Annotated in this window: 41 protein-coding genes, 1 tRNA gene and 2 pseudogenes; 26 read left to right on the plus strand and 18 right to left on the minus strand. The window is 75.5% G+C overall.

Annotated elements, in window-relative coordinates:
* The 9 genes from ABD994_RS25620 to ABD994_RS25660 form a co-directional block, all read left to right on the plus strand.
* Positions 1-459, plus strand: a 459-nt coding sequence (locus ABD994_RS25620) for an FtsB family cell division protein (RefSeq protein ID WP_345422339.1), incomplete at its 5' end; no start/stop codon positions are given.
* Positions 456-977, plus strand: coding sequence for a DUF501 domain-containing protein (locus ABD994_RS25625; protein WP_345422342.1), 522 nt, complete (start codon positions 456-458; stop codon positions 975-977). The genes ABD994_RS25620 and ABD994_RS25625, both read left to right, overlap by 4 nt.
* 353 nt (positions 978-1,330) lie before the next feature.
* Complete coding sequence (locus ABD994_RS25630; protein WP_345422345.1) at positions 1,331-2,305, plus strand: Ppx/GppA phosphatase family protein; 975 nt, start codon at positions 1,331-1,333, stop codon at positions 2,303-2,305.
* 19 nt (positions 2,306-2,324) lie between these two features.
* The gene (locus ABD994_RS25635) at positions 2,325-2,951 is read left to right on the plus strand and encodes a hypothetical protein (RefSeq protein WP_345422348.1); all 627 of its coding nucleotides are present in this window, start codon (positions 2,325-2,327) and stop codon (positions 2,949-2,951) included.
* Positions 2,935-3,711 (plus strand): uracil-DNA glycosylase, encoded by a 777-nt coding sequence (locus tag ABD994_RS25640; protein WP_345422351.1) that lies wholly within the window; start codon positions 2,935-2,937, stop codon positions 3,709-3,711. The genes ABD994_RS25635 and ABD994_RS25640 overlap by 17 nt, the downstream gene beginning before the upstream one ends.
* A gap of 74 nt (positions 3,712-3,785) precedes the next feature.
* Complete coding sequence (locus tag ABD994_RS25645) at positions 3,786-4,088, plus strand: DUF1905 domain-containing protein (RefSeq protein WP_345422354.1); 303 nt, start codon at positions 3,786-3,788, stop codon at positions 4,086-4,088.
* Between the two features lie 143 nt (positions 4,089-4,231).
* A tRNA-Leu gene (locus tag ABD994_RS25650) sits at positions 4,232-4,305 on the plus strand.
* A gap of 258 nt (positions 4,306-4,563) precedes the next feature.
* Entirely contained in the window at positions 4,564-5,421 is an 858-nt protein-coding gene (locus ABD994_RS25655) for a PIG-L deacetylase family protein (protein WP_345422358.1), read from the plus strand.
* A gap of 148 nt (positions 5,422-5,569) precedes the next feature.
* On the plus strand, positions 5,570-7,840 hold the full coding sequence (locus ABD994_RS25660; RefSeq protein ID WP_345422361.1) for a SpoIIE family protein phosphatase: 2,271 nt from the start codon (positions 5,570-5,572) through the stop codon (positions 7,838-7,840).
* Positions 7,841-7,902: 62 nt separating this feature from the next.
* On the opposite strand, the gene ABD994_RS25665 is transcribed toward ABD994_RS25660, so the two are convergent.
* The gene (locus ABD994_RS25665) at positions 7,903-8,148 is read right to left on the minus strand and encodes an antitoxin (protein WP_345422364.1); all 246 of its coding nucleotides are present in this window, start codon (positions 8,146-8,148) and stop codon (positions 7,903-7,905) included.
* Positions 8,149-8,450: 302 nt separating this feature from the next.
* On the opposite strand from ABD994_RS25665, the gene ABD994_RS25670 reads away from it, so the two are divergent.
* Positions 8,451-9,269: a Bax inhibitor-1/YccA family protein gene (locus ABD994_RS25670; protein WP_345422367.1), complete on the plus strand. Its 819-nt coding sequence runs from the start codon at positions 8,451-8,453 to the stop codon at positions 9,267-9,269.
* A gap of 248 nt (positions 9,270-9,517) precedes the next feature.
* Here ABD994_RS25670 and ABD994_RS25675 read toward each other — a convergent pair whose 3' ends face one another.
* Together ABD994_RS25675 and ABD994_RS25680 are read right to left on the minus strand one after the other, a co-directional pair.
* Positions 9,518-10,480 carry a hypothetical protein gene (locus tag ABD994_RS25675; RefSeq protein WP_345422371.1) on the minus strand — a complete coding sequence of 321 codons (963 nt, stop codon included), beginning with the start codon at positions 10,478-10,480 and terminating at the stop codon, positions 9,518-9,520.
* Between the two features lie 216 nt (positions 10,481-10,696).
* Positions 10,697-11,941 (minus strand): acetyl-CoA C-acetyltransferase, encoded by a 1,245-nt coding sequence (locus tag ABD994_RS25680; RefSeq protein WP_345422375.1) that lies wholly within the window; start codon positions 11,939-11,941, stop codon positions 10,697-10,699.
* Positions 11,942-12,050: 109 nt separating this feature from the next.
* Here ABD994_RS25680 and ABD994_RS25685 point away from each other — a divergent pair, with 109 nt between their 5' ends.
* Together ABD994_RS25685 and ABD994_RS25690 are read left to right on the plus strand one after the other, a co-directional pair.
* On the plus strand, positions 12,051-13,454 hold the full coding sequence (locus ABD994_RS25685; protein WP_345422379.1) for a cystathionine beta-synthase: 1,404 nt from the start codon (positions 12,051-12,053) through the stop codon (positions 13,452-13,454).
* A gap of 25 nt (positions 13,455-13,479) precedes the next feature.
* Positions 13,480-14,628 (plus strand): cystathionine gamma-synthase, encoded by a 1,149-nt coding sequence (locus ABD994_RS25690; protein ID WP_345422382.1) that lies wholly within the window; start codon positions 13,480-13,482, stop codon positions 14,626-14,628.
* Between the two features lie 3 nt (positions 14,629-14,631).
* Here ABD994_RS25690 and ABD994_RS25695 read toward each other — a convergent pair whose 3' ends face one another.
* The gene (locus ABD994_RS25695) at positions 14,632-15,081 is read right to left on the minus strand and encodes a PPOX class F420-dependent oxidoreductase (RefSeq protein ID WP_345422385.1); all 450 of its coding nucleotides are present in this window, start codon (positions 15,079-15,081) and stop codon (positions 14,632-14,634) included.
* A 10-nt stretch (positions 15,082-15,091) separates the two neighbouring features.
* Positions 15,092-15,361 carry a hypothetical protein gene (locus tag ABD994_RS25700; RefSeq protein WP_345422388.1) on the minus strand — a complete coding sequence of 90 codons (270 nt, stop codon included), beginning with the start codon at positions 15,359-15,361 and terminating at the stop codon, positions 15,092-15,094.
* 198 nt (positions 15,362-15,559) lie between these two features.
* Here ABD994_RS25700 and ilvA point away from each other — a divergent pair, with 198 nt between their 5' ends.
* Entirely contained in the window at positions 15,560-16,759 is a 1,200-nt protein-coding gene (gene ilvA, locus ABD994_RS25705) for a threonine ammonia-lyase (RefSeq protein ID WP_345422391.1), read from the plus strand.
* A gap of 6 nt (positions 16,760-16,765) precedes the next feature.
* On the opposite strand, the gene greA is transcribed toward ilvA, so the two are convergent.
* Positions 16,766-17,260, minus strand: a complete 495-nt coding sequence (gene greA / locus ABD994_RS25710; RefSeq protein WP_345422394.1) for a transcription elongation factor GreA — start codon at positions 17,258-17,260, stop codon at positions 16,766-16,768.
* 435 nt (positions 17,261-17,695) lie between these two features.
* On the opposite strand from greA, the gene mca reads away from it, so the two are divergent.
* From mca to ABD994_RS25730, 4 genes are all read left to right on the plus strand, one after another.
* On the plus strand, positions 17,696-18,604 hold the full coding sequence (gene mca, locus ABD994_RS25715) for a mycothiol conjugate amidase Mca (RefSeq protein WP_345422397.1): 909 nt from the start codon (positions 17,696-17,698) through the stop codon (positions 18,602-18,604).
* Positions 18,601-18,945, plus strand: coding sequence for a hypothetical protein (locus ABD994_RS25720; protein ID WP_345422400.1), 345 nt, complete (start codon positions 18,601-18,603; stop codon positions 18,943-18,945). Before mca ends, ABD994_RS25720 begins: the two co-directional genes overlap by 4 nt.
* A gap of 26 nt (positions 18,946-18,971) precedes the next feature.
* Positions 18,972-21,008, plus strand: a complete 2,037-nt coding sequence (locus ABD994_RS25725) for a thioredoxin domain-containing protein (RefSeq protein WP_345422403.1) — start codon at positions 18,972-18,974, stop codon at positions 21,006-21,008.
* 171 nt (positions 21,009-21,179) lie between these two features.
* Positions 21,180-21,836 carry a hypothetical protein gene (locus tag ABD994_RS25730; RefSeq protein ID WP_345422460.1) on the plus strand — a complete coding sequence of 219 codons (657 nt, stop codon included), beginning with the start codon at positions 21,180-21,182 and terminating at the stop codon, positions 21,834-21,836.
* Positions 21,837-21,893: 57 nt separating this feature from the next.
* Here ABD994_RS25730 and trhA read toward each other — a convergent pair whose 3' ends face one another.
* Complete coding sequence (gene trhA, locus ABD994_RS25735; protein ID WP_345422463.1) at positions 21,894-22,523, minus strand: PAQR family membrane homeostasis protein TrhA; 630 nt, start codon at positions 22,521-22,523, stop codon at positions 21,894-21,896.
* A 179-nt stretch (positions 22,524-22,702) separates the two neighbouring features.
* Between trhA and ABD994_RS25740 the strand changes: the two genes are divergently transcribed.
* Complete coding sequence (locus ABD994_RS25740) at positions 22,703-23,482, plus strand: isoprenyl transferase (protein WP_345422406.1); 780 nt, start codon at positions 22,703-22,705, stop codon at positions 23,480-23,482.
* Positions 23,483-23,615: 133 nt separating this feature from the next.
* Here the strand turns inward: ABD994_RS25740 and ABD994_RS25745 are convergent, their stop codons facing one another.
* A complete protein-coding gene (locus ABD994_RS25745) occupies positions 23,616-24,089 on the minus strand; it encodes a hypothetical protein (protein ID WP_345422409.1) in 474 nt (157 codons plus the stop codon).
* Positions 24,090-24,421: 332 nt separating this feature from the next.
* Between ABD994_RS25745 and ABD994_RS25750 the strand changes: the two genes are divergently transcribed.
* Complete coding sequence (locus tag ABD994_RS25750) at positions 24,422-25,774, plus strand: DUF885 domain-containing protein (protein ID WP_345422412.1); 1,353 nt, start codon at positions 24,422-24,424, stop codon at positions 25,772-25,774.
* Between the two features lie 399 nt (positions 25,775-26,173).
* The gene (gene phoH2 / locus ABD994_RS25755; RefSeq protein ID WP_425550128.1) at positions 26,174-27,481 is read left to right on the plus strand and encodes an RNA 5'-3' helicase PhoH2; all 1,308 of its coding nucleotides are present in this window, start codon (positions 26,174-26,176) and stop codon (positions 27,479-27,481) included.
* A gap of 111 nt (positions 27,482-27,592) precedes the next feature.
* Here phoH2 and ABD994_RS25760 read toward each other — a convergent pair whose 3' ends face one another.
* Complete coding sequence (locus tag ABD994_RS25760) at positions 27,593-29,035, minus strand: GuaB1 family IMP dehydrogenase-related protein (RefSeq protein WP_345422414.1); 1,443 nt, start codon at positions 29,033-29,035, stop codon at positions 27,593-27,595.
* 31 nt (positions 29,036-29,066) lie between these two features.
* Here ABD994_RS25760 and ABD994_RS25765 point away from each other — a divergent pair.
* Together ABD994_RS25765 and ABD994_RS25770 are read left to right on the plus strand one after the other, a co-directional pair.
* A pseudogene (locus tag ABD994_RS25765) lies at positions 29,067-29,867 on the plus strand (DNA glycosylase AlkZ-like family protein); the annotation flags it as partial.
* A 126-nt stretch (positions 29,868-29,993) separates the two neighbouring features.
* Positions 29,994-30,263, plus strand: a pseudogene (locus ABD994_RS25770) (DUF3817 domain-containing protein); the annotation flags it as partial.
* On the opposite strand, the gene ABD994_RS25775 reads toward ABD994_RS25770, so the two are convergent.
* From ABD994_RS25775 to ABD994_RS25810, 8 genes are all read right to left on the minus strand, one after another.
* Positions 30,264-31,775 (minus strand): ATP-dependent DNA ligase, encoded by a 1,512-nt coding sequence (locus ABD994_RS25775; protein WP_345422417.1) that lies wholly within the window; start codon positions 31,773-31,775, stop codon positions 30,264-30,266.
* Positions 31,772-33,190 carry a class II fumarate hydratase gene (locus tag ABD994_RS25780; RefSeq protein WP_345422420.1) on the minus strand — a complete coding sequence of 473 codons (1,419 nt, stop codon included), beginning with the start codon at positions 33,188-33,190 and terminating at the stop codon, positions 31,772-31,774. Before ABD994_RS25780 ends, ABD994_RS25775 begins: the two co-directional genes overlap by 4 nt.
* Positions 33,191-33,212: 22 nt before the next feature.
* Positions 33,213-33,773, minus strand: a complete 561-nt coding sequence (locus ABD994_RS25785; protein ID WP_345422424.1) for a L,D-transpeptidase — start codon at positions 33,771-33,773, stop codon at positions 33,213-33,215.
* A gap of 96 nt (positions 33,774-33,869) precedes the next feature.
* Positions 33,870-34,946: a class II fructose-bisphosphatase gene (gene glpX / locus ABD994_RS25790; RefSeq protein ID WP_345422427.1), complete on the minus strand. Its 1,077-nt coding sequence runs from the start codon at positions 34,944-34,946 to the stop codon at positions 33,870-33,872.
* Positions 34,947-35,081: 135 nt separating this feature from the next.
* Positions 35,082-36,110, minus strand: a complete 1,029-nt coding sequence (locus ABD994_RS25795) for a hypothetical protein (RefSeq protein ID WP_345422430.1) — start codon at positions 36,108-36,110, stop codon at positions 35,082-35,084.
* Between the two features lie 79 nt (positions 36,111-36,189).
* On the minus strand, positions 36,190-36,402 hold the full coding sequence (locus ABD994_RS25800) for an exodeoxyribonuclease VII small subunit (protein ID WP_345422433.1): 213 nt from the start codon (positions 36,400-36,402) through the stop codon (positions 36,190-36,192).
* A 4-nt stretch (positions 36,403-36,406) separates the two neighbouring features.
* The gene (gene xseA, locus ABD994_RS25805; protein ID WP_345422436.1) at positions 36,407-37,639 is read right to left on the minus strand and encodes an exodeoxyribonuclease VII large subunit; all 1,233 of its coding nucleotides are present in this window, start codon (positions 37,637-37,639) and stop codon (positions 36,407-36,409) included.
* 10 nt (positions 37,640-37,649) lie between these two features.
* Positions 37,650-38,231, minus strand: coding sequence for a lipid droplet-associated protein (locus ABD994_RS25810; RefSeq protein WP_345422439.1), 582 nt, complete (start codon positions 38,229-38,231; stop codon positions 37,650-37,652).
* Between the two features lie 99 nt (positions 38,232-38,330).
* On the opposite strand from ABD994_RS25810, the gene ABD994_RS25815 reads away from it, so the two are divergent.
* The 4 genes from ABD994_RS25815 to ABD994_RS25830 all read left to right on the plus strand — a co-directional run bounded on the left by ABD994_RS25815 (position 38,331) and on the right by ABD994_RS25830 (position 41,572).
* Positions 38,331-39,311 carry a 4-hydroxy-3-methylbut-2-enyl diphosphate reductase gene (locus ABD994_RS25815; RefSeq protein ID WP_345422442.1) on the plus strand — a complete coding sequence of 327 codons (981 nt, stop codon included), beginning with the start codon at positions 38,331-38,333 and terminating at the stop codon, positions 39,309-39,311.
* Positions 39,312-39,342: 31 nt separating this feature from the next.
* A complete protein-coding gene (locus ABD994_RS25820) occupies positions 39,343-40,413 on the plus strand; it encodes a sensor histidine kinase (protein WP_345422445.1) in 1,071 nt (356 codons plus the stop codon).
* Positions 40,410-41,072, plus strand: a complete 663-nt coding sequence (locus ABD994_RS25825) for a response regulator (protein ID WP_345422449.1) — start codon at positions 40,410-40,412, stop codon at positions 41,070-41,072. The genes ABD994_RS25820 and ABD994_RS25825 overlap by 4 nt, the downstream gene beginning before the upstream one ends.
* 95 nt (positions 41,073-41,167) lie before the next feature.
* Entirely contained in the window at positions 41,168-41,572 is a 405-nt protein-coding gene (locus tag ABD994_RS25830) for a hypothetical protein (protein WP_345422451.1), read from the plus strand.
* A gap of 3 nt (positions 41,573-41,575) precedes the next feature.
* Here ABD994_RS25830 and ABD994_RS25835 read toward each other — a convergent pair whose 3' ends face one another.
* Positions 41,576-42,451 carry a DUF6542 domain-containing protein gene (locus ABD994_RS25835; protein WP_345422454.1) on the minus strand — a complete coding sequence of 292 codons (876 nt, stop codon included), beginning with the start codon at positions 42,449-42,451 and terminating at the stop codon, positions 41,576-41,578.
* Between the last annotated feature and the right edge of the window lie 1,181 nt (positions 42,452-43,632).

Consider the following 43,632-nt stretch of genomic DNA (forward strand, 5'->3'; position numbering starts at 1 on the left):
GCCTGGGCCCGCGCGGCGGCCGCCGCCGCGACGGCCCGGCGCGCGGCCCAGGCCACCGGCGGCGCGCTGGGGCTCTCGACGGCCCGGCGGGCCGCGATCCTCGCGGTCGTCGTCTGCGCGCTGGCGCTGACCGTCGCCGTGCCGCTGCGCAACTACGTCACCCAGCGCCACGAGCTGGCCGCCGTGGCCGCCGAGCAGCAGCGGCTCACCGACGAGGTCCGGCGCCTCTCCGGCGACCGCCAGGCGCTGCGCGATCCGGCGCACATCGAGGCCCTGGCCCGCGAGCGCCTCGGCTACGCGCGCCCCGGCGAGGTGCCCTACCGCGTCGAGCTGCCCGGCGACGCCGCCGCCCCACGCGACCCGCGCGCAGGCGACGCCGGCGTCGGCCTGCCGCCCGCCGAGGCCGAGCTGCCCTGGTACGCCCGCGTCGCGCGCACCACGCTCGGCACGGCTCCGTGAGCGAGCCCTCACCCCGGGACGTGACACCGCAGGACGTCGCCGCCGTCGCCGCCCAGCTCGGCCGGCGCCCGCGCGGGCTGCGCCGGGTCGCGCACCGCTGTCCCTGCGGATTGCCCGACGTCGTCGAGACCGCGCCCCGCCTCGAGGACGGCACGCCGTTCCCGACGCTGTACTACGCGACGTGCCCCCGGCTGACGTCGCGGATCGGCACCCTCGAGGCCGACGGGCTGATGCGCGAGCAGACCGAGCGGCTCGCGACCGACCCCGACCTCGCCGCCGGCTACGCCCGGGCGCACGAGGCCTACCTGGCCGACCGCGACGCGATCGAGCCGCTCGGCACCGCCACGAGCGCGGGCGGCATGCCCGAGCGGGTGAAGTGCCTGCACGTCCACGTCGCCCACACGCTCGCGCGCGGGGCCGGGGTCAACCCGATCGGCGACGAGACCCTGGAGCGGCTCGCGGAGCGCGACCCGTGGTGGCACGCCGGCCCCTGCGTCGAGGTCGGCCCGACGGGCTGAGCCGGCGTCCCCACCGGGGGACGGCCCGCCCGCCGCCGGCGGCACGCAGGGTGGTCCCCGGGCCACGGATCGGTGGAGCCGCCCCCCGCCCCGGTCACGACCCCCGTCTCACGTTGATCGCGCCGCCCGGCGCCGCGCAGGATGGGCGGGCCGGTTCCCCCGACCGGTCCTGTGCGGCGGTGCGGACGGCCCGCCGCGCGACGGGCCGTCGGGCGGCCCTTCCCGCCGAGGGTCGCCCGACGCCGGGCCCGTCACCCCGCACCCGCCGTGGGCGCGGCGGCTCACCGCTCAGTAGCGTCGTGGGCCGGAGCCCGGGGCAGCCGGGGCCGGTGCCTACACGGGAGCGTCGTCCAATGCCACGCGTCGCGGCCATCGACTGCGGGACCAACTCGATCCGCCTGCTGGTGGCCGACGTGACCGTGCGCGAGGACGGGTCGGCCTGGCTGCGCGACGTCCACCGCGAGATGCGGATCAACCGCCTCGGCCAGGGCGTCGACGCCACCGGCCGGCTGGCGCCGGAGTCGCTGGCCCGCACCCGCGAGGCGCTCGGCGCCTACGCGGAGATGCTGCGCCGCACCGGCGTCGCCGTGGGGCCCGACACCGTGCGGGTCTGCGCCACGTCCGCCACGCGGGACGCGGAGAACCGCGACGAGTTCTTCGGCGCCGTGCGCGAGGTCGTCGGCGTCGACGCGGACGTCATCACCGGCGACGAGGAGGCCCGGCTGTCGTTCGCGGGCGCCGTCGCCGACCTCGACCCCGACGAGGGCCCGTTCGTGGTCGCCGACGTGGGCGGCGGGTCGACCGAGCTCGTCACCGGCACGTGGGACGCCGTGCGCGCCGAGGTCACCGCCGCGCGCTCCACCGACGTCGGGTGCGTGCGGCTGACCGAGAAGTTCCTGCACGACGACCCGCCGACCGCCGAGCAGATCGCCGAGGCGGAGGAGTTCACGCGCGCGACGCTCGCGCCGGCGTTCACCGAGGTGGCGGTGGAGGACGTGCAGACGTGGGTCGCCGTCGCGGGCACCGCCACCACGCTCGCCGCGGTCGCCATGGACCTGCGCACCTACGACGCCGACCGCATCCACCTCTCACGCCTCGGCCTCGACGACGTCCGGGCCACCGCGCGCCGGCTCGAGGGCATGCCGCGCGACCAGCGGGCCGCGCTCGGCCCGATGCACCCGGGGCGCGTCGACGTCATCGGCGGCGGGTCGCTGGTGATGCGCGTGCTCGCCGAGGAGCTCGCCGAGCGCACCGACGTCACCGAGCTCGTCGTCTCCGAGCACGACATCCTCGACGGCATCGCCCGGGCGCTGGCCGCGCGGTGGTGAGCCGGGTGACGATGTCGTGGTGACCCCGGCCGGCGCCGCCCGCACGCTGCCGCTGGCGGCGCTCGTGCTGGCCCGGCGGGTGCGGGCGCTCGTGGCCGTCACCGTCGTCCACACGACGGTCGTCGCCATCGCGATCTGGTGGGCGGGCGGCGGTCCGACGCTGCCCGGCATCGCCACGTTCGCCGCGCACATCGCCATCTCGCTCGCCGCCGCGCTGCCCGTGCGCTGGCAGTTCGCCGGCGACCCGGTCTCGCGGCAGCGCCGGGCGGCGCGCGCGATGAGCGTGTCGTTCCTCGTGCTCGCCGGCTACAGCGCCGTCTCCGCCACCGAGGAGGCGCTCGCGCCCGGCCGGCCCGGGGGAGCGCTCGTCGGCGCGGGCCTCGCGCTGGCCGCCGCGCTCGCGCTGCCGCTGCTCGCCGCCGCCGACACCCGGGCCGCGCGTGCCGACGGCATCGCCGGCGCCCCGGGCGAACCCCGTCCGGTGCCGGTCGTGCTCGTCGGGGCGCTCGTCGTGGTGCTCCTCGCGGCCGCCGTGATCGACCTGCTCGCCGGCACCGGCACCACCCCGTCGATCGGCGCGCCGGCGGTGTCCGCCGCCGTGGCCGTCCTCGCCGCGCGGGAGGCGTGGGGTGCCTGGCGCGGCTGATCGGGTCGACCCGGCGTCCGTCCCGGACCTCCCGGCGCTCGACGCGGCCGTCAGCGGGTGCCGCGCGTGCCCGCGGCTGGTCGCGTGGCGCGAGGAGGTGGCGGCGACGAAGCGCGCCGCCTACCGCGACCAGACCTACTGGGGACGCCCGGTGCCCGGCTTCGGCGCGACCGACGCGCGGCTGGCCGTCGTCGGGCTGGCCCCCGCGGCGCACGGCGCCAACCGCACCGGCCGGATGTTCACCGGCGACCGCAGCGGCGACGTCCTCTACGCGGCCCTGCACGCCGTGGGGCTGGCGTCGCAGCCGACGGCGGTGGCGATCGGTGACGGGCTGGAGCTGTACGGCACGCGCATCACCGCGCCGGTGCGCTGCGCGCCGCCGGAGAACAAGCCGACGCCGGCCGAGCGCGACCGCTGCCGGCCGTGGCTGGCGCGCGAGCTCGCGCTGCTGCGACCCACGCTGCGCGTGGTGGTCGTGCTCGGCGGGTTCGGGTGGCAGGCGCTGCTGCCGGTCCTCGCCACGCCCGACCCCGCCGGTGGCCACCCCGGCTGGGTCGTCCCCCGGCCGCGTCCGGCGTTCGGGCACGCGGTGCACGTGACGCTCGCGGCGGCCGACCCCGGGGCGGCGGCGCCGCTCGAGCTGTTCGGCTGCTACCACGTCAGCCAGCAGAACACCTTCACCGGACGCCTCACCCCGGCGATGCTGGAGGACGTCCTGGCCACGGCGGCCGCCGCCGCCGGCCTGGACGTCCGTTCCTGACCGGTGGGTGTCGATCGAGGCGCTCCCCGTTCGTGGTGGTCCCGACAGCACGCGACGACCGGGAGGAGCACACCGTGGCCACCGAGAGCACCCGCAGCAGCACCACCCTCGACCACACGTTCACGGGCGTGATCGAGCGCAGCCCGGCGCCGGGCGGGTGGACCTACCTGCGCACCGACTGGTCCGCCGCGTTCTTCGCCACGCGGGGGCTGGTCAAGGTCACCGGCACCGTCGACGGCCACCCGTTCCGGAGCTCCTTCATGGCGCTGGGCGACGGCACGCACAAGCTGCCGCTCCTCACGGCGCTGCGGGCCGCGATCGGCAAGGAGGTCGGCGACGCCGTGACCGTGCACCTCCAGGAGCGCCTCGCCCGCTGACCGGCCCCGGGGCCACGAGACCGGGCTAGGCTGCCCGCGGTCGTCGTGCCCGCCGCGGGAGGCGACCACAGGACGCGGCGCCGCACGCCGACGGCTCCCCGACGGAGGAGGGGAGACGTCGGACCGGCTTGCCGCGACACCGAGCCCCTGTAGCCCAATCGGCAGAGGCAGGCGACTTAAAATCGCCGCAGTGTGGGTTCGAACCCCACCGGGGGCACCGCGCGGGGCACCGTGATCATGCGTCACCCGCCCATCACCACCACGTCACCACCGGCACACCACGGGGTCGTCCCGGCGTCACCCGCCCGTCGCAGTGGTGCTGCGGAGAGCGGTCCGTCCGGGGGACGGCGCCCGCCTCCGCCCGGGGTGTCCGACCGCTCGGGCGACCGGAGGTGACCGTTCGACGTTCGTGCCCCGGAGCTGCTCCGAACGGGCGAGGAGTTCGGGCACGATCATCGCCGGGGAGGTGATCGGCGTGGCTGGCAACGGAGCCGGGTCGGGTCGGATCCCGGAGCAGGGCGGGGACGCCCGCCCGCCGTGGCGGGAGCTCGAGGGCCTGCGGCCGCTGACGCTCCGGGAATGTCGGCGGCTGATCGTCGTCGCGCCGCACCCGCGCGACGAGATCCGGGCGGCCGGCGGTCTGCTGCGCCGCCTCGCGGCGCGCCACGCCTCCGTCGACGTCCTCGCGCTCACCGACGGCCCCGGCCGCACGTGCACCCCGCCCGAGGGGCTCGCGGTGCCGCGGGAGCAGCCCCCCGCCGACCTCGTCGTGCGCCCCGAGGACCTCACCGACCCGGAGACGCTGGCGTCGGTCCTGGCACGCCTCGACGGGCTCGCGGACTCCGACGACCCCGACGAGGACCACGTCGACACCGAGGAGACCCAGCTCGCCGCCGCCTACGAGGCGCTGGGCGTGGCCGAGGTCCGCCGGCACCGTCTCGGGCTTCCCGACGCGGGGCTCGCGGGGTGCGAGGCCGACGTCGTCGGCGCGCTGAGCGAGATCGTCGGGTTCGCCGAGGATCCGCACGGGCTGTGCGTGCTGGCGCCGTGGTCGGGCGACGGCGACGACGACCACGAGGCCGCCGGGCGCGCCGCGGAGATCGTGTGCGCCGCCTACCGCGTGCGCCTCGTCCGGTGGCTGGACCAGGCGTGGAGCTGGGCGGGGCCGGAGTCGGCCGAGGTGCCGTGGCGGCGGGCCCGGCAGCTCGCGCTGTCGGAGACGGTCCGTGCCCGTAAACTGGCGGCCAGCGCGGCGTTCGGTGGCCGTCCCGGACGCGATCGCGAACTGCCCGACGGCTCGGCTCCCGGTCCCCGTGAGGTCTTCCTGGTGTGAGCAGGCTCGACGCCGACCGTGCGGGTCCCCCGGGTCCCGGCGGTCACCGCACGACGTCCCCCGGACGGGTCCTTCGCTCCCCGTCCTCGCCTCCTCGTGGGGGTCATGCCCAGGTCGTCGACCGGGCGGGGCCGATAGGCTCCGCCAGGTGACGGGCAGGACGAACGGCGACCACGGTGAGGTGGCGACCGACGACTTCGGTCCGGCCCCCGAGCTGGGGTCGGACGGTGCCGCCGGTGGCGGCGGCGCCGACTACGCCGCCGAGGCCCAGCGCGTCCGCGACGCCGTCGTCGAGCCGGGCGGGCTGCAGGACACGGATCTCCCCCAGGTCCTCCACACCGCCCCGGCCGCCGTCGCGCTGATCGACCTCGGCGAGGGCCTGGTCACCTACGCCAACGACTCGGCCGCGGGCCTCACCGGCGGCCGCGCCCCGCTGCCCATCGACGTCGACGCGTGGAGCGAGGCGGCCGGCCTCACCGACCTGTCCGGCCGCCCCATGCGCGACACCGCCTCGCCGCTGTCACGCGTCGCGCAGGGCATCCCCGTCTCCGGCGAGCCCGTCGCCGTCGCCGACGCGGCCCGTCGCGGCTCGGAGGCCACCGAGGAGGAGCGCGAGGAGGCCGAGGGCCGCCTGCTGTGGGTCACCGGCTTCCCGCTCTCGGAGGCGGTCAACGAGGACCAGCGCCGGCTCGCGCTCGTGGTGTTCCTCCAGCTCTCGGGCGCGGGGGCGCAGCGGCACCTCGAGATGGTCCGCGACCGCGCCGTCGTCGCCACCGAGCTGTCGTTCACGATCTCCGACCCGGCGCGCGAGCAGAACCCGCTGGTGTGGGTCAACCCGGCCTTCACGCGGCTCACCGGCTACGAGCTCGACGAGGTGCTCGGGCGCAACTGCCGCTTCCTGCAGGGCCCCAACACCGACCCGGCGTCGATCTCGCGCATCCGCACGGCGCTCGCCGAGGAGCGCCCCATCACCGAGGTGCTGCTCAACTACCGCCGCGACGGCACCGCCTTCTGGAACCAGGTGTCGATCACTCCCGTGCTCGACGGGCAGGGGCGCGTCGTCAACTTCGTCGGCGTCCAGTCCGACGTCACCGAGCGCGTCATGGTCGAGAACGAGCGTCGCGCCGCCCTCGCCGCCGCGGAGGAGACCCGCGAGCAGCTGCGGCTGCTCACCGAGTCGACGTCGGCGATGTCGGCGAGCCTCGACACCACGGGCGTCGCCGAGGCGCTCGCGCGCATCGTCGTCCCGGCCATGGCCGACTTCTGCTGCGTCGACCTGCTCGACGAGGTCGACGACAACTCCTCGGTGCGCCGGGCCGCGGTCAACCACCGCGACGAGACCAAGGTGTCCGAGGTCCGCGACCTCGGGCGCTGGGTGAGTCCCACCGAGGACGGCCGCGACCCGATCGGCGAGGCCCTCACGGCGGGCACGCCGTCGCTGCTGCCCGAGCTGCCGGTGCGCCCGGCGGGCATCGCCGAGCAGGCCGACCTCCTGCGGCGCTACGAGGCCCTGCGCCCGCGCTCGGCGATCGTCGTGCCGTTGCGGGCCCGCGGGCAGGTCCTCGGGGCGCTGACGCTGGGCACCGAGCTGCCGTACGGCCGCCGCTACTCCCAGCGCGACCTCTACCTGGCCGCGGACCTCGCCGCCCGCGCCGGCCTCGCGGTCGACAACGCCCGCCTCTACGCCCGCGAGCACGGCGCCGCCGAGACGTTGCAGCGCAGCCTGCTGCCCGCCGTCCCGACGATGCGCGGGATGACGATCGCGTCCCGCTACCTGGCCGCCACCGACGGCGCCCAGGTCGGCGGCGACTGGTACGACATGTTGACGCTGCCCGACGGCGCCGTCGGGCTCGCCGTCGGCGACGTCGTGGGGCACGACCTGCGCGCGGCCGCGGCGATGGGCGAGCTGCGCGGGGTGCTGCGCTCCTACGCGTGGGAGGGCCTCGGGCCCGCCGACGTCGTCGACCGCTGCGACGACGTCGTCCAGGGCCTGCGCATGGCCGCGATGGCGACGGCCGTGTACGCCCGGCTCGAGCGCGGCGAGCAGGACGGCTGGACGCTGCGCTACTCCAACGCCGGCCACCCGCCGCCCATGCTGCGCCGCGCCGACGGCACGGTCGAGCTGCTCACCGGCAACCTGTCACCGCTGATCGGCGCGACGCGCGAGATCACGCGCGACGAGACCGCCGTGCGCTGCGAGCCCGGTGACCTGCTGGTCCTGCACACCGACGGCCTCATCGAGGCGCCGGGCACCGACCCGGACGAGCGCACCCAACTGATCGTCGACACCCTCGCCGCGCAGTCGCCGGACATGCCGGTCGAGGAGCTGTGCGACCGGCTGCTCGGCGTGCTGGGCGTGGAGGGCCTGCGCGACGACGCGGTGCTGCTCGCGATCCGGCTCGACCACCACGCGGCCTGACCCCGGACGTGCGACGGCCCGGCCCCGTCGCGTGACAGGACCGGGCCGTGTCGTCGGCAGCCCTAGGGGCGGGGCTCCTCGCCCGGCGGGGGCGGCGGCGGGGCCTGCCCCTCCTGCGCCGGCGGGGCCTGCTGGTCGCCGTGCAGGAAGTCCTTGGCCTTCTCGCCGGCCTGGCCCACCTGGTCCTCGTGCCCGGCGAAGCGGCTGTTGACGAAGTCGGCGCCCTTGTCGACGAAGCCGTCGGCCTTCTCCGGGTTCTCGCCGGCCCAGTCCTTGGCCTTGTCCACCATCTTGCCGAAGTCCACCATCCGACACCCTCCTCACGTGTGTCGCGCGGGGTCTGACGTCGGGCAGGGTGCCCCGTCGTCGCCGCCCGACACCATCGACCGCCCGGGTGGGGCCGATCGGGCGGATAGACTTCACCAGCGGGGACGTGAACGGGGCGAAGCGGACACGCAGCGTCCATCACCGATCCGGTAAAGTTCGTTTTACCCGGGTGGGAACCGGAGCGCCCGACCGGTCGTTGGATCGGGTGGACGACAGTCCGCGGTCGACCCGGCCGATGGCATCCCGCCATCGGTGGCGGCTCCGCGTAGGAGGAGGACGAGAGGTGCGCACCAGCAGCAACCCGGCGTTCCGCAACCTGCCCACCTCGCCGGGTGGGTACGCGCGGTTCGGCCCAACAGGCGGGGCCCCGGCCGGCATGGCCGGCGCGGGGGGCATGTTCGGCGGGGGCGGCGGCCCGATGCCGACGGCGGCGGCCGACGACCGTCCCCTCACCGTCGACGACGTGGTCCAGAAGACGGCGCTCAACGCCGTCCTGGCCATCGCGGCGGGCATCGGCAGCGCGGTGCTGGGCCTCGGCGGGATCGGCATCCTCGCCGGCTTCGTCATCGGGCTCGTGCTCGCCCTGGTCATCATCTTCAAGCAGAGCACCAACAAGTTCCTGGTGCTGGGCTATTCGCTCGCCGAGGGCGTGGCCCTCGGCTCGCTGACCGGCCTGCTCGAGAGCTCGAGCAGCCAGTACGCCGGCATCGGCTTCCAGGCCATCCTCGGCGTGCTCGGCGTGTTCATCGGCATGCTGGTCGTCTACAAGACCGGCGCGATCCGGGTGACGCCGCGCCTGACCAAGATGGTCATCGGTGCCGCCATCGGCGTGCTGATCCTCATGGTCGCGAACCTGCTGATCGGTTTCTTCGTCGACGGCGGCATCGGCCTCCGCGACGGCGGCCCGCTCGCGATCATCTTCAGCCTGGTGTGCATCGGCATCGGCGCGTTCATGCTGCTGCTCGACTTCGACCAGGCCGACCAGGCGGTCAAGGCCGGCGTCCCGGCCCGCTTCGCGTGGTACCTGGCCTTCGGGTTCATGACCACGCTGGTCTGGCTCTACATCGAGATCCTGCGGCTGCTGAGCTACTTCCGGCAGTAACCCCGCACGACGACGACGGCCCCTCCCGGTTCGCCGGGAGGGGCCGTCGTGCGTCCGGGGCCGGGAGCGGGAGCGAGGGACTCCCTGGCTGCGTGGTGTGGAGCGAGGGAGTCCCTCGCGCCGCACGGGGGCGCCGGTGGGAGCAGGCCTCGGAGGAGCGAGGGAGTCCTCGGGGGCGTGGGGTGCAGCGAAGGACGCCTTCGGTCCACGCGGGCAGACCCACACTCCGGGACGCCGGCGAGGGGTCGTCAGCGTGGCGGCAGTGCCCGCACAGCGGGACGCGGTCGCCGCGCCGCGACGGCGTAGGCCGCGAGGAGGTCGGCACGGACCGTGGCGCGGTCGTCACGGAGCTGCCGAGGGGTGTGTGCCACGACGTGCACCTCGCGCCCGGTCATTCGGGCGTGGCGCCTCATGGTCGCGTCGAACGCCGCGGGGTCGGCATGGTGGCGGAAAGAGTGGATCTCCCAGGCGAGCCCCACGTCGTCCATCCAGCCGTCCGGGTCGGCGAGCCACGTGCCGTCCTCGAGGACCAGGCGAGGGTTCCAGACCATGGTCGACAGCTGCGGGATGGCCGCGACGAGCGACCGGGCCCAGGCCTCGGGCACGGACCGCACACCGTCCTCGAGCTCCCCGAGCACCTGCCGCACGCGGGACGTCCCCCGCTGGCACCCCTGGTCGAGCTCGGTGCGGAGAGCGCGCACCGACGCCTTGCCCCTCTGGACCGCTTCGGCGAGCAGCGCCCGGATCTCGTCGAGGTCTACCAGACGGCGGGCGGCGTCGAGCACGGCGCGCACCACCGGGGCGATGGGGAGTCCGTCCACGACGATCGGCGTGGGCAGCCGGTGGGTGCGCTCGATCGTGACGGGTGGCCGGGAGATCCGGTGCCGCCCGTGGTCGATGAGGACGAGCGCCGCGCCCTCGGCGTCGCCCGGCACTCGCTCGAGGCCGTGCAGGCGCGCCGCGGCAACTCCGGAGAGGACCGCTCCGGGCCCCGCGTACAGCACGGCCGCCGCCCACCGCTGTTCGCGGGTCCGCGGGCGACCGGCGAGCGAGATCACGCCGTAGCCACTCCGCGCCCAGGTTCCCGCGTGCACCCGGCGCGTGATCGCGCTCGAGGACAGGCCCAGCGCGAGGAGGTCGGCGTGGCGGATCTGGTCGTGCAGGGCCGCCTGCCCGACGGCGATCCAATCGATGGTGCGACGACGTCTCACACCGGGTTCGACGGCGCCGTGTCGCCCGCGGTTCCACCCATCTCGCGGCGCGATGGAGCGAAGGAGTCCCTCGCTCCGTCTCGTGCAGCGAAGGTGACCCTCGCTCCACCCCGGCGCCCCATCGCGACCGGAGCGAAGGAGTCCCTCGCTGCACCAGACGGAGCGAAGGTGACCCTCGCTCCGCCGCCCGGCCCGCCGCCAGCCGCCCAGCAGACGTCAGTTCAGGCGCTCGAGCACCATCGCCATGCCCTGGCCGCCGCCGACGCACATCGTCTCGAGGCCCAGGGTGGCGTCGCGGGTGCGCAGGCCGTTGAGCAGCGTCGTGGCGATGCGCGCGCCGGTCATGCCGAACGGGTGCCCGACGGCGATGGAGCCGCCGTGGACGTTGAGCTTGGCCTCCACGTCGTCGTCGCTCATCCCGAGCCGGCGGGCGGAGGGGATGACCTGGGCGGCGAAGGCCTCGTTGATCTCGACGAGGTCGACGTCGGCCACGGTCAGGCCGGCGCGGGCGAGCGCGCGCGCCGAGGCCTCGATCGGCCCGAGGCCCATGATCTCGGGTGACAGGGCGCTGACGGCGGTGGAGACGATCCGGGCGAGCGGGGTGATGCCCAGCGCGTCGGCGCGCTCGGCGGACATCACCACGAGCGCCGCGGCGCCGTCGTTGAGCGGGCACGCGTTGCCGGCGGTGACGCGGCCGTCGGGGCGGAACACCGGCTTGAGGTCGGCGAGCGCCTCGAGGGTCGTGCCCGGACGCGGGCTGTCGTCCTGCGACACCGTCGTCCCGTCGGGGAGGCGGACCGGCGTGATCTCGCGGGCCCAGAAGCCCGACGCCTGCGCGGCGGCCGCGTTCTGCTGGCTGCGGTACGCGAAGCGGTCCATCTCCTCGCGCGTGACGCCCTCGGCGAGCGCGACGTTCTCCGCGGTCTGGCCCATGGCGATGTAGGCGTCGGGGACCAGGCCGTCGGCGCGCGGGTCGTGCCACTCCTCCGTGCCGGCGGCCGCCGTCTCGGCGGTGCGCTGCTCGGCCTCGGCGAAGTACGGGTTGTGGGTGTCGGGCAGGGAGTCGGAGTTGCCCTTCTCGAACCGCGAGACGGTCTCGACGCCCGCGGCGAGGAAGACGTCGCCCTCGCCGGCGCGGATGGCGTGCGCGGCCATGCGCGTGGTCTGCAGCGACGACGAGCAGTACCGCGTGATCGTCGCGCCGGGCAGCGTGTCCATCCCGAGCTCGACGGCCACGATCCGGGCCATGTTGAAGCCCTGCTCGCCGCCGGGCAGGCCGCAGCCGAGCAGGAGGTCCTCGACCTCGGTCGGGTCCAGGGCCGGCACCGCGTCGAGCGCGGCGCGGACGACCTGGGCGGTGAGGTCGTCCGGGCGCATCGTGGCCAGCACACCCTTGCGGGCGCGGCCGATCGGCGAGCGGACGGCGGAGACGATGACGGCCTCGCGGCCAGGGTCGACCATGCGGACGACCCTACGACGGCCCGGTACCCCCCGAGGTCCGCCACGTGATCCCTCGCACGACCGAGGGGGCGAGCGGCGCGCCGGGCCCCGGAGCCCGGAAGATGGCGTCATGCGCTACGTCGAGCACGTCGCCGACCTCATCGGGAACACCCCGCTGGTGCGGCTGAACCACGTGGTGCCGACCGGGCCGGACGCTCCCCTCGTGCTGGCCAAGGTCGAGTACCTCAACCCCGGCGGCAGCGTGAAGGACCGCATCGCCGAGAAGATGATCGACGCCGCCGAGGCGTCCGGCGAGCTCAAGCCCGGCGGCACGATCGTCGAGCCGACGTCGGGCAACACCGGCATCGGGCTGGCCATCATCGCCCAGCAGCGCGGCTACCACTGCATCTTCGTCTGCCCGGACAAGGTGAGCGTGGCCAAGCAGGACGCGCTGCGGGCGTACGGCGCCGAGGTCGTCGTGTGCCCCGCGGCGGTCGAGCCGGAGAGCCCCGAGTCGTACTACTCGGTGTCCGACCGGCTGGCCCGCGAGATCGACGGCGGCTGGAAGCCCAACCAGTACGAGAACCCGAACAACCCCCGCTCGCACGTGGAGTCGACGGGCCCGGAGATCTGGGAGCAGACCGAGGGGCGCATCACGCACTTCGTCGCGGGCGTCGGCACCGGCGGCACGATCTCGGGCACCGGTCACTACCTCAAGGACGTCTCCGGGGGCCGGGTGCGCGTCGTCGGTGCCGACCCCGTCGGCTCGGTGTACTCCGGTGGGGACGGCCGGCCCTACCTCGTCGAGGGCGTCGGCGAGGACTTCTGGCCGGGCACCTACGACCGCGCGGTCGCCGACGAGATCCTCGCGGTGCCCGACCGCGACTCCTTCCACATGACGCGGCGCCTGGCGCGCGAGGAGGCGCTGCTGGTGGGCGGCTCGTGCGGGATGGCCGTGTGCGCCGCGGCGGAGGTGGCGCGGCACGCCGGGCCCGACGACGTCATCGTCGTGCTCCTGCCCGACGGCGGCCGCGGCTACCTCTCGACGGTGTTCAACGACCAATGGATGGCCTCGTACGGCTTCCTGGCCCCCGACACCGGCGAGTGGACCGTCGGCGACGTCCTGCGCCGCAAGGACGGCTCGATCCCCGATCTCGTGCACGGCCACCCCAGCGAGACGGTCGCCGACGCGGTGTCGATCATGCGCGAGTTCGGCGTCTCGCAGATGCCGATCGTGCGGGCCGAGCCGCCGGTGATGGCGGCCGAGGTGCGCGGCGCGGTGACGGTCCGGGACCTGCTCGACAAGGTGTTCAACGAGCAGGCCTCGCTCACCGACCCCGTCGAGCGCCACCTCTCCAAGCCGCTGCCCAGCCTCGGCAGCAACGAGCCGATCTCGAAGGCGGTGGAGGCGCTGCGCGGCGGCGACGGCGCCCTCGTCGTCGTCGACGGGCGCCCGGCGGGCATCGTCACCCGCGCGGACGTCCTCGCGTTCCTCGCGACGGGCAGCCGCTACGACGTCGGCGGTCCCGCGTGATCCGGCCGGGCCTAGGGTGGACGGGGTGAACGGTTTCTCCACCCGCGCCCTGCACGACGGCCAGGAGCCCGACCCGACGACGGGCGCGGTCGTCGTGCCGATCTTCGCGACCTCGACGTTCGCCCAGGACGGCGTCGGGGGGCTGCGCGCGGGCTACGAGTACGCGCGCACCGGCAACCCGACGCGCACCGCCCTCGAGACGACGCTGGCCTCGCTCGAGGGCGCCCGCCACGCCCGCGCGTTCGCCTCCGGCATGGCCGCCGAGGACGCGCTGCTGCGCGGCGTGCTGCGGCCCGGCGACCACGTGCTCCTCCCCACCGACGCCTACGGCGGCACCTACCGGCTGATCTCGACGGTCTACTGCGACTGGGGCGTCGAGTACACCGCCGTCGACACCGCCGACGTCGACGCGGTGCGGGCGGCGATCCGCCCGAACACCAAGGTCCTGTGGTGCGAGACGCCCACCAACCCGCTGCTCGGCATCGCCGACGTCGCCGCGCTCGGGGCGCTCGCCCGCGAGCACGACCTGCTGCTGGTGGTGGACAACACCTTCGCCTCGCCCTACCTCCAGACGCCGATCGCGCTCGGCGCCCACGCCGTCGTGCACTCGACGACGAAGTACCTCGGCGGGCACTCGGACGTCGTCGGCGGCGCGGTGGTCACCGACGACGACGCCCTGCACGAGACGCTCGGCAAGATGCAGAACGGCATGGGCGCGGTGCCCTCGCCGTTCGACTGCTTCCTCACCCAGCGCGGCCTGAAGACCCTCGCGGTGCGCATGGAGCGCCACAGCGACAACGCCGAGCGCGTGGCCGACGTGCTCGCCGCGCACCCGCAGGTCACCGCGGTGCTCTACCCGGGCCGCGCCGACCACCCGGGCCACGAGATCGCCGCGAAGCAGATGCGCCGCTTCGGCGGGATGATCTCGGTGCGCATCGCCGGCGGCGAGCAGGCCGCCCGCGACTTCTGCGCCGCGACCCGCGTCTTCACGCTCGCCGAGTCGCTGGGCGGCGTCGAGTCGCTCGTCGAGCACCCCGGAGCCATGACCCACGCCTCGGCCGCGGGCTCGCTGCTCGAGGTGCCCGCCGACCTCGTGCGCCTGTCGGTCGGGCTCGAGGACGCCGACGACCTCGTCGACGACGTGCGGCAGGCGCTGGACTCGCTGGGCTCGTGAGGCCTAGTCGCGGATCCGCTGGCCGTAGACCCGCTCGACGGTCATGACCATGAGCACCCGGCGGTCGGCCACCATCGTCGCCCGGTAGTCGTCCCAGTCCGGGTGCTCCCCGGCGGCGCGGCGGTAGTACGCGATGAGGGCCTCGACCTCGGGCCCGTGCGGGTCGTCGCCGGGCCCGGTGAGCGTCACCGGGCCCTCCGCGGTGGCCCACGCCCACCCGTCGCCCGCCGTGACCTCCACGGCGGCGCGCGGTTCGCGGCGCAGGTTCGCGGTCTTCGCGCGGCCCTCGGTCATGGACACCGAGAGCGTCCCGGCGTCGGGGTCGTAGAACGGCATGACGGGCGAGAGCTGCGGCATGCCGGACGCCTTGAGGGTGGCGAGGACGCCCAGGCGGCTCTCGGCGAGCAGCGCTGCCGGGTCGAACGTGGGCGGGTCGACGGAGGAGGCGGTCATGCCCCCATCCTCACCCGCGACGGGCGGCGGGGTCGGCGACCGTGGGGTCGCTGATCATCGGGTCGAGCTTGCCGGGGGAGACGCAGCCGCCCACGAGGGTGTAGCCGTCGGGGGTGCTGACGTAGGTGCCCGGGTCGTCGCAGCCGGCGGCGCCCACGGTGCCGACCGCGGCGACGGCCAGCAGGGCGGCCAGGACGAGCGGCAGGGCGCGGGCGAGCCGGCCCGGGCGTGCGTCCGGGGATGTGCCCGCCGGGGTCACCACGTCTCCCACGGCCGCCACCCCCTCGCTCCTCACACCGACACCACGAGGCTACCGGCGCTCGGGACGGAGGGTCGGGACAGCCACGGTCGGGCGACCGGCGTTCGGCCCGGGTCGCCGACCGGTTCGTGGGCCCGGGAGGACGCCGGGGTGCCCCTGCGACGAGCGGTCGGTGACCCGCGCCGCGCCCCCGTGGCGCCGGGAGGCAGGATCGGGGCCGTGGAGCTGGTCCGCCGCGCCGACGTCGAGGACGCCCGCCGCGCGCTCGCGGGCGTCGCGCGCGAGACGCCGGCGCTGCCGTCACGGGTCCTGAGCGATCCCGCGGGCGGGCCGGTGTGGCTCAAGTGCGAGAACCTCCAGCGCACCGGCAGCTTCAAGATCCGGGGCGCGTACCGGCGCATCGAGCGGCTCGACCCCGTCGAGCGCGCGGCCGGCGTCGTCGCGGCCAGCGCCGGCAACCACGCGCAGGGCGTGGCGCTGGCGGCGCAGCTAGTGGGCACGCGGGCGACGGTGTTCATGCCCGCCGGCGCGCCGCTGCCCAAGGTCGAGGCGACCCGGGAGTACGGCGCGCGCGTCGAGCTCGTCGACTCGCTCGACGAGACGTTCGTCGCCGCCGAGGCCTACGCGGCCGAGACCGGCGCCGTGCTCATCCACCCCTTCGACCACCCCGACGTCGTCGCCGGCCAGGGGACGGTCGGGCTGGAGATCCTCGAGCAGGTCCCGGACGTCGCCACCGTCGTCGTCTGCACCGGCGGGGGCGGGCTGCTGTCGGGCATCGCCGCGGCGTGCGCGCCGGCGGGCGTGCGGGTGGTCGGGGCGCAGGCCGCCGGGCTGGCGGCCTGGCCGCCGTCGCTGGCCGCGGGCGTCCCCACCGGCGTCGCGGGCGCCACGATCGCCGACGGCATCGCGGTGTCCCGGCCCGGGGACGTCACCTTCGCCCACGTCCGCGCGCTGGTGGACGAGATCGTCACGGTCTCCGAGGAGGCGCTGGCCCGCGGGGTGCTGCGGTGCCTCGAGCGGGAGAAGCTGCTGGTGGAGCCGGCGGGGGCGGCCGCGGTCGCGGCGGTGGCCGAGAACCCGGGACGCTGGCCGACGCCGCTGGTGGCCGTCGTCTCGGGCGGCAACGTCGACCCGATGCTGCTCGAGGACATCGTGCGCCGGGGCCTGGTGGCCGCGGGACGGTACGCGGCCCTGCGGGTGCGGCTGACCGACCGTCCCGGCTACCTGGCCGACGTGCTGCGGCTGGTGGGCCGGGCCGGGGGCAACGTCGTGGACGTCGAGCACCGGCGCCTCGTCACCTCCGCGATGGCCCCGGGCACGGTGGACGTGGCCCTCACGCTCGAGGCGCGGGGCCACGACCACCGGGCGACGATCCTCGCGGAGCTCGCGGGGGCCGGCTACGACGTGACGGCGGAGTAGCCGGGCTCAGGGGGAGTAGGGCTCGGCGGAGACGAGCGTGACCTCCATCGACCCGCCGTCGGGCAGGTCGTAGCTCACGGTGTCGCCGGCCTTGGCGCCCATGAGCGCGGAGCCCAGCGGGGAGTTCGGCGAGTAGACCTCGATGGTCCCCGACGAGCCCTCCTCGCGGGAGCCGAGCAGGAAGGTCTCGGTGTCGTCGTCGCCCTCGAAGCGCACGGTGAGCACCGTGCCCGGGACGGCGGTGCCGCTCTCGGTGGGCGTCTCGCCGACCTTCGCGGTGTGCAGCAGCTCCTGGAGGTGGCGGATGCGGGCCTCCATGACGCCCTGCTCCTCGCGGGCGGCGTGGTACCCGCCGTTCTCCTTGAGGTCGCCCTCCTCGCGGGCGGCGTTGATCTTCTGCGCGATCACGGGACGCTGGCCGACGAGGTCGTCGAGCTCGGCCTTCAGGCGGTCGTGCGCGTCCTGGGTCAGCCAGGTCACCTGGGACTGCGTCTCGGTCACGGCGATCAACTCCTCGGAGGTCCGGGCCCGCGCTGCGCGGGTCGGTGGCCTGCTCTCCTCACGGGCACTGCGGCACGCGACCGGTGTGGCCGGTGCCCGCGGCCCGGGGGCCACAGACGGAAAAACACGGCCCGCGGCATGCGGGCCGTGTCGGCCTACGGTAACACGCTCGGGCTCGTGCGAAACCCGTTCGAGGATGGCGTGACGGGGATGGGGCCGGGGTGAAGGGCCTCGACGACCTGCGCTTTCTCCGTTCCTGGGCCGTTCCGGGGCCGTTGCGGGGCCGCAGCGGCGAGGCGGCGGGGGCGGCGGGCCGCGCGGCGCGCGACGGGTCGCGCGGCCGCTGTCGGGGGTGCCCGGGATGATGGGGGAGGACCGGGGCGTTGCACCTCGGTGGTCACCAGTACGACGCACGAGGACGGCTCCGGACAGACGATGAGCGCACTCCCCGAAGAGCAGCCGCTGCGGCTCATGACGGTCCACGCCCACCCCGACGACGAGTCCAGCAAGGGCGCGGCCAGCTCGGCCCGCTACGTGGCGGACGGCGTCGAGGTGATGGTGGTGACGTGCACCGGCGGCGAGGCCGGCAGCGTGCTCAACCCCGCGATGGACACCCCCGAGGTGCACGCCGACATGCCCGGCATCCGCCGCGCCGAGATGGCGAAGGCGGCGGCGATCCTCGGCGTGCAGCACCGCTGGCTCGGCTTCGTCGACTCCGGGCTCCCCGAGGGCGACCCCAAGCCCCCGCTCCCGCCGGGCTGCTTCGCCCTCGAGCCGCTGGAGGTGCCCACCGAGGCGCTGGTGCGGGTCATCCGCGAGTTCCGGCCGCACGTCCTCGTCACCTACGACGAGAACGGCGGCTACCCGCACCCGGACCACATCCGCACCCACGAGGTGTCGATGGCGGCGTTCGACGCGGCGGGCGACCCGGACCGCTTCCCCGAGGCCGGCGAGCCGTGGCAGCCGCTGAAGGTCTACTACGGCCACGGCTTCTCCAAGGCCCGCATCACCGCCTTCCACGAGGCCCTGCTCGCGGCCGGCATGGAGTCGCCGTGGGCCGAGTGGCTCGACCGCTGGGACGACTCGCGGCCCGACCCCGGGGCGCGCGTGACCACGCGGGTCGAGTGCGCCGAGTACTTCCACGTGCGCGACGACGCCCTGCGCGCCCACGCCACGCAGATCGACCCCAACGGCCGCTGGTTCCAGATGCCGATGGAGATGCAGCAGCGCGTGTGGCCGACGGAGGACTACGAGCTCGCGCGTTCGCTCGTCGACACCGAGGAGACCAGCGAGCACCCGGGTGACGACCTCTTCGCCGGCGTCCGGGAGCGTGTCCGCGCATGACACGCCTCGCGGTCTGGTGGACGCTCCTGCCGGTCACCGCCCCCGCGCCGCCGCCGGGGTCCCCGGGCGCGCCCGGCGCCGACCGCGGTGAGGAGTTCGGCAAGACGTCGCCGATCGCGCTCGTCGTCATCCTCCTGCTGGGGCTGGCGACGGCCCTGCTGATCCGGTCGATGACCAAGCAGCTGCGCAAGGTCCCGGCGTCGTTCGACCCGCCGGAGGGGGAGGGCGCGGGTGCGGCGCCGCCCGACGACGCTGCCCCGGACGGCGGTGGCCGACGCACGCTGCCCGGCCGAGCGGGTGGCGACCGGACGGAGGGGCCACCGGGCACGGGCTCGCCGTGACCCGACACGGCTGAGACGATCCCGTGATGCCCAACCGGCTCGCCGGCTCGACCAGCCCGTACCTGCGCCAGCACGCGGACAACCCGATCGACTGGCAGCCCTGGTCGACCGACGCGTTCGCCGAGGCGCGGCGTCGGGACGTGCCGGTGCTGCTGTCGGTGGGCTACGCCGCCTGCCACTGGTGCCACGTCATGGCCCACGAGTCGTTCTCCGACACCGAGGTGGCCGGGTTCGTCAACGAGCACTTCGTCGCGATCAAGGTCGACCGCGAGGAGCGCCCGGACGTCGACGCGGTGTACATGGAGGCCACCCAGGCCATGACCGGCCAGGGCGGCTGGCCGATGACGTGCTTCCTCACCGCCGACGGCGACCCGTTCCACTGCGGGACGTACTACCCGGCGCGGCCGTACGGCGGGATGCCGTCCTTCGCCCAGCTGCTCGGCGCGGTGGTCAAGGCCTGGACCGAGGACGGTGAGCGGGTGCGCGACGCGGCGCGCTCGATCACCGGCCGGCTGGCGTCCGTGTCGCGCGCCCTGCCCGCCGCCGGCGTCGACGAGGAGACGCTCCGGGGCGCCGTCGTCGCGCTGACCACCGACTTCGACGAGCTGCGCGGCGGCTTCGGCTCGGCGCCGAAGTTCCCGCCGTCGGCCGTGCTCGAGTTCCTGCTGCGCCACCACGAGCGCACGGCGGACGCCGACAGCCTCGCGATGACCGAGATCACCGCCGAGGCGATGGCCCGCGGCGGGCTGTTCGACCAGCTCGCGGGCGGGTTCGCGCGCTACTCGGTCGACGCGGAGTGGACCGTTCCCCACTTCGAGAAGATGCTCTACGACAACGCGCAGCTGCTGCGGGCGTACGCGCACCTGGCGCGGCTCACGTCGTCCGACGCCGCCGCCCGCGTCACCGACATGACCGCGGCCTTCCTGCTGCGCGACCTGCGCACCCCCGAGGGCGGCTTCGCGTCCGCCCTCGACGCCGACGCGGCCGGCGAGGAGGGCTCGACGTACGTGTGGAGCCCCGCCGAGCTCGCCGAGGTCCTCGGGCCCGACGACGCCGCCTGGGCGGCGGCGCTGCTGACCGTCACCGAGGCCGGGACGTTCGAGGGCGGGCGCTCGACGCTGCAGATGCCCGCGGACCCCGACGACCCCGGCCGCTGGCAGGCCGTGCGCAAGGCCCTGCTCGCCGCCCGCGCGCGCCGGCCCCAACCCGAGCGCGACGACAAGGTCGTGGCCGCCTGGAACGCGCTCACGATCACCGCGCTGGTCGAGGCGTCGGCGGCGCTCGGGCGCAGCGAGTGGCTGGCCGCGGCCCGGCGCGCGGCCGCGCTGCTGCTGCGCGTGCACGTGGTCGACGGGCGGCTGCGTCGCACGTCCCGCGACGGCGCGGTCGGCGACGCCCCCGCGGTGCTCGAGGACCACGCGGCGCTCGTCGAGGCCCTGCTCGCCCTGCACCAGGCCACCGGCGAGGCCCGCTGGCTCACCGAGGCCCGCACGCTGCTCGACGTCACCCTCGAGCACTTCGCCGAGACCGGCGACGACGGCGCGTACACCGGCCGCTTCTGGGATACCGCCGACGACGCCGAGTCGCTGGTGACCCGTCCGCGCGAGATCACCGACGGCGCCACGCCCTGCGGGTCGTCCCTGCTCGCGGGGGCCCTGCTCACGGCGTCGCTGCTCGTCGAGCCGGAGGCCTCGGCGCGCTACCGGGAGCTCGCCGAGACCGCGATCACCGAAGTCGGCGGCCTGCTCGCCCGCCACGCCCGCTTCGCCGGCGGCTGGCTCGCGGTCGCCGAGGCGGCCGCGCACGGGCCGCTGCAGGTCGCCGTCGTCGCCGGCGACGACACCGAGGGCCGCGCGGGGCGCGACCGGCTGGCCGAGACCGCGCGGCGCCACGCGCCGGGCGGGTCGGTCGTCGTCGCGGGCGAGCCGGACGCCCCGGGCGTGCCCCTGCTGGCCGACCGTCCCCTGGTCGACGGGGCTCCGGCCGCCTACGTCTGCCGTGGCTTCGTGTGCGACCGCCCCCGCACGGCCACCGACGACCTCGCCGCCGCCCTCGCCCCCTAGCTCGCCCCGCCTCCGCCGCAGCCCCCGTCGCAGCGAACGGGCGGTTGGCTGCTTCTACGCGCGCGAAGTCCCCGTCGATCACGGTCGTGAGAGCTTCGCGGTCGGCGAACACCCGTATCACCGTTGCTGTGTAATGCTGTAAGCACAGCAGTGCGGAGGAGGAGCGCCATGATGGTGGGACGCGGTGGACACCGGGGGCGGCCCGGACGGGGCGGCCCGGGACGGCGCGGCGGCGGACGGGTCCCGACGGACCTGCCCGGCACCGAGGACCTCGGGGGCTGGCTCGCCGGCCGGCTGCCCGACGGGTGGTACGTCGGCGCCCCGGCGATCACCGTCGACCGGGAGGAGATCCTGGTCGTCGGCGAGCTGCCGGCGCCGACGCTGGAGGACGGCGCGGACGAGGCGGCGCGGGCGGCCGCGGCGCGCGGGCGCATCGAGCGCTTCCGTGAGGAGACCCGCGAGGAGCGCATCGAGGTCGCGCGGCAGGCCGAGCACCGCTACGGGCGCAAGGTGGCCTGGGGCGCGCGGATCGGTGACGTCGAGGAGCTGTTCACGACGCTCTCGGTGCCGGTGATGACGCGCCTGCGCCAGCCCGAGCGCCTGGTGCTCGACACGCTCGTCGACGCCGGGGTGGCCCGGTCGCGGTCCGACGCGCTGGCCTGGGCGGTGGCCCTGGTCGGCGAGCACGCCGGCAGCTGGCTCGAGGACCTGCGCGGCGCGATGAGCGCGGTGGACGAGCTGCGCAGCCGCGGCCCGGTGCTGGACGACGACGGGGACGACGACGCCGCGCAGGACGGCAGCGACGACCCGATCCCGCCGCAGGCCTGAGAGATCGAGGGACGCCCTCGCTGCTCCCGATGCAGCGAAGGCGTCCCTCGCTCCACATCAGCCGGCGTAGAGGACGAGCCAGATCGCGACGTGGTGGCAGGCGGCGGCCACGACCGTCGCGGCGTGGAAGAACTCGTGGTAGCCGAACGTCCGCGGCCACCCGACGGGGCGGCGCCAGGCGTAGAAGCCCGCGCCGACGCTGTAGAACACGCCGCCGACGAGCAGCAGCACGAGCGCGGCGACCCCGCCGCGCGCCAGCAGGTCGGGCAGCACGAAGACGGCGACCCAGCCCAGGGCCAAATAGAACGGCACGCCGACCCAGCGCGGGGCGTGCGGCCAGGCGACCTTGAGCACGACGCCGCCGAGCGCCCCGAGCCACACGACCCAGAGCACCGCGGTGCCGGTCGGCTCGGGCATCGCGAGCACCGCGAACGGCGTGTAGGTGCCCGCGATGAACACGAAGATCATGGCGTGGTCGAGGCGTTTCATCAGCGTGCGGGCGCGGGGCGTCACCCACGAGCGCCGGTGGTAGAGCGCGCTGACGCCGAAGACGCCGCAGACGGTCACCGAGTAGACCGCGACGGCGACGGCCGCCTCAGCCGACACCGTCGCGCCGGCGAGCGAGACGAGCGTGATCCCGGCCGCGATCGCCACCACGAACGACCACAGGTGCAGCCAGCCGCGCATGCGTGGCTTGACCACGACCGGCTCCGCGAGGGGGTCGATGAGGGTCACGGGTCCAGGGTAGGGCCGCGACCCGTGGGTCCCCGTGGCCCCGCCCCGGCGTTCGCGCGCCCGACCCGGCGCCGTCACCGTCCCGTCACGGGGATCGGCAGCCGTCCGGCCACCGGCTAGCGTGGTGGGCCGTGAAGCTCCGGGACGACCTGCGCCGGCTGGCCTACTCGCTCTACGAGCGACGGCTGCGCCGCCGCGGGGCGACGGTCGCCCCGCCCCGTCACATCGGCGTCATCCTCGACGGCAACCGGCGCTGGGCCCGCGAGGCCGGGCTGGCCGACCCGAGCGACGGGCACCGGGTGGGCGCGGCGAAGATCGTCGACCTGCTCGACTGGAGCCAGGAGGCCGGGGTCGAGCTGGTCACGCTGTTCCTGCTCTCCACCGACAACCTCGACCGGCCCGCGGCCGAGCTCGACGCGCTGCTCGAGATCATCGCGTCGGCGGTCGAGGAGCTCGCCGCGCCGGACCGGCGCTGGCGGCTGCGGGTGGTCGGCAACCCGGACGCCCTGCCCCGGCCGATCGCCGAGCGGATCGAGCGCGCCGCGGGGAGCACGGCGGGCCGCGGCGGGATGCAGGTCAACGTGGCCATCGGCTACGGCGGGCGCCAGGAGATCGCCGACGCCGTGCGCAAGCTCCTGCTGCGCCACGCGGAGGCCGGGACGTCGATCGAGGAGCTCGCGGAGGTGCTCGACGTCGACCACATCGCCGAGCACCTCTACACCTCGGGGCAGCCCGACCCGGATCTCGTGATCCGCACGTCGGGCGAGCAGCGGCTGTCGGGATTCCTCATGTGGCAGTCGGTCTACTCGGAGTTCTATTTCACCGAGGCGCTCTGGCCCCAGTTCCGTCACATCGATTTCCTGCGGGCGCTGCGCGACTATTCCAATCGGAACCGGCGGTGGGGCGGCTGAATCGGCCGGACGGGTGATGAACGGTGACGGCCCCGGGAGCGAGAGCGCTCCCGGGGCCGTCGATCCACCTCCCGGCCGCAGCCGGCCCGTGCCATCCCCCGATGGGCAGGGACCGACCGGCGGCCGTCCTGCCTCAGTCCTGGTCGGCGAGGATGCCGAGCTGGTTGATCGGGATCTGGGCGTTGACGTTGTTCAGCCCGATGAGCTGGTCGCCGGAGTTGAACTGGCCCCCGCTGACGGCCGAGGCGCCGCCGCGGCCGCCGCGGTCGCCGTGGTCGCCGTCGCGGTCGTGGCCGTGCCCACCGTGACGGCCGTGGCCGTGGCCACCGTGGCCGCCACCGCAGTCGCTGTGCTGCTCGGCGAGCACGCCGAGCTGGTTGATCGGGGCCTGGACGTTCACGTTGTTGGCGCCGATGAGCTGACGGCCCGAGTTGGCCTGGCCGCCGCTGACCGCGGAGGCGCAGTCGCCGCCGGCGTGGCTCTCGTGCTGGCCGTGGTTGCCGTGGTCCCCGCCGTGCGAGGGAGCCTCGCCGGCGCTGGCCAGGGGGGCGAGGGAGAGCATGCCCGCCGTCGCGCCCAGCACGACCATTCCCGCCTTCTTCAGCATCAAGTGCTCCAGTTTCGTTCGTGGTCATCGGCGAGGAATTCGGGGTCCCCGCCGAATGGCTCCAGCCCCACGGACGGTGCGGCTGACGGGGAAAAAGCTATCCGCCGGGACCGGGGGTTTTCCAGCCGCGAACCCCCATCGAGTGATTGACAATTCCGAGCGCGACTTGAGTGGGATATCCGGGTGATGCGGTGACGGTCCGCCGCCCCTTCCCCGCGGCCGGTGGCGTATTCAGTGCCGCTGCGTCGCATCCCTCGACACCCGGGTGTCGTATCAAGAGGGGGTCGCGGACGGACGAGGCCCGCGGGGACCACGCGGCGTAGCCTCGCCCGGTGGTTGCGGAGGTGGTCGCCGACCCGGGCCCGGACGGGCTCGCGCGGGCCTACGTGCGCCTCGCGCTGCGGCTGGACCGCGTGCTGCCCGGGGTGCTCGACGCCCACCTCGGCGACGCGGCCGTGGCGGCCGGCGTCGTCGCCGAGCCCGTGCCCGACCCCGACGACCTGGCCCGCCAGGCCGACGCCCTGCGCGCGGCCCTGCCCGGGGCCGGTCTCGGCGGCGACCGCCAGGCCTTCCTGGACGCCCAGCTGCGGGCCTGCCGGGTGCTGGCCGAGCGCGCGGGCGGGCGGGAGGTCGGCTTCGTCGAGGAGGTCGAGCGCTGCTTCGGCGTGCGCGTCACCCGCGGCGACGAGGACGGCTACCGCGAGGCCCACCGGACCCTGGACGCCCTGCTCGCGGGGCCGGGGGCGCTCGCCGAGCGCCTGGCGGCCTTCCGGGTGCGCGACCGGCTCGCTCCCGAGGACCTGCCGGTGGCGCTGCGGGCCGCCGTCGCCGCGCTGCGGGAGCGCACCGCGGCGACCATCGGGCTGCCCGCGGGCGAGGACGTCACGCTGGAGGTCGTCGCGTCGGCGCCGTGGAGCGGGTTCAGCCGCTGGGTCGGCCCCGCGCCGCACCTGTCCTCGGTCGTCGCCGTGAACGGCGGCATCCCTCACCGCGTGACCCACCTGCCGCTGCTCGTCGCGCACGAGGCCTACCCCGGTCACCACAGCGAGCACTGCCGCACCGCCGCCGCGGCCGGGGCCGGCCGCGGGCGGCCCGAGCGCGAGGTGTTCCTGGCGCGGACGCCGCAGAGCCTCGTCGCCGAGGGCGCCGCGGAGCTCGGTCTCGAGGCCGTGGTCGGTCCCGGGTGGGGCCGGTGGAACGCCGGCGTGCTCGCCGCCGCGGGCGTCCCCACCGACCCGGAGCGGGCCGCGCTCGGCGAGGCCGTCGAGGACGTCATGGCCCGGCTCGCGCCGGTGCGCCAGGACGCGGCGCTGATGCTGCACGCCGAGGGTCGCCCCGAGGCCGACGTCGTCGCGCACCTGCGGCGCTGGCTGCTCGTCGACGAGGGCCGCGCCCGCCGGATGCTGGAGTTCCTCGCCCACCCGCGCTGGCGCACCCACACCACCACCTACGTCGAGGGGGTGCGCCTCCTGCGGCCGTGGTTGACGGCGGACCCGTCGCCGGGGGCGGTCACGGCGCGTCTCGCCCGCGTGCTCGACGACCCGCCCACACCCGCGCAGCTGCGGGCCGGGACGACGCCGGCGCCCGGTGCGGTAGGGGACCGGCCGGGGCCGCGCCGGGCCGGGTGGGCGCCCTGGCTGCGCCGAACGGTCGGCCCGCGCCGCACGTCCGCGGGAAATCGGTGAGCCACGTCACCAAGTCGTCACGCTCGGCGCGCGACAACGACCGGCTACCGGCGGTAGCGTCCGCGCCGACGGACCCGCACCGGATGCGGGGCGTCCGGGGAGGCCGGTAGTGGCAGATCGGGGCGGGACGGGGACGTCCACCGCTCGCGGAGCAGGCGCCGTCACGGCGTCCCGCACCGCGGCCGGCGCGACGCGACCGCCCTGGTCCGGTCCCGGGGGAGGGCCGGCACCCGGTCCTGCCCCGCGATGGCGCAGGACGGCCCCCGGGCCGCGCCACCGCGCCGTCGAGCCACCGGACTAGTCGACCCGTTCCGACGAGGAACACCGTGGTCGCGGGTGCCGTGGCCGCTCGAGGGAGTAGTCGTGAGCGCAGCACCAGCCGAGCGTCCCGCTTCCGTGATCCCCGTCCGCGGCCCCGAGGTCCGCTGTTACGTCCTCGACACCTCCGTGCTCCTGTCGGACCCGTGGGCCCCCACGCGGTTCGCCGAGCACGAGGTCGTCCTCCCGCTCGTCGTCATCTCCGAGCTCGAGGGCAAGCGCCACCACTCCGAGCTGGGGTGGTTCGCCCGTGAGGCGCTGCGGTTGCTCGACGACCTCCGCATCCACCACGGCCGCCTCGACGAGCCGCTGCCCATGACCCCCGAGGGCGGCACGCTGCGGGTGGAGCTCAACCACACCGACCCCTCGGTGCTGCCCGCCGGCTTCCGCACGGCGGAGAACGACAGCCGCATCCTGGCCTGTGCGCTCAACCTGGCCGCGGACGGGCACGCCGTCACGCTGGTCACCAAGGACATGCCGCTGCGGGTCAAGGCGGCCTCGGTCGGCCTGCCCGCCGACGAGTACCACGGCCAGGACGTCACGACGACGGGCTGGACGGGCACCGCGGAGGTCGCGGCGACCCCCGACGAGGTGTCCTCGCTGTTCGCCGACGGCGTCACCGACGTCGAGGCCGCGCGCGAGCTGCCGTGCCACACCGGTCTGCGGCTGCTCGGCGGCGGGTCGTCGGCGCTGGGCCGGGTGACGCCGGACAAGCAGGTGCGCGTCGTGCGCGGCGACCGCGACGTGTTCGGCCTGCACGGCCGCTCCGCGGAGCAGCGCATCGCCATCGACCTGCTCACCGACCCGGACGTCGGGATCGTCTCCCTCGGCGGCCGCGCCGGCACCGGTAAGTCCGCCCTCGCCCTGTGCGCCGGGCTCGAGGCCGTCCTCGAGCGCCAGCAGCACCGCAAGGTCGTCGTCTTCCGGCCCGTCTACGCGGTCGGCGGCCAGGACCTCGGCTACCTGCCCGGCGGCGAGAACGAGAAGATGGCGCCCTGGGCGCAGGCGGTGTTCGACACGCTCGGCGCGCTGGTGTCGTCGAACGTCGTCGAGGAGGTCATCGAGCGCGGGATGCTCGAGGTCCTGCCGCTGACCCACATCCGTGGTCGCTCGCTGCACGACGCGTTCGTCATCGTCGACGAGGCGCAGTCGCTGGAGCGCAACGTGCTGCTGACGGTGCTCTCGCGCCTGGGCACGAACTCCCGGGTCGTGCTCACCCACGACGTCGCCCAGCGCGACAACCTGCGCGTGGGCCGGCACGACGGCGTGGCGGCGGTGATCGAGAAGCTCAAGGGGCACCCGCTCTTCGCGCACGTGACCCTCACGCGCTCGGAGCGCTCGCCCATCGCGGCCCTCGTCACCGAGATGCTGGAGGGCGAGCGGCTCTAGCGCGCGGCCCCCGGACGAACGAACGGCGCTCTCGCTGCTTCCGTAGCAGCGAGAGCGCCGTTCGTTTCGGGACGTGGTCGGCGGCCGGCCCAGCGCGCTGCGCCGGTCGGCTCACCAGCCGGCGGGGAGGGGGCGGCCCTCGGCGAAGCCGGAGGCCGACTGCACGCCCAGCACCGCGCGGGCGTGGAACTCCTCGAGGGTGGCCGCGCCCGCATAGGTGCAGGCCGAGCGCACGCCGGCGGTGATCGCGTCGAGGAGGTCCTCGACGCCCGGGCGCTGCGGGTCCAGGCGCATGCGCGAGGAGGAGATGCCCTCCTCGAACAGGCCCTTGCGGGCGCGGTCGAACGCGGAGTCGCCGCGGGTGCGGGCCGACACGGCGCGCTTGGACGCCATGCCGAACGACTCCTTGTACGGGTTGCCGTGCTCGTCGCGCTGCAGGTCGCCGGGGGACTCGTAGGTGCCGGCGAACCACGACCCGACCATCACCGCCGACGCCCCGGCGGCCAGGGCGAGGGCGACGTCGCGCGGGTGGCGCACCCCGCCGTCGGCCCAGACGTGCCCGCCGGCCGCGCGGGCGGCCGCAGCGCACTCGGCGACGGCGGAGAACTGCGGGCGCCCGACGCCGGTGGCCATCCGCGTCGTGCACATCGCGCCGGGGCCGACGCCGACCTTGACGACGTCGGCGCCCGCGGCCAGCAGGTCGCGCGTCCCGTCGGCGGTGACGACGTTGCCCGCGACGACCACCGCCTCCGGCGCGGCACCGCGGGCGGCCGCGAGCGCGGTCAGCATCTTCTCCTGGTGACCGTGCGCGGTGTCGACGACCAGCACGTCGACACCGGCGTCGACCAGCTCCTTCACCCGCGTCGCCACGTCGCCGTTGACACCCAGCGCCGCCGCGACCCGCAGGCGCCCGTCGGTGTCGACGGCCGGGGAGTAGACCTCGGCGCGCAGGGCGCCGGTGCGGGTGAGGATGCCGGCCAGGCGGCCGTCGGCGTCCACCCCGATCGCCGGGGCGCCCGCGTGCGCCGGGTCCTGGAGCGCGTCGAACACCGCGCGCGGCGCCGTCGACACCGGCAGCGTCACCGCCGGGGAGAGGACGTCGGCGAGCCGGGTGAAGCGGTCGACGCCCGTGCAGTCCGACTCGTTGACCACCCCGACCGGGCGGCCGGCCTCGTCGGCGACGACCACCGCGTGGTGGGCGCGCTTGGACACGAGGTTGAGCGCGTCGGCTACGGCGTCGCCCGGGTGCAGCACGACCGGCGTGTCCCACACGGCGTGGCGCGACTTGACGCCGGCGACGATGTCGGCGACCGCCGACGGGTCGACGTCCTGGGGGATGACGGCCAGCCCGCCGCGGCGCGCGAGCGTCTCGGCCATGCGCCGCCCGGACACGGCGGTCATGTTGGCGGCGACGATCGGGATCGTGGCGCCGGAGGGGTCGGCGACGCCGAGGTCGACGTCGAAGCGGGACGCCACGTCGGACCGGGTCGGGACGAGGAAGACGTCGTCGTAGGTCAGGTCGTGGGGCGGGCGTTCGCCGTCGAGGAACTGCACGTGTGACGAGGCTACCTGCCAGGCTGCGCCCGTGACCCGTCTGGACGCGCGCGCACTGAACCGCGCCACGCTCGCGCGCCAGTTCCTGCTCGCGCGGGCCGACGCCGACGCCCTCGACGTCGTCACCCACCTCGGCGGGCTGCAGGCCCAGGAGCCGCAGGAGCCCTACACCGGGATGTGGTCGCGCGTCGCCGGCTTCGACCCGCACGGGTTCTCCGACCTGCTCACGGCGCGGCGGGTCGTGCGCACCCACCTCATGCGCCGCACGGTCCACCTCGTCACCGCCGCGGACGCCGTCGCGTGGCGCACGCGGCACGACGCGATGCTGCTCCAGCGGCTGCTCGGGGTGTACCGCGGTGAGCTGGCCGGCGTCGACCTCGACGCGCTCGCCGCGGCCGCGCGGGACGTGCTGGCCACGGGGCCGTGCACCCTGCCGGAGGCCGGTCGGGCGCTCGCGGCGCGGTGGCCGGACGTCCCCCCGCGGGTGCTCGGCGAGACGGCGAGCGTCCTGGTCCCGCTGGTGCAGGTGCCGCCGCGCGACACCCCGGCCCCCGTGCGCTTCCTGCCCGCCTTCGACAACGCGATCCTCGGCTACGACGACCGCACCCGGATCGTCGACGACGCCCACCGCGGCCTCTCCGTCGCCGGCGAGCGCGCCGTCCTCGTCGACGGCCGCGTCGCCGCGACCTGGACGGTCACCGACGGCGTCGTGACCGTGGCCCCGCTGCGCCGGCTCACCCGCGCGGACCGCACCGCCGTCGCCGAGGAGGGCCGCGCCCTCGCGGGTTTCCTCTCCGGCGGCGCCTCGCACCGCGTCCGCGTCGGGGCCTCGCCGCGGTGGCGCCGGCACCGCGTGACGATCATCGCGTCCGACCCGGACGCCGCGCCGGGCAGAGTGGATCGTGTGTCGACCGTCCTCACCGGCTCGCGCGCGGCGGCCCTGGCGCGCGTCTTCCGGATCGTCGCGATCGCCGAGGCCTGCTCGTGGGTCGGCCTGCTGATCGGGATGGCGTTCAAGTACCTCCTGGTGTTCGACGACGTCGGGGTGCGGGTGTTCGGCCCGATCCACGGGGCGTTGTTCGTCGCCTACGTGGTGATCACGCTGGTCACGGCCCGCGCGTTCCGGTGGCGCGCGGGCACGACGGTGCTCGCCCTCGCCGCGAGCATCCCGCCCGCGATGACGCTGTGGTTCGAGCGCCGGGCGGTCCGCCGCCGTCAGCTCGGCTGATCAGGGCAGCAGGGCGCGGACGGCGTCGATCGTGTCGGCCTCGGACGCCGGCTTGTCGTCGCGGTAGCGCACGACGCGGGCGAAGCGCAGCGCCACGCCGCCGGGGTAGCGGGTGGAGGTCTGGACGCCGTCGAGCTCGATCTCCACGACGATCTCGGGGCGCAGGTACACCGTCCAGGAGTCCCGGTGCGTCTCGTACCGGGGGAACGTCTCGGTCTGCCACGCCAGCGTCGCGTCGGTCATGCCCTTGAAGGTCTTGCCGATCATGACGAACTCGCCGGTGGCGGCGTCGCGCGCGCCGAGGTGGATGTTCGACAGCCACCCGCGCCGCCGCCCCGATCCCCACTCGCAGGCCAGGACGACGAGGTCGAGCGTGTGCGACGGCTTGACCTTCTGCCACGAGCGCCCGCGCCGGCCCGCGGAGTAGGTGGAGTCGAGGGCCTTGACCATCGACCCCTCCTGCCCGGCGGCCAGCGCGTCCGCCACGGCGGCCTCGGCCTGCACGACGGTGGGGCGCACGACGCCGGGGATCAGGCGGTCGCCGACGATCTCCGCGAGCACCGCCCGGCGCGTGGCCAGGGGCTCGTCGACGAGGTCCACGCCGTCGCGGTGCAGGCAGTCGAAGAACCACGGCTGCATCGCGCCCGAGCCGAGCCCCTTCATCGACTCCTGGAACGGCCGGGGCCGCCCGTCCTCGGCGACGGCGAGCGTCTCGCCGTCGAGCACCACGGTCTCGACCGGCAGCGCCCGGGTCAGCGCGACGATCTCGGGGACCGCGCCGGTGATCTCCTTCAGCGTCCGCGACCAGACGCGCACCTCGTCGCCGCTGCGGTGCACCTGGATCCGCGCACCGTCGAGCTTGTGCTCCACGACGACCCCCGGCTCGCCGTCGGGCGGCCCCAGCTCCGCGAGCGCGGCCTCCAGCGAGTCGCCGGGGGACGCCAGCATCGGGCGCAGCGGGCGCATGACCTCGAGCCCGATCGCGCCCAGGTCCCCGCCGGTCAGGGCGACGTGGGCGGTGTCGGGCAGCCGCCCCGACAGCATGAACGCGCGTCGGACGGCGTCGGCGGGCACGTCTGCTGCGGCCGCCACCGCCTCGATCATGATCCCCTCGAGCGCGCCCTGGCGGAGCTCGCCACCGAGCAGCCGCACGAGGAACCGTCCCTCGTCCTGCGTCGCCGCGTCGAGCAGCGCGCCGAGCTCCCCGGCCCGGCGCGCGCCCACGCCCGTGCCCGACCCCGCGAGCGCGGCCAGCCGGTCGAGGGCGGCGTCGACGTCGCCGACGGTCAGCGTCGAGGAGTCGGCGGGCGTCGGCGACACCGACTGCAGCGTCCGCCACCCGATGCCGGTGCGGCCCTGGAGCATGTCGCCGGCGAGCCACGCCGTGGCCGGGCGGACCTCGGCGGGCTCCAGCGAGGCGAGCAGGGTCGCCAGCGCCGCGGTCTTGGCCTTGCGCGAGCGGGTCGCCGCCACCTCGCCGGAGGCGGCGACGACCTGCCCGAACAGGGTCACTGATCCACGCGCGTCATCGCCAGCACGTCGAGGGCCTCGTCGAGCTGCTCCTGGCTGATCTTCCCGCCGGAGACGTAGCCCTCGTCCTCGATGACCTCGCGGATCGTCTTGCGCTCCTTCATCGCCTGCTTGGCGATCTTCGCCGCCTCCTCGTAGCCGATGAGGCGATTGAGCGGGGTGACGATCGCCGACGACGACTCGGCGTACCGGCGGCACGCCTCCTCGTCGGGCTCGGTGCCCTCGAGGACGCGGTCGGCGAGCAGCCGGGCGGCGTTGGCGAGCAGGCGCGCGGACTCGAGGACGTTGCGGGCCATCACCGGCATCATGACGTTGAGCTCGAGGTTGCCCTGGCTGCCGGAGAACGCGACGGTGGCGTCGTTGCCGATGACCTGGGCCGCGACCATCATCGTCGCCTCGCAGATCACCGGGTTGACCTTGCCGGGCATGATCGACGAGCCGGGCTGGAGGTCGGGGATCCGGATCTCGGCGAGGCCGGTCGACGGCCCGGACGACATCCAGCGGATGTCGTTGGCGATCTTGTAGAGGCTCACCGCGACGGTCCGCAGCGCGCCCGAGGCCTCGACCAGCCCGTCGCGGGCGCCCTGGGCCTCGATGTGGTCGCGCGCCTCGGTCAGCTCGGGGATCTGCGTGGCCTGCCGGAGCTGCTCGACGACCTTGCCGCCGAAGCCCTCCGGGGTGTTGATGCCGGTGCCCACCGCGGTGCCGCCGATGGGCAGCTCGGCGAGGCGGGGGAGCACCGCGCGCAGCCGCTCGGTGCCGTGGCTGCACTGGCTGGCCCACCCGCCGGCCTCCTGGCCGAGGGTGATCGGCACGGCGTCCATGAGGTGCGTCCGGCCGGCCTTGACGACGTGCCGCCACTCCTGCGCCTTGCGGTTGAGCACGGCGCCGAGGTGGTCCAGCGCGGGCACGACCGTGCCGACGATCGCCTCGGCGGCCGCCAGGTGGATGGTCGTCGGGAAGACGTCGTTGGAGCTCTGCGAGGCGTTGACGTGGTCGTTCGGGTGGACCTTCTGGCCGCCCGACGACTCGAGGGCGCGGGACGCCAGGGTCGCGATGACCTCGTTGGCGTTCATGTTCGAGCTGGTGCCCGAGCCGGTCTGGAACACGTCGATCGGGAAGTCGCCGTCGTGCGCCCCGGAGGCGACCTCGTCCGCGGCGGCGGCCACCGCGTCGGCGATCGCCGGGTCGAGCACACCGAGGTCCTTGTTGACCCGGGCGCACGCGCCCTTGACCAGACCGAGGGCCCGGATCTGGGCGGGCTCGATGGGACGCCCGGAGATCGGGAAGTTCTCGACCGCGCGCTGCGTCTGCGCCGCGTAGAGGGCCCGGGCGGGGACCTGGACCTCGCCCATCGTGTCGTGCTCGGTCCGGTACTCCTGCTGCTCCTCCGTCATACCGGGCAGTTTCCCACCGGGCTCACGGCACCACCTGCACGGTGTCGCCCGGCGAGAGGGTGTCGAAGAACTCCTGCGAGGCCGAGCGCCCGAGGTGGATGCAGCCGTGCGAGCGCTGCGACAGGCTCCCGCGGTGGAACGCCACGGCCGGGGCGAAGAACACGGAGTTCGGCATCGCGGCGTCGTAGAGGTTGGACACGTGGTCGGCGTCCTTGTAGTCGACCGAGAACGTGCCCGTCGGCGTCGGGTACTTCCGCGTCCCGCCGAGCGCCCCGACCGGGCCGTAGGTGACGGTGCCGGCCCCGTCGGTGAGCCACGCCTGGCGTGACGACAGGTCGACGCAGGCGTCGACGTCGGCTGCACACGGCGTCCCGGCCGTCGTGGCCGGGAGGGCGGGCACCGCGGGCACGGCGGGCACGGCTCCGGAGGCCGGGGCGTCCGCGATCGGGCGGGGCACCGACGGTGCCGGGTCCGCCGCCGCGGTGCCGGCGCCGACGAGCACGGCGCCGAGCAGGGTCACGAGCACGGTGACGAGGAGGGTGACGAGGGCCAGCGGGGTGGACCGACGCGAACGGGACGACACGAGAGCCTCCGAGGAAGATCTGGTCACATCGGACTACCCCGAGTGACCGCGAATCATCCCAACGACGTGGTACACGAGCGGTGACGACGCGCCGGACTACAGGTCCGAGTGCTCCGGTCCCCAGGCCGGGGCGACGGCGTCGACGACGTCGTCGGTCCCGAGGTCGATCGCGGAGTACTGGCGCAGCTTCTTCAGGCGGTGCCAGGCGTCGATCATGCGGACGGTGCCCGACTTCGACCGCATCACCAGCGACTGCGTGGACGCCCCACCCGCGCGGTAGTGCACGCCGCGCAGGAGGTCGCCGTTGGTGACGCCCGTGGCGCAGAAGAAGATGTTCTCCCCGCGCACGAGGTCGCCGGTGCGCAGCACGCGGTCGAGGTCGTGCCCCGCGGCGAGGGCCTTCTCCCGCTCGGCGGCGTCCTTGGGCCACAGCTTGGCCTGCAGCTCGCCGCCCATGCAGGCCAGCGCGCACGCGGTGATGATCCCCTCGGGGGTGCCGCCGATGCCGAGCAGGATGTCGACGCCGCTCTCCGGGCGGGCCGCCGCGATGGCGCCGGCGACGTCGCCGTCGGAGATGAACCGGATACGGGCGCCGGCGTCCCTGATGTCCTCGACGAGCTGCTCGTGGCGGGGCCGGTCGAGCACGACCACCGAGACGTCGGAGACGTTGATGCCCTTGGCGCGGGCGACGGCCCGCAGGTTGTCGCGCACCGGGGCGTCGATGTCGACGACGTCGGCGCAGTCGGGCCCGACCGCGAGCTTCTCCATGTAGAACACGGCGGACGGGTCGAACATCGCGCCGCGCTCGGCGACCGCGAGCACGGCCAGCGCGTTCGGCATGCCCTTGGCCATGAGCGTCGTGCCGTCCACTGGGTCGACCGCGACGTCGACCTCCGGCCCGTCGCCGTTGCCGACCTCCTCGCCGTTGAACAGCATCGGGGCCTCGTCCTTCTCGCCCTCCCCGATGACGACGGTGCCGCGCATCGAGACCGACCCGATGAGCTTGCGCATCGCGTCGACCGCCGCGCCGTCGCCGCCGTTCTTGTCACCGCGGCCGACGAAGCGGCCCGCGGCCATGGCGGCGGCCTCGGTGACCCGGACGAGCTCGAGCGCGAGGTTGCGGTCGGGCGCTTCGGGACGCCGGACGGCGCGGGCGGGTTCCTGCGAGCTCACCGGGTGCACCTCCGTGGGGTGGACGGGACGGCCGGGGTCGGGCACGGCGCGCGGGGTCGGCGCGGGGCTACCCGGCTCGTCGGGACCGCCATCCTCGCAGAACCGGGGGTCCCGGTGCCGGTCCCGAGCGACAGCTCACCAGCGGTCGCGCGGCGGCGGCCCCCACTCGTCGACGGGCTCGTCCCGGCGTTCGGTGCGGTCGGTGGGGCGCTCGCCGCGGTGCTCGTCCCGGCGCACCCCGACGCGCTCGCCCTCGCGCGGGCCCGGGTGGCCGCCGGTCCAGTGCTGGTGGTCGGGCCCCGGCGTGGGCAGGGCCTCGGGCGCCGCGGGGGTCGACCAGCCGCCGGTGGGGGGCCCGGAACGGGCGTCGTACCCGGCGTGCGGGGCGGCCGGCTGGAACGGCTGGGATGGCGGCGGCGCGGTCGGGGCCTGCTCGGGGAGGGCCAGCGCCGCGGCGACGCCCTCGCGGGCGAGCGAGTGCACGCTCTCGCGCAGGGCCCGCGTCGCGGCGGCGCGCAGCTCGGCGGAGAAGCGCGGGGCCGGGGCGAAGCGCCCGAAGGTGTCGCGCAGGAAGTGCAGCAGCAGGGTCGCCGTGGAGCGGGAGCGCCACATCGTCCAGCCCACGTAGAGGTCGCGGCCGTAGGGCTGGACGAGCAGCATCGCCCGCTCGCTGTACTGGCTGAACAGCAGCACCGGGACGCCCGCGACCGTCGACGGGCGGACGTCGGCCGGGCTCCGGCGGGCCGCGGCCGCCGCCCGGACGTGATCGAACGCGCCGGTGGCGGCGTCGCCGCGACCCTCCAGCAGCCGGGCGTGCTCGGCGATCGGCTCCTTCGCGGGCGCGAAGAACGAGGCGATCCCGGCCAGGTAGAGCACGACGACGAGGAGGCCCAGGAGCGTCGAGACGACGTCGGTGAGGTCGTCGGGCGACGACATCGCGGCCAGGTAGTCGATCACGAACTTGATCAGCAGCAGCACCGTGGGGGCGACGAGGAACAGCAGCGTGCGCATGAGGTGCGGCGCGAGCATCCGGTAGGTGACGACGTCGTCGACGAGGCCGTCGGGCTCGCCGTGCTGCTGGATCTCGCGGTGGTAGTCGGCGTGCGCGCCGGCGACCGCGCGGTCGACGCCCTCACCGGCCCCGGGGCTCGACGGGCTGCTCATGGGCGTCGAGTCTGCGCCATCACGCCCCGCCGCAGGGGGGACTCGGGGCGGGGTGTCGCGGTGGGTGTCGCCGGCCGGGTCAGCCCTCGTCGTCGGCGCCGGCTTCGTGCAGCACGGCCTCGACGCGCTCGCGGGCCCCGGCGAGGTGGCGCTCGCACAGCCGCGCCAGCGCCTCGCCGCGCTCCCACAGCGCCAGCGAGTCCTCGAGGCCCAGCCCGCCGGCCTCGAGCTTCGCCACCACCGCGGCGAGCTCGTCGCGCGCCTCCTCGTAGCCCGGCTCGCTCTCCGTCACGGCGTCATCCTGACCCCTCGGTGACGACGGCGTGCACGGCACCGTCGGCCAGGCGCACCCGCAGCGCGTCGCCGGCGGACGGGGTGGCGGCCGAGCGGACGACGGGCGCGTCCACGGCGTCCCCGTGCTGCACGATCGCGTAGCCGCGGGCGAGGGTCGCCGCCGGGCCGAGGGCGGTCAGGGACGCGCGGCGGTGGCGCAGGTCGGCCTCGCGGGCGGTCAGGCCCGCCTCGACCACCTGGCGGGCGCGGCCGCGCAGGGCGGCGACGGTGTCCTCGCGGGCCGCGATCGGGCCCAGCGGGTCGGCGAGGACGGGGCGGCGGCGCAGCGCGGCGAGCGTGGCGTCCTCCCGCTCGACCCAGGCGTGCAGGGCGCGGTGCATCCGGCGGCGCAGCGCCCCGAGGTACGCGGTCTCCTCGGCGAGGTCGGGGACGATCCGCTTCGCGGCATCGGTCGGGGTCGCGGCGCGGACGTCGGCCACGTGGTCGACGAGCGGGGTGTCGGGCTCGTGGCCGATCGCCGAGACGACGGGCGTGCGGCAGGCGGCCACCCCGCGGCACAGGGCCTCGTCGGAGAACGGCAGCAGGTCCTCGACGCTGCCGCCGCCGCGGGCGAGCACGATCACCTCGACCTCGGGGTCCCGGTCCAGCGCGCCGAGGGCGTCGAGGATCTCCGGGACGGCCTGGGCGCCCTGGGTCGGCGTGTTGCAGGTGCGGAAGCGCACGGCCGGCCACCGTGACGTCGCCACCGTGACCACGTCGTGCTCCGCCGCGCTGGCCCGCGAGGTGATGAGCCCCACGCAGCGCGGCAAACGCGGCGGGCGGCGCTTGCGCGCGGCGTCGAACAGCCCCTCCGCCGCCAGCAGCGCCCGCAACCGCTCGATGCGCGCGAGCAGCTCACCGACCCCGACCGGGCGGATCTCGTCGACGCGCAGCGACAGCGTGCCGCGCCCGAAGAAGTACGACGGGCGGCCGTGCACGACGACGCGCGCGCCCTCGGCGAGCGGCGGCACGGCGCCGCGGACCATCGCCGTCGACGCCGTCAGGTTGAGCGAGACGTCGGCGGCCGGGTCACGCAGGACGAGGAAGGCCGTGCCGGTCCCCGGCCGGGCCGTGACCTGCGTGAGCTGGCCCTCCACCCACACCGCGCCGAGCCGGTCGATCCACGCCTGGATCTTGCGCGCGACCGTCCGGACCGGCCAGGGCTCCTCGGCGCTGGTGGCGGGCGGGGTGGTCACGGGTGCCGGGTCAGGACTCGGCCTTCATCGTCGCGATGCGGTTGGACAGCATCGTGACGAACGGCGGCCGGTCGGCGTGCGCCTGCTCCCACTCGAGCAGCTCGCCGACCTGCTCGATCGACAGCGAGCGCAGCTTGCCGCGCAGCTGGGCGATGGTCATCGTCTCGTAGCCGGGCAGGGCGTCGGGCGTCACCGAGGCCGTCTCCCCGGCCTCCCCGACGATGCCGAGCGCCGGCCCGTGCCCGTTGGTGCGGCGCGGGGCGCCGGCGAGGTCGGAGTGCTCGAGCGACGTGTCGTCGACCTCGTAGCCGCCGAACCCGCTGGGCAGGGCGTCCACCCGGTCGTCAGGCAGGTCGTCGTCGAAGCGGGCCCACGACGGGGCCTCCTCGACCGGGCGCATCCCGTCCAGCGCGGTGTCTCCCTTGATCGCCAGCTCGGTGACGACCTGCTGCGCCCGCATCGTCAGCTGCAGCACCCGGCTGACGGCGGTGATGGGCAGACCGGCCACCGTCCGCGGGAGATCCTTGGCCTCCTCGACGGCGGTGACGACGAGACCGGCGGCGACCCGCACCGGGAACGGCAGCGCACTCATGCGACACAGCGTGCCAGCAGTGTGCGGAAGATGTGCGAACGGCCACGACCACCTCGTCCGCGACCGGTCCGTGACGTCCGCCGCCCGTAGGCTGGGGGCATGTCCACCGAGCACCCCGGCGAGCAGGGCCTCCGCGTCCTGCTCGCGAAGCCCCGTGGCTACTGCGCCGGCGTCGACCGTGCCGTCGTGGCGGTGGAGAAGGCGCTGGAGACCTACGGCGCCCCGGTGTACGTCCGCAAGGAGATCGTGCACAACCGCCACGTCGTGAACACCCTGGCCGAGCGCGGCGCGGTGTTCGTCGAGGAGACCGACCAGGTGCCCGAGGGCGCGACGGTCGTGTTCTCGGCGCACGGTGTCTCGCCGGCCGTGCACGCCGAGGCCGCGGCCCGCGAGCTGCGCACCGTCGACGCCACCTGCCCGCTGGTCACGAAGGTGCACCAGGAGGCCAAGCGGTTCGCCCGCGACGACTACGACATCCTCCTGATCGGCCACGAGGGCCACGAGGAGGTCGAGGGCACCGCGGGCGAGGCGCCCGAGCACGTCCAGCTCGTCGACGGGCCGTCGGCCGTGGCCGGCGTCACCGTGCGCGACCCCGAGAAGGTCATCTGGCTCTCGCAGACGACGCTGTCGGTCGACGAGACGCTCGAGACGGTGCGGGCGCTGCGCGAGCGGTTCCCGTCGCTGGCCGACCCGCCCTCGGACGACATCTGCTACGCCACGCAGAACCGCCAGGTCGCGGTGAAGCAGATGGCGCCGGAGTGCGACCTCGTGCTCGTGGTCGGCTCGCGGAACTCCTCGAACTCGGTGCGCCTGGTCGAGGTCGCGCTGCAGGCCGGGGCGGACGACGCCCACCTGGTCGACCACGCGGGCGAGATCGACGAGGCGTGGCTCGCGGGCGTCCGGACGGTCGGGGTCACCAGCGGCGCGTCGGTGCCCGAGATCCTCGTCGGCGACGTGCTGCACTGGCTGGCCGACCGCGGCTGGGCCGAGGTCGAGGAGATCACCACGGCCAACGAGAAGCTGACCTTCTCGCTGCCCCGCGAGCTCAAACGGGACATGGCACCGCAATCCGTGCGTTGAGTTCCGGGCCGCGGCGCGCCACGGTGGGCGCGTGCTGCTGGCCCTGACGCTGCTCACCGGGGGTGCGCTGCTCACCGTCGTGCTCGGCGTGGTGGGCGGCGGCGACCCGGTCGCGGTGCTGCCCCTGGCCGGGGCGTTCGTGCTGCTGGCCACGCTCGGGTTCCGGTGGGTGCAGGGCCGGGAGCGGCGCTGGCTGTCGGCGGTGTACGTGGTCGTCGGGCTGGTGCTGGCGTCGGTCGTGTTCGCCCTCGCGCCCGGCGTCGGCCCGACGCTGTTCCTCGTCGTGCTCGTCAGCCAGTGCGTGCTGCTGCTCCCGCTGCCCGCGACCGTCGTCGTCATCTCGATGGTGCCCTTCGTCCACACGGGTATGCCGTTCCTCGAGGGCCTGCGCGAGGGCCTGGGCACGCTCGTCGCGGTGGTGTTCGCCGCGGTGATCACCGAGCTGCTGCGCCGCGAGCAGGCGATGCGCCGCGCGCTGGACGCCGCCCACCAGCAGCTGCGGGACCAGGCCGCGCAGGCCGAACGCCTGCGGGTGGCCCGCGACATCCACGACGGGCTCGGACACTCGCTGACCGTCGTCCAGATGCAGCTCCGGGCGGCGCGCGCCCTGCTGGGTTCCGGGTCCGCGGGGGTGGACGGGGTGCTGGCGAAGGCCGAGGACCAGTCGCGGGAGGCCCTCGCCGAGGTGCGCCGGTCGGTGGGCGCCCTGCGCGAGCCGCGGGCCGTCCCGCCGCTGGTGGAGGCCCTGACCGGGCTGGCGGACGAGACGTCCGCGGCCGGGGTGCCGACACGCCTGACCGTCGCCGGCGTCGAGCGTCCCGTGCCGGATCCCGCCCGCGAGGCCCTGTTCCGCGCCGCGCAGGAAGGGCTGACCAACGTGCGCAAGCACGCGGACGCGAGCCGCGCGGAGCTGGTGCTCGACTTCACCGCGGACGCCGTGCGCGTGGAGGTCCGCGACGACGGCCGGGGCCGCGGGGCGCCCTCCGGCGACGGGGTCGGGCTGCTCGGGCTGCGCGAACGGGCGGAGGGCCTCGGCGGGCGTCTCGACCTGGCACCGGCCCCCGGCGGCGGGTGCGCGCTGACCGTGGAGGTGCCGGCGTGAGCGACCGGCCGGTGCGCGTCCTCCTCGTCGACGACCAGGCCCTGTTCCGCGAGGCGCTGGCGACCCTGCTCTCGGTGCGCGACGAGATCGTCGTGGTCGGGGAGGCGGGCACCGGGCAGGAGGCCCTCGACCGCGTCGGCGAGCTCGGGCCCGAGGTCGTGCTCATGGACCTGCGCATGCCGGTGCTCGACGGCATCGCGGCCACCCGGCGGCTGCGCGTGGAGCACCCCGGCGTGCGCGTCATCGCCCTGACCACCTTCGCCGACGACGAGGACGTCTTCGCCGCGCTGCGGGCCGGGGCGGTCGGCTACCTGCTCAAGGACGTGTCGTCGGCCCGGCTCGTCGAGGCGGTGCAGACCGCGGCGGCCGGGGGCTCGGTGCTGGAGCCGTCGGTGGCGGCGAAGGTGGTGGCGCGCGTGGCCCGGCTTCCGGCCGAGGACACCGCGCCGCGCCCGCAGCCGCTGGTCGTGCCGCTCTCGGAGCGGGAGTCCGACGTCCTGCGCCTGCTCGCCGACGGCCGCAGCAACCGCGAGATCGCCGGGACGCTGCACCTCGCCGAGGGCACGGTGAAGAACCACGTCACCAACGTGCTCGGCAAGCTCGGCGCGCGGGACCGCACGCAGGCGGCGTTGCGGGCCCGGGCGCTCGACCTCCTGTAGGTCGTGACCGGAGGGCATGACGTCCGGCACCTGACCACGGCCCGTGCGGGAACGAGGCTCGTCCTCGTCGCCGAACGCACCGTGGAAGGACCGCCATGACCACCACCGCCGCCACCCCCGCCACCGCTCCCCGATCCCGCCGCCGGGCGCTGCGCTTCGCCCGGCACTACCTCGAGATGGTCGTCGCGATGGCCGTGGGCATGGCGCTGCTGATGCCGCTGACCCCCGCGGCGTGGGCCGCGATGCCGGCCGTGCACGCCCTGGTCATGGCCGCCGACATGACCATCGGCATGGCCGCCTGGATGGCGATCCGCCGCCACGGCGTCCGACCGATCGCGGAGATGTCGGTCGCCATGTGCGCGCCGTTCGTGCTGCTGCTCGTGCCCTACGGGTTCGGGCTGGTCACCGGCGACACCGTCATGCTCGGCGGCCACGTGCTGATGTTCGTGACGATGCTCGGCGCGATGCTCCTGCGCCGCGACGAGTACGCGGGCTGCTGAGGGCTACCGGGGGTCGGGACCGTCGACACGGCGGGGGACCCGGCGCACGCCGGGGCCGAACTCGTCGTCCGGGTCGTCGGGGCGCACCGGCCGCCGGCGGTCGTCCGCCGGGCGGCGGACGGGGCGCATCTCGACCTTGCGGGGCCGGTCGCGCGGGTCGCGGGGCTCCCGGCCCCGGGGGTCCCGGTCGCGCGGGTCGCGGTCGCGGGGGTCCCGGTCCCGGTCCCGGTCCCGGTCCCGGTCCCGGTCCCGGTCTCTGGGATCGCGGGGCTCGCGCGGACGCCGGTCGCGGGGGTCGCGGTCGCGGGGGTCCCGGTCGCGAGGGGGCCGGTCGCGCGGGTCGCGGTCGCGGGGCGGCCGGTCGCGGGGCTCGCGCGGCGGGCGGGCGGGGCGGGCGTCCGGGTCGAGCTCGTCCTCGGGGCGCTGGTAGGGCTCGAGGCGGGACCGCACGAAGCCGAGCCCCAGGCAGATCGCCGTGGTGATGGCGAGCGTCGGGAAGGCGTTGACCAGCGGGCCGCCGATCGCCAGCAGCGTCGAGGCCGTGCCACCCGAGCGCGGCAGCGACCCGGTCGCCACCACGACCACGGGCACGCCGACGGCCAGCAGCAGCGGGGGCTGCACCAGCGGGACGAACAGCGAGTCGCGCCGGGCCCAGGCGGTCGCGAGGATGCAGCCGCCGGCGAAGCACGCGGTGAACACCACGCCGAGCTCGCCCGCGGTCAGCAGGTCGATCGCGATGCCCGCCGCGGTGAGCGCGGCGCCCAGGGCGAGGGAGCCCCACCACCGCAGCCCGCGCAGTGACCGGACCGCGGAGCGCTCGCCGGGGCCGACGGCTCCCGCCGCTGCGGCCCCGGGATCGCTGTCCCGTGTGCTGGTCACCCCACAACGCTAGCGGGCGACCCACGCCACACCGCCCCACCGCCACGGGCAGCGGGCGCACGTCGTGACGTGGACCACCGGACCGGAGGACCCGCCCCCGCCGATCACCCCCGCTCACCCGCCGTCGGCCGGCTCCCGGGGGCGGCGCTCGACCTGCTCGGGCGCCTCGAGATCCGCCGTCGTCACCGACAGGTCGGCGAAGCGGCGCGCGCTGACGAGCACCCGCGACTCCAGCGAGCTGACCGTCTCGTTGAACGACCGGACGCTGCCGTCCAGCGACCGGCCCAGCCGCGCGAGGTGGCCCGACAGCGTCGCGAGCCGACCGTGCAGCTCGCGCCCGAGGGCGTGCACCTCCGCGGCGTTGCGCGCCAGCGCCTCCTGCCGCCACGCGTAGGCGACGGTGCGCAGCAGGGCCATGAGCGTCGTCGGGGTCGCGATCACGACGTGGACGCCGAACGCGTGCTCGAGCAGCGCCGGGTCGGCCTCCAGCGCCGCGGAGAGGAACACCTCGCCGGGCACGAACATCACCACGAACTCCGGCGTCGGGTCGAACCGCCGCCAGTAGGCCTTCGCGCCGAGGGCGTCGACGTGCGCGCGGACCTGCTTGGCGTGCACGGCGACGCGCTCGCGGCGGGCGTCGTCGTCGCGGGCCTCGGTGGACTCGAGGTAGGCCGTGAACGGGACCTTGGCGTCCACGACCACCTGCTTGCCCCCGGCCAGGTGCACCACGAGGTCGGGACGCTGGGCGCCGTCGTCGTCGGTGCCGCGGACGTGGGCCTGCCGGGTGAAGTCGCAGTGCTCGACCATGCCGGCGAGGTCGACCACCCGCTCGAGCTGCAGCTCGCCCCACCGCCCGCGGACGTGCGGGGAGCGCAGGGCGCCGGCCAGCGCCCGGGTCTCCCCGGCCACGCCGCGCGCGCTCGCCGCCACGTCGCCGACGTGCTCGCGCAGGGCCGCGAACGCCGCCTCCCGGTCGCGCTCGGCGCCCGCCATCTGCCGCTCCATCCGCGACAGCGTCGCGGCAACGGGCTCGAGCACGCGGTCGAGCGCGTCGGTGGAGGCGGCGCGCACGGCCGGGCCCAGCGCTCGCTCGCGGTCGCGCGCGCCGCGGCGGTCGCCGTGTAGCTCAAGTCGGATCGTAGCCATGTCGTTCTGTGAGCCAAGGAGTTGGAATCCTGATT

The organism is Actinomycetospora chlora, from assembly GCF_039542135.1.
Classification (GTDB): domain Bacteria; phylum Actinomycetota; class Actinomycetes; order Mycobacteriales; family Pseudonocardiaceae; genus Actinomycetospora; species Actinomycetospora chlora.

Bases quoted from the DNA above. Each gene is read 5' to 3' on its own strand.
- ABD994_RS25745 (WP_345422409.1), bottom strand. From the start codon at position 24,089: ATGCTGAAGAAGGCGGGAATGGTCGTGCTGGGCGCGACGGCGGGCATG.
- ABD994_RS25795 (WP_345422430.1), bottom strand. From the start codon at position 36,110: ATGAGCAGCCCGTCGAGCCCCGGGGCCGGTGAGGGCGTCGACCGCGCG.
- mca (WP_345422397.1), top strand. From the start codon at position 17,696: ATGAGCGCACTCCCCGAAGAGCAGCCGCTGCGGCTCATGACGGTCCAC.
- ABD994_RS25665 (WP_345422364.1), bottom strand. From the start codon at position 8,148: ATGGTGGACTTCGGCAAGATGGTGGACAAGGCCAAGGACTGGGCCGGC.
- ABD994_RS25815 (WP_345422442.1), top strand. From the start codon at position 38,331: ATGTCCACCGAGCACCCCGGCGAGCAGGGCCTCCGCGTCCTGCTCGCG.
- ABD994_RS25680 (WP_345422375.1), bottom strand. From the start codon at position 11,941: ATGGTCGACCCTGGCCGCGAGGCCGTCATCGTCTCCGCCGTCCGCTCG.
- ABD994_RS25685 (WP_345422379.1), top strand. From the start codon at position 12,051: ATGCGCTACGTCGAGCACGTCGCCGACCTCATCGGGAACACCCCGCTG.
- ABD994_RS25730 (WP_345422460.1), top strand. From the start codon at position 21,180: ATGGTGGGACGCGGTGGACACCGGGGGCGGCCCGGACGGGGCGGCCCG.
- ABD994_RS25695 (WP_345422385.1), bottom strand. From the start codon at position 15,081: ATGACCGCCTCCTCCGTCGACCCGCCCACGTTCGACCCGGCAGCGCTG.
- ABD994_RS25630 (WP_345422345.1), top strand. From the start codon at position 1,331: ATGCCACGCGTCGCGGCCATCGACTGCGGGACCAACTCGATCCGCCTG.
- ABD994_RS25720 (WP_345422400.1), top strand. From the start codon at position 18,601: ATGACACGCCTCGCGGTCTGGTGGACGCTCCTGCCGGTCACCGCCCCC.
- ABD994_RS25830 (WP_345422451.1), top strand. From the start codon at position 41,168: ATGACCACCACCGCCGCCACCCCCGCCACCGCTCCCCGATCCCGCCGC.
- ABD994_RS25810 (WP_345422439.1), bottom strand. From the start codon at position 38,231: ATGAGTGCGCTGCCGTTCCCGGTGCGGGTCGCCGCCGGTCTCGTCGTC.
- trhA (WP_345422463.1), bottom strand. From the start codon at position 22,523: ATGCGCGGCTGGCTGCACCTGTGGTCGTTCGTGGTGGCGATCGCGGCC.
- ABD994_RS25725 (WP_345422403.1), top strand. From the start codon at position 18,972: ATGCCCAACCGGCTCGCCGGCTCGACCAGCCCGTACCTGCGCCAGCAC.
- ABD994_RS25780 (WP_345422420.1), bottom strand. From the start codon at position 33,190: ATGACGGAGGAGCAGCAGGAGTACCGGACCGAGCACGACACGATGGGC.